Source organism: Thermovirga sp. (assembly GCF_017656375.1).
Lineage (GTDB): Bacteria > Synergistota > Synergistia > Synergistales > Thermovirgaceae > Thermovirga.
Map to the genome: position 1 here is coordinate 1 of NZ_JACDOB010000013.1, position 46,541 is coordinate 46,541.

48 protein-coding genes, 4 tRNA genes and 1 pseudogene are annotated in these 46,541 nt (G+C 47.2%); 52 read left to right on the top strand and 1 reads right to left on the bottom strand.

What is annotated here, in order from left to right:
- Positions 1-3: 3 nt before the first annotated feature.
- Positions 4-91: transfer RNA gene (locus H0Z23_RS05370), tRNA-Ser, on the bottom strand.
- 119 nt (positions 92-210) lie between these two features.
- Between H0Z23_RS05370 and H0Z23_RS05375 the strand changes: the two genes are divergently transcribed.
- From H0Z23_RS05375 to H0Z23_RS05630, 52 genes and pseudogenes are all read left to right on the top strand, one after another.
- Positions 211-570 carry an FxLYD domain-containing protein gene (locus H0Z23_RS05375; protein ID WP_296867995.1) on the top strand — a complete coding sequence of 120 codons (360 nt, stop codon included), beginning with the start codon at positions 211-213 and terminating at the stop codon, positions 568-570.
- Positions 571-655: 85 nt separating this feature from the next.
- Complete coding sequence (locus H0Z23_RS05380) at positions 656-1,075, top strand: CoA-binding protein (protein ID WP_296867997.1); 420 nt, start codon at positions 656-658, stop codon at positions 1,073-1,075.
- Between the two features lie 108 nt (positions 1,076-1,183).
- A complete protein-coding gene (gene nifS, locus H0Z23_RS05385) occupies positions 1,184-2,362 on the top strand; it encodes a cysteine desulfurase NifS (RefSeq protein WP_296867998.1) in 1,179 nt (392 codons plus the stop codon).
- 5 nt (positions 2,363-2,367) lie between these two features.
- The gene (gene nifU, locus H0Z23_RS05390) at positions 2,368-2,745 is read left to right on the top strand and encodes a Fe-S cluster assembly scaffold protein NifU (protein ID WP_296868000.1); all 378 of its coding nucleotides are present in this window, start codon (positions 2,368-2,370) and stop codon (positions 2,743-2,745) included.
- Entirely contained in the window at positions 2,745-3,179 is a 435-nt protein-coding gene (locus tag H0Z23_RS05395; protein ID WP_366928875.1) for an MOSC domain-containing protein, read from the top strand. Before nifU ends, H0Z23_RS05395 begins: the two co-directional genes overlap by 1 nt.
- 128 nt (positions 3,180-3,307) lie before the next feature.
- Entirely contained in the window at positions 3,308-3,715 is a 408-nt protein-coding gene (locus tag H0Z23_RS05400; protein WP_296868002.1) for a thioesterase family protein, read from the top strand.
- Between the two features lie 36 nt (positions 3,716-3,751).
- Entirely contained in the window at positions 3,752-5,599 is a 1,848-nt protein-coding gene (gene iorA / locus H0Z23_RS05405; protein ID WP_296868091.1) for an indolepyruvate ferredoxin oxidoreductase subunit alpha, read from the top strand.
- 2 nt (positions 5,600-5,601) lie between these two features.
- Positions 5,602-6,159 carry a 2-oxoacid:acceptor oxidoreductase family protein gene (locus tag H0Z23_RS05410; protein ID WP_296868004.1) on the top strand — a complete coding sequence of 186 codons (558 nt, stop codon included), beginning with the start codon at positions 5,602-5,604 and terminating at the stop codon, positions 6,157-6,159.
- 46 nt (positions 6,160-6,205) lie between these two features.
- The gene (locus tag H0Z23_RS05415; protein WP_296868006.1) at positions 6,206-6,700 is read left to right on the top strand and encodes a hypothetical protein; all 495 of its coding nucleotides are present in this window, start codon (positions 6,206-6,208) and stop codon (positions 6,698-6,700) included.
- 132 nt (positions 6,701-6,832) lie between these two features.
- The gene (gene lepB / locus H0Z23_RS05420; RefSeq protein ID WP_296868008.1) at positions 6,833-7,345 is read left to right on the top strand and encodes a signal peptidase I; all 513 of its coding nucleotides are present in this window, start codon (positions 6,833-6,835) and stop codon (positions 7,343-7,345) included.
- Position 7,346: 1 nt separating this feature from the next.
- Complete coding sequence (locus tag H0Z23_RS05425) at positions 7,347-8,189, top strand: GTPase (protein ID WP_296868010.1); 843 nt, start codon at positions 7,347-7,349, stop codon at positions 8,187-8,189.
- The gene (locus tag H0Z23_RS05430; RefSeq protein ID WP_296868012.1) at positions 8,186-8,746 is read left to right on the top strand and encodes a ribonuclease HII; all 561 of its coding nucleotides are present in this window, start codon (positions 8,186-8,188) and stop codon (positions 8,744-8,746) included. Before H0Z23_RS05425 ends, H0Z23_RS05430 begins: the two co-directional genes overlap by 4 nt.
- 47 nt (positions 8,747-8,793) lie before the next feature.
- Complete coding sequence (locus tag H0Z23_RS05435; RefSeq protein WP_296868014.1) at positions 8,794-9,165, top strand: YraN family protein; 372 nt, start codon at positions 8,794-8,796, stop codon at positions 9,163-9,165.
- Positions 9,162-10,673, top strand: coding sequence for a YifB family Mg chelatase-like AAA ATPase (locus H0Z23_RS05440; RefSeq protein WP_296868016.1), 1,512 nt, complete (start codon positions 9,162-9,164; stop codon positions 10,671-10,673). Before H0Z23_RS05435 ends, H0Z23_RS05440 begins: the two co-directional genes overlap by 4 nt.
- A complete protein-coding gene (gene dprA, locus H0Z23_RS05445) occupies positions 10,661-11,773 on the top strand; it encodes a DNA-processing protein DprA (RefSeq protein ID WP_296868017.1) in 1,113 nt (370 codons plus the stop codon). The genes H0Z23_RS05440 and dprA overlap by 13 nt, the downstream gene beginning before the upstream one ends.
- 25 nt (positions 11,774-11,798) lie before the next feature.
- Positions 11,799-12,068, top strand: coding sequence for a hypothetical protein (locus H0Z23_RS05450; RefSeq protein WP_296868019.1), 270 nt, complete (start codon positions 11,799-11,801; stop codon positions 12,066-12,068).
- Between the two features lie 15 nt (positions 12,069-12,083).
- A complete protein-coding gene (gene topA, locus H0Z23_RS05455) occupies positions 12,084-14,231 on the top strand; it encodes a type I DNA topoisomerase (protein WP_296868021.1) in 2,148 nt (715 codons plus the stop codon).
- Entirely contained in the window at positions 14,212-15,570 is a 1,359-nt protein-coding gene (gene trmFO / locus H0Z23_RS05460; protein WP_296868023.1) for a methylenetetrahydrofolate--tRNA-(uracil(54)-C(5))-methyltransferase (FADH(2)-oxidizing) TrmFO, read from the top strand. The genes topA and trmFO overlap by 20 nt, the downstream gene beginning before the upstream one ends.
- Before the next feature lie 75 nt (positions 15,571-15,645).
- Complete coding sequence (locus H0Z23_RS05465; protein WP_366928876.1) at positions 15,646-16,536, top strand: tyrosine recombinase XerC; 891 nt, start codon at positions 15,646-15,648, stop codon at positions 16,534-16,536.
- Positions 16,529-17,062, top strand: coding sequence for an ATP-dependent protease subunit HslV (hslV, locus tag H0Z23_RS05470; RefSeq protein WP_296868027.1), 534 nt, complete (start codon positions 16,529-16,531; stop codon positions 17,060-17,062). The genes H0Z23_RS05465 and hslV overlap by 8 nt, the downstream gene beginning before the upstream one ends.
- On the top strand, positions 17,059-18,468 hold the full coding sequence (gene hslU / locus H0Z23_RS05475) for an ATP-dependent protease ATPase subunit HslU (protein ID WP_296868028.1): 1,410 nt from the start codon (positions 17,059-17,061) through the stop codon (positions 18,466-18,468). Before hslV ends, hslU begins: the two co-directional genes overlap by 4 nt.
- Positions 18,469-18,542: 74 nt before the next feature.
- Entirely contained in the window at positions 18,543-19,373 is an 831-nt protein-coding gene (codY, locus tag H0Z23_RS05480) for a GTP-sensing pleiotropic transcriptional regulator CodY (RefSeq protein WP_296868029.1), read from the top strand.
- 146 nt (positions 19,374-19,519) lie between these two features.
- Positions 19,520-19,930: a S1 RNA-binding domain-containing protein gene (locus H0Z23_RS05485; RefSeq protein WP_296868030.1), complete on the top strand. Its 411-nt coding sequence runs from the start codon at positions 19,520-19,522 to the stop codon at positions 19,928-19,930.
- Positions 19,917-20,531 carry a DUF501 domain-containing protein gene (locus H0Z23_RS05490; protein WP_296868032.1) on the top strand — a complete coding sequence of 205 codons (615 nt, stop codon included), beginning with the start codon at positions 19,917-19,919 and terminating at the stop codon, positions 20,529-20,531. Before H0Z23_RS05485 ends, H0Z23_RS05490 begins: the two co-directional genes overlap by 14 nt.
- 12 nt (positions 20,532-20,543) lie before the next feature.
- Complete coding sequence (locus tag H0Z23_RS05495; RefSeq protein ID WP_296868034.1) at positions 20,544-21,452, top strand: phosphatase; 909 nt, start codon at positions 20,544-20,546, stop codon at positions 21,450-21,452.
- Positions 21,453-21,470: 18 nt separating this feature from the next.
- Positions 21,471-22,880 (top strand): argininosuccinate lyase, encoded by a 1,410-nt coding sequence (gene argH / locus H0Z23_RS05500; protein WP_296868036.1) that lies wholly within the window; start codon positions 21,471-21,473, stop codon positions 22,878-22,880.
- Positions 22,881-22,999: 119 nt separating this feature from the next.
- Positions 23,000-23,075: transfer RNA gene (locus tag H0Z23_RS05505), tRNA-Lys, on the top strand.
- 19 nt (positions 23,076-23,094) lie between these two features.
- Positions 23,095-23,170, top strand: a tRNA-Glu gene (locus H0Z23_RS05510).
- Between the two features lie 9 nt (positions 23,171-23,179).
- Positions 23,180-23,255, top strand: a tRNA-Thr gene (locus H0Z23_RS05515).
- A 51-nt stretch (positions 23,256-23,306) separates the two neighbouring features.
- On the top strand, positions 23,307-23,960 hold the full coding sequence (gene cobC, locus H0Z23_RS05520) for an alpha-ribazole phosphatase (protein ID WP_296868038.1): 654 nt from the start codon (positions 23,307-23,309) through the stop codon (positions 23,958-23,960).
- Positions 23,961-24,019: 59 nt separating this feature from the next.
- Positions 24,020-24,607 (top strand): sigma-70 family RNA polymerase sigma factor, encoded by a 588-nt coding sequence (locus tag H0Z23_RS05525; protein ID WP_296868040.1) that lies wholly within the window; start codon positions 24,020-24,022, stop codon positions 24,605-24,607.
- Between the two features lie 58 nt (positions 24,608-24,665).
- Positions 24,666-25,256, top strand: coding sequence for a hypothetical protein (locus H0Z23_RS05530; protein WP_296868042.1), 591 nt, complete (start codon positions 24,666-24,668; stop codon positions 25,254-25,256).
- 43 nt (positions 25,257-25,299) lie between these two features.
- A complete protein-coding gene (locus tag H0Z23_RS05535) occupies positions 25,300-27,045 on the top strand; it encodes a POTRA domain-containing protein (RefSeq protein ID WP_296868044.1) in 1,746 nt (581 codons plus the stop codon).
- 18 nt (positions 27,046-27,063) lie between these two features.
- The gene (locus tag H0Z23_RS05540) at positions 27,064-28,320 is read left to right on the top strand and encodes a hypothetical protein (protein ID WP_296868046.1); all 1,257 of its coding nucleotides are present in this window, start codon (positions 27,064-27,066) and stop codon (positions 28,318-28,320) included.
- 19 nt (positions 28,321-28,339) lie between these two features.
- On the top strand, positions 28,340-29,386 hold the full coding sequence (lpxD, locus tag H0Z23_RS05545) for a UDP-3-O-(3-hydroxymyristoyl)glucosamine N-acyltransferase (RefSeq protein WP_296868048.1): 1,047 nt from the start codon (positions 28,340-28,342) through the stop codon (positions 29,384-29,386).
- Positions 29,386-30,219 carry a UDP-3-O-acyl-N-acetylglucosamine deacetylase gene (locus tag H0Z23_RS05550; RefSeq protein WP_296868050.1) on the top strand — a complete coding sequence of 278 codons (834 nt, stop codon included), beginning with the start codon at positions 29,386-29,388 and terminating at the stop codon, positions 30,217-30,219. Before lpxD ends, H0Z23_RS05550 begins: the two co-directional genes overlap by 1 nt.
- Positions 30,220-30,260: 41 nt before the next feature.
- Positions 30,261-30,701: a 3-hydroxyacyl-ACP dehydratase FabZ gene (gene fabZ / locus H0Z23_RS05555; protein ID WP_296868052.1), complete on the top strand. Its 441-nt coding sequence runs from the start codon at positions 30,261-30,263 to the stop codon at positions 30,699-30,701.
- The gene (gene lpxA / locus H0Z23_RS05560) at positions 30,701-31,513 is read left to right on the top strand and encodes an acyl-ACP--UDP-N-acetylglucosamine O-acyltransferase (RefSeq protein WP_296868054.1); all 813 of its coding nucleotides are present in this window, start codon (positions 30,701-30,703) and stop codon (positions 31,511-31,513) included. Before fabZ ends, lpxA begins: the two co-directional genes overlap by 1 nt.
- On the top strand, positions 31,506-31,988 hold the full coding sequence (locus tag H0Z23_RS05565) for an HAD family hydrolase (protein WP_296868056.1): 483 nt from the start codon (positions 31,506-31,508) through the stop codon (positions 31,986-31,988). The genes lpxA and H0Z23_RS05565 overlap by 8 nt, the downstream gene beginning before the upstream one ends.
- Positions 31,988-33,097, top strand: a complete 1,110-nt coding sequence (gene lptG, locus H0Z23_RS05570) for an LPS export ABC transporter permease LptG (RefSeq protein ID WP_296868057.1) — start codon at positions 31,988-31,990, stop codon at positions 33,095-33,097. Before H0Z23_RS05565 ends, lptG begins: the two co-directional genes overlap by 1 nt.
- Before the next feature lie 2 nt (positions 33,098-33,099).
- Positions 33,100-33,912, top strand: coding sequence for a UDP-2,3-diacylglucosamine diphosphatase LpxI (lpxI, locus tag H0Z23_RS05575; protein WP_366928877.1), 813 nt, complete (start codon positions 33,100-33,102; stop codon positions 33,910-33,912).
- A complete protein-coding gene (gene lpxB, locus H0Z23_RS05580; protein ID WP_296868061.1) occupies positions 33,912-35,027 on the top strand; it encodes a lipid-A-disaccharide synthase in 1,116 nt (371 codons plus the stop codon). Before lpxI ends, lpxB begins: the two co-directional genes overlap by 1 nt.
- The gene (locus H0Z23_RS05585; protein ID WP_296868064.1) at positions 35,024-36,109 is read left to right on the top strand and encodes a cdisaccharide synthetase; all 1,086 of its coding nucleotides are present in this window, start codon (positions 35,024-35,026) and stop codon (positions 36,107-36,109) included. Before lpxB ends, H0Z23_RS05585 begins: the two co-directional genes overlap by 4 nt.
- Positions 36,110-36,111: 2 nt before the next feature.
- Positions 36,112-37,860: an ABC transporter ATP-binding protein gene (locus H0Z23_RS05590; protein ID WP_296868066.1), complete on the top strand. Its 1,749-nt coding sequence runs from the start codon at positions 36,112-36,114 to the stop codon at positions 37,858-37,860.
- A complete protein-coding gene (gene lpxK, locus H0Z23_RS05595) occupies positions 37,814-40,114 on the top strand; it encodes a tetraacyldisaccharide 4'-kinase (protein ID WP_296868068.1) in 2,301 nt (766 codons plus the stop codon). Before H0Z23_RS05590 ends, lpxK begins: the two co-directional genes overlap by 47 nt.
- On the top strand, positions 40,111-40,854 hold the full coding sequence (gene kdsB / locus H0Z23_RS05600) for a 3-deoxy-manno-octulosonate cytidylyltransferase (protein WP_296868070.1): 744 nt from the start codon (positions 40,111-40,113) through the stop codon (positions 40,852-40,854). Before lpxK ends, kdsB begins: the two co-directional genes overlap by 4 nt.
- Complete coding sequence (kdsA, locus tag H0Z23_RS05605) at positions 40,848-41,696, top strand: 3-deoxy-8-phosphooctulonate synthase (protein WP_296868074.1); 849 nt, start codon at positions 40,848-40,850, stop codon at positions 41,694-41,696. The genes kdsB and kdsA overlap by 7 nt, the downstream gene beginning before the upstream one ends.
- Before the next feature lie 2 nt (positions 41,697-41,698).
- The gene (locus H0Z23_RS05610; RefSeq protein ID WP_296868077.1) at positions 41,699-42,706 is read left to right on the top strand and encodes a KpsF/GutQ family sugar-phosphate isomerase; all 1,008 of its coding nucleotides are present in this window, start codon (positions 41,699-41,701) and stop codon (positions 42,704-42,706) included.
- An 85-nt stretch (positions 42,707-42,791) separates the two neighbouring features.
- Entirely contained in the window at positions 42,792-43,952 is a 1,161-nt protein-coding gene (locus H0Z23_RS05615) for a glycosyltransferase N-terminal domain-containing protein (protein ID WP_296868080.1), read from the top strand.
- A gap of 24 nt (positions 43,953-43,976) precedes the next feature.
- Positions 43,977-45,128 (top strand): iron-containing alcohol dehydrogenase, encoded by a 1,152-nt coding sequence (locus H0Z23_RS05620; protein ID WP_296868083.1) that lies wholly within the window; start codon positions 43,977-43,979, stop codon positions 45,126-45,128.
- Positions 45,128-46,339, top strand: a complete 1,212-nt coding sequence (locus H0Z23_RS05625) for a DegT/DnrJ/EryC1/StrS aminotransferase family protein (protein ID WP_296868086.1) — start codon at positions 45,128-45,130, stop codon at positions 46,337-46,339. The genes H0Z23_RS05620 and H0Z23_RS05625 overlap by 1 nt, the downstream gene beginning before the upstream one ends.
- Positions 46,339-46,541 (top strand): annotated as a pseudogene (locus H0Z23_RS05630) (hypothetical protein); the annotation flags it as partial. The gene H0Z23_RS05625 and the pseudogene H0Z23_RS05630, both read left to right, overlap by 1 nt.

The window sequence follows — 46,541 nt, forward strand, 5'->3', positions numbered from 1 at the left end:
CCTTGGCGGAGGGCGAGGGATTCGAACCCCCGGAAGGTTGCCCTTCAACTGATTTCAAGTCAGCCGCCTTCGACCGCTCGGCCAGCCCTCCGCTCTAACCCATTATACGCGAAAACCTATTATAATAATAAGTGGAGATAATGCCAACCTCCAGAATGAAAATTAGAAAGGGTGAAAATAATGTATAGAAAATTGATGTATATTTGTGCAATGAGTTTAGTGCTATTGTTTGTAGCAGGGTCAGCTTTCGCTGCTGGAACTAGTTCTTGCTCAGTGCCTGAAGATATGTCCCTGGTGATAGTATCTGCTAGTTGGGAGTTTGACACCGAAAGGGGTACCATCAACGGTAAGGCAGTAGTGAAAAACATATCCGATAGGGAACTGACTGCTCCTGGGGTGATAGTAAGTTTTTATGACGTAGAGGGAAAACAGTTGAGCCAGACCCCAATTAGGGGAAATTCGGCTAAGCTGGAACCTGGCAAGATTGCGCAAATAGAGATAAAGGTTAAGCTAAAAGAACTTCCTCAGACAATAATGCTAGCTCCTTTTGAAGGATTGTGGTCCACTTGAGGTTAGGCTTTTTCCGCGTTGCGGGAAATTTAAACGCTGCATAATTTATATAACTTGTCGTAGGTCGTAGAAAGAGGTGACGATTATGAACATGGAAGAAATAATAGAGAGCTATGTTTGCAATCCATGCAAAGTTGCAGTAATAGGCGCTTCGCAGAAACAAGATAGACCGGTTTTTGGGGTCATGGAATACCTAAAAGGACAAAATTTTGACCTCTATCCGGTAAATCCTTCAATTGCTGGAGAAGAGGTGCTTGGTTTTTTGTGTTACGCGTCCATAAGCGAAGTTCCTGAGAATGTAGATGTGGTGTGCCTTTTCATATCCCCTAAACATCAGGGCCCAGTGTTGGAAGAGATAAGGAGACTGCCCTACAAACCGGTAGTATGGATGCAGCCAGGCGCCGAGAACGATGAGGCTGAAAAAAAACTGACAGCCGAAGGATATTCGGTTGTTAAGGGTGCCTGTATCATGATGACCCATCAAGTCTACTGTACTGCTGATTAGATTTGATGCCCTAAATAGCAGATTGGGTGTTGATATTTCCGGCAGAGGGGTGTAGTATAGCCTAGAAAGTTAGGCCAACCTAATATTAGGCAATAAGGGGAGATTAAAGTGAAACGTAAAGTTTACATGGATCATTCGGCTACTACACCTCTCGCTTCTGAAGTATTAGAAGCTATGGAGCCTTATTTGAAGGAAACCTTTGGCAACCCCAACAGCATTCACGCGTGGGGCAGGGAAGCCAGGAAAGCTGTGAGCGAGGCTAGAAATAAAATAGCCGAACTTATCAATGGGGAAGCGAGGGAAATAATAATAACAGGTGGAGGCAGCGAAGCTGACAACCTGGCCATTAAGGGGTCAGCTTTTGCGTTGCAAGACAAAGGGAGACACATTATAACCTCCGCGATAGAGCACCACGCTGTGCTGGATACCTGCGATTGGCTGCAGAAAATGGGTTTTGAGGTTACAGTCCTTCCCGTGGATTCCAACGGAATTGTAGACTTGGAAGAATTGAAACGCTCAATCAGGAATGACACAATTTTAGTTACCATCATGTACGCCAACAACGAAGTTGGGACCATTCAGCCAGTTAAAGAAATTATAAACATAGCGAAAGAACGAGGTGTCAGAGTCCATCTAGACGGGGTACAGGCGGTAGGGCATATCCCTGTTGACGTTAAAGAGTTAAACGTAGACCTGATGACCCTCTCGGCCCACAAAATGTATGGTCCTAAAGGAGTAGGAGCTCTCTACGTTAAGAAGGGGACCAAACTGGTTCCATTGGTTCATGGTGGAGGGCAGGAATATAACCTCCGGTCAGGCACAGAGAACACAGCTGGGATAGTTGGATTTGGTGCTGCCTCGGAGCTTGCCAAAAGAAGGCTGGAAAACGGGGAGCACCTCAAAGAAGCTCAACTCAGAGACAAGCTTCTCTCTGGCATAATGAAGAAAATTCCTCATGCCCATATTACGGGGCATCCCACTCAGAGACTCCCTTTCCATGCCAGTGTGTGTTTTGATTTCATAGAAGGCGAGTCTCTACTCTTGAGGCTTGACGCGGAAGGTATAGGAGCGTCAAGTGGATCGGCTTGTACTTCTGGAAGCCTGGAAGCGAGTCACGTACTGTTGGCAATGGGAATAAGCCATGAGAGAGCCCATGGGTCTTTGCGGTTGACTCTGGGCAAGGATACTACTGAAGAAGATATAGATTATATCTTAGAGATTCTTCCTAAGGTAGTTGAAGATTTGAGAGCCCTTTCTCCATTAGGGAAAGATATGAATAAGAGGTGAAGCAAATGTATTCAGAAAAGGTAATGGAGCTTTTTATGAACCCTAAAAATGCAGGCAAACTAGAAGATGCTGATGGTATTGGGGAAGTTGGAAACCCTCAGTGTGGAGACATAATGAAAATATATATCAAAGTAGAAAATGACGTGATAACAGACATAAAGTTTGAAACTTTTGGATGTGCTTCGGCCATAGCTTCAAGTTCCATGGTAACTGAAATGGTAAAAGGGAAAACCATTGATGAAGCTCTTAAGGTCACCAATAAGGATGTTCTTGAGGAGCTTGGTGGCTTGCCGCCCCAGAAGATTCACTGTTCTCTTCTTGCAGAAGAAGGAATAAAAGCTGCAATAGAAGATTACAGAAAGCGTAAGGAGGGCAAGAAATAATGGCTGGTGTGGTCGTAGCAGTATGTGTCTCTGAGCGAAAGGGAACTCCCAAGCAGAATATAGGCGAGGCTTACCTGGAGGAAGGGGTAGGGATACCACAAGATGCCCATGCATCCTTTGGACATCGCCAAATAAGCATGCTTGCTCTTGAAGACATAGAGGAAGCTAAAGTTAAGCTGCCGGAGCTTGAGCCAGGGAGCTTTGCTGAAAACATAACTGTAAAGGATTTTGACTTAAAGAGTTTAGAGATTGGCGACCGCGTTCAGGTTGGCAAGGCCATTTTAGAGCTTTCTCAAATAGGTAAGGAGTGCCACACCAAGTGCGCAATTTACCATAAGACAGGAGACTGCATAATGCCCACAAGAGGGATTTTTTTCAAGGTTGTTAAAAGTGGCCGTGTGATGGCGGGAGATAGGGTTTTTAAGCTCAACTGAGATGGTTTTCTTAGTTTAAATAAATAAATTTAAAGCGGGGTGGCAGTTTAGCTGTCCGCCCCGTTTTTATTTTTACACTTCATGAATTATAATCAAAGAGCTTATGGTTAATGTAAGGGGGTAAGCAATTGAAAGCTATAGAGACAAGAATCCGCGTCAGGTATGGTGAAACAGACCAGATGGGGATTGCCTTTTATGCCAATTATCTATCGTGGTTTGAGGTTGGTAGGACTGAGTTCTGTAGGGCCCTTTCTCGACCATACAGGAGCTGGGAAGAGAAAGGGATAATATTGCCAGCAGTAGAGTCCTATGTGAGATACAAACATCCATTGCGTTATGATGACGTGGCCATAATTAAGACGAGCGTTCAGGAGGTGAAGCCTTATTCTGTAACTTTCTCTTACGAGGTCTCGCTAGAGGAGAGTGGGAGACTTGCTGCTGAAGGGTGGACCAGGCATGCTTTTTGTGACCCCTCGGGGAAACTTATGAAAGAGCCTGAACCTTTCTACAGCTGGATAAAGGAACAGTTGGAATAAAGAAGAATAAAGAGGTGATTCCGTGTGGGCAAGAAAATGATATTGTTAGGAAATGAGGCCATAGCCCGCGGAATAGTCGAAGCGGGATGCGAAGTGGCCTGCGCTTATCCAGGCACTCCCTCTTCGGAGATTCTGCCAGCAGTTGCAAAATGGGCTGACGAACTGGAAACAAAGACGGTTGTCGAGTGGGGAGCCAACGAGAAAGTAGCCTTTGAGATGGCAGCTGCGGCATCCTTCGCTGGAAAAAGGACTTGCGCCGTTATGAAACAGGTAGGGCTCAACGTGGCGGCCGATCCATTCATGAGCGTCGCTCATTTTCAGTTGAAGGGAGGCTTTCTTCTGGTAGTCGCAGATGATCCAGGTCCCCACAGCTCACAGACAGAGCAGGATAGCAGGTTCTTTGCCATGTTTGCCAAGGTCCCTTGTTTCGACCCTTCCACTGCGGCAGAAGCCAAAGAGATGGTTTTCGACGCTTACGACCTTTCAGAGAGGCATGGAATAGTAACGATGTTGCGTCCTTCTGTGAGAGTCGACCACTGTAGGCAGGATGTTGAATTGCTGGATGTGCTCCCTATTGAACGTCCAGCTTCGTTCGAGAAGGATGTCAAAAGATGGGTTTGTCTGCCTGCTCATGTGAAGATAAACCATCCTCTGCTCAATAAGAAAAATGACGCCATAAGGGAAGAGTTCGAAAAAGACTTTTCTAAATACAACTACGAAGTGCCTGCTGAAGGGAAAGCTAGCCTAGGTATCATAGCAGGGGGCATATCTTTTGCCGTTGTAATGGATCTTTTAACATCCATGGGGCGCAAGGATGTTTCTGTCCTTAAGATAGGAACCCCCTATCCCCTTCCAACTAAGCTGGTAGGTGATTTTATTGCAAAGCACGATAAAGTCTTGGTGTTAGAGGAAACCTATCCAGTGATAGAGACGCAGATAATTGACAGGAGCAAGGTCTTGGGAAGGCTGAACGGATGGGTTCCAAGGGCAGGGGAATTACTGCCTGAGGTAGTGGAGGAGGTAATCTTAAAGGCCTTAGGAGAAGAAGTTGTTTCATCCTCGGAGGAGGAATACCTAAAGAAGGCTTTGGAGGAGCTCAAGATAGCGCCTCGTAAACCTATGCTCTGTCCTGGTTGTCCCCACAGGGCGAGCTTTTTCTCCATAAAACAGGCCCTACCTAACGCTATTTATCCCTCTGATATAGGTTGTTATACGCTGGGAGTTAACCAAAAGACAGTGGATGCGGTTATAGATATGGGCGCCTCCATAACTCAGTCTTCTGGCTTTTATTTAGCCCACAAGGTTGATGGTGCAGAAAGGCCCATAGTTGCCACCATAGGTGACTCTACGTTCTTCCATATGGGCTTGCCGGGTCTCGCCAGCGCGGTGTACAACAAGCATGCATTTGTGCTAGCCATATTGGATAACAGCATTACCGCGATGACTGGCGGGCAGTCCCACCCAGGAGTTGGAGAGAAGCTACGGAAAGAAGACGAAGGCAGGCGAGTGGACCTGGAGGGCGCTGTGCGTGGATGCGGAGTGAAATGGATTAAAACCGTGGAGGCTTACGACGTAAGAGAAAACAAAGATTTGGTCAAGGAAGCTTGGGAATATGCAAAGGCAAATAAGGAGCCTGCAGTTTTAATATTCAAGCACCCATGCATGCTGCTTAGAGTAGAGCAGGACAAAATTCCTGTAAAAGTGGACCAAGATAAGTGTATAGGATGCAAGTTCTGCATTGACTTCTTCAACTGCCCAGGTTTGGTCTTTGATGAGGAGAAAAAGAAGGCGTATATCGACGAGAGATTCTGCGTCCAGTGTGGCGTTTGTATAAATGTATGTCCCCATGGAGCTATTCTTGGGTCGAACGGGGAGGAGGCTTAGCCATGCAGTACGTTATAGTAGGAATTGGAGGACAGGGGATTTTGTTTTCAAGCCGCGTTCTTGGCCATATAGCCCTCTCTAGGGGGGAAAGGGTAATAGGTAGTGAAGTTCACGGAATGGCCCAAAGAGGAGGTTCTGTAATAAGCCATTTCAAGATTGGTAAATATTCTAGCCCGTTGGTTAAGGCCAAGGAAGCAGATGTACTATTGGCCTTTGATCAAAACGAAGCCATAAGGAACCTGCATTTCTTGAAGCGTGGAGGTAAGGCAATAATAAATGTCCACGCCCCAGAGGCCTTTGAGAACGAGAGCCTAAAGCAGTTCCTCAAAGGAAGGGACATAGAGCTTTACCCTATAAAGGGCTACGAGATACTTAAAGAGCACATGAATGGGAGATTTTTGTTCCTGAACGTGCTGATTCTTGGTGCAATGTGTGGAGCCGGCATAGGTAACGTGACAATCGACGAAGTCAAAAAAGCCATAGAAGATCTTGCCCCGCCGAAACATATAGAGGCCAACCTGAAGGTGGTCGATCTGGGGTATGGGGCCATGGCAAAATAAAAGGACACAAGAATCTAGGGGCCCCACAAGGGGCCCTAAATTTTTTTTGTCGTTACGCAAAAACAAGGCTTTTTGCCTTTTGGAATTGCTGTTATGTGTTGCCATGTGGTCTATCCTGGCGGGGATAGTCTTTATCACTTTTGACGAAGGGCTTTTGGGTATCAAAAGCGAAACGCAGATGGTCAAGCCCAGTGTAGCCTTAAGAGAAGCGAAAAATATACAGCGGTGGCTTCAGCGGAATATCATAAAAGCCTGCATGAAAAGAAGGGCCTTTCAGGTAAAGTATTACAGTGGGTACAGGGACTACATTAGAATTCAGTGGTTTGATCCTATAGAGACGGAAACTTACAGGACCGAAGGCAGATGTTGGGTGGCCTTCGAATCCTCTAAAAACTTTTTTTACAGCTATAACCCTTCCTGGCACACCATGACACCAGCCTTTACCTTGAAGATAAGAAATGGGAAAAATAAAGGAAGTGTGGTTTCCAGAATATCTGTTTCAGCATATTGCCTGGTGTCCTTGAAGGAGGGGCAAAACTAAATTGTTGCGAAGTTTGCTCGTGAAGAGTATAAAATGTATTCAGCAATGAGAACTTTAAAACGTTTTGCTTACTTAGGCTTAGGCAAACTTTAAGGGTGAAGTTAGTTTTTAATTTGATCAGGAGGTAAAAAAATGGCTGCTAAACCGTGGTGGAGAGAGACTATTGAGACAGTTTTATGGGCTTTGGTTTTGGCACTTATTTTACGTTATTTTGTAGTACAGGCTTTCTGGATTCCAAGTGGTTCCATGATTCCTACTCTAATTCCTGGGGATAGAGTTTTGGTCTCAAAGTTCTGGTATCACTTTCAACCGCCCAAAAGGGGACAAATAATTGTCTTTAAATATCCCCTGGATCCCAAGCGAGATTTTATTAAGAGAGTTATAGGTCTTCCAGGAGAAGTGGTGAGTATGGAGGAAGGTGTGGTTTATATAGACGGAGAGCCCTTGGCTGAGCCTTATGTAAAAAATCATGATTCCTACAATATGGAGCCGATTAAAGTCCCAGAAAAATCCTATTTTGTTATGGGAGACAACAGGCCGAATTCTCAGGATAGCCGTTTTTGGGGGTTTGTCCCTAAGGAAAACCTCATAGGTCCGGCATTTTTCAGATATTGGCCTTTAAGCAGAATAGGTGGGATTTACTGACATGGCTAGGACTGTTTGGTACCCTGGGCACATGGCCAAGGGCCTGAAGCAACTCAGGGCCCTTTCGGAGAAAATTGATATAGTTATAGAGATAAGAGATGCCAGGGCGCCGGAAGTTACGGCTTCGGCTTTTTCCTCCGGGATAGCTAAATTCAAGCCCCTATGGGTCATCCTTTCTAAGAAGGACCTGGCGGACGATAAGGCGACTAAAGACTGGCTTTCTCACTATAAGAAGAAAGGAATAAATGCTTGGGCTTTCAACCTGAGGAGGCCATCCTTTGGTGGTTTTTTGAGAGCACTTTCTAAGTTGCGTCCTTCTTACAGGGAGTTAAGGCTTGTTGTGGTAGGCGTGCCAAATGTGGGTAAATCCCTTTTCTTGAATCAGCTTGTGGGTAAGAAGGCCTCTCCGGTAGGTGGAGTTCCAGGAATAACTCGGGGGGTATCATGGTATAAGGGTAAAGGCTTCATGGTGGCTGATTCGCCTGGGATAGTGGATCCAAAAGCTGGGGCGGCAGTTCATAGGTGTCTTGCCTGGCTTGCAGGATCTCGTTCTGATGTGATAGGTGGGTACCACAATATAGCATTGGATTTTCTGGCCTATCTTGAGGAGAGGAATCTTTTAAAGGTGGCTTTAGCTTCTTGGGATATAGAAATTACAGAGGGTGAGCCTGAAAAGGTTCTTGAGAGCATAGGTAAAAGGTTAGGGTGTCTTGCCCCAGGAGGAAGCGTAGACATGGAAAGAGCTGGAAAACTTCTTTTGGATAGTTTTTCAGCAGGCAAACTTGGCAAGATAACCCTTGAGCTTCCCGAACAGCCTTTCTGTTCACCGGAGGAAGGTAAATGAGGATAGTAGGTGTAGATGAAGCGGGAAGGGGGCCGTTGGCAGGGCCGGTGATTGCCGCAGCGGTTTATCTTGAACTCTGGCAGATGAAAAAGCTAATATCTTTGGGATTGACTGACTCTAAAAAGCTATCTCCTAAAAAAAGAGAAAAGCTTTTTCAAGCTATATTGGATATGGAAGTATGTTTTAGGGCTCAGGCAGCAAGTCCCACTAGGATAGATAGGAATAACATACTGAAAGCAACATTATGGGCCATGAAAAGGGCGGTTATAAGCCTTCCTTTAAGACCAGATCTGGTTATAGTTGATGGCAATAGGCCCATAGGGCTGAGTGTATGTAAAGAAAAGCCCCTGCCTGGAGCTGATAGTAAGGTTCCATCCGTTGCGGCTGCATCGGTAATAGCCAAGGTTCTTAGAGACAAGGTGATGATAAATCTATCCAGGGTGTACCCTGGATACGGTTTCGAAAAACATAAAGGGTATCCAACTAGTGAACACTACGAAGCCCTGAAAAAATTAGGGCCATGCCAACTCCACAGAAGGAGCTTTCGCCTCGTGTAATTTACACAATTTTATTCCATCAGTATTGAACAAAGGCGGTGAAATCTATGTCTGGCCATCTAAAGTTAGGTTCGGCGGGAGAAGATTTTGCTTGTCGGAAATTGGAAGAGATGGGGTATGAGATCATTTCTCGCAACGAGAGGTTTAAGGCTGGTGAGATAGATATAGTGGCCATGGAATCTGGTGAATTGGCCTTTGTGGAAGTGAGGACGAGAAGTATAGGTGTCATGTCTCCACCTGAAGCTACGGTGGGGCCAAGGAAGCTTAGAAAACTGGTGAAGTGCGGTCAAATTTATGTTGAGAACACAGGATGGGAAGGACCATGGAGGGTAGATATAGCAGCGATAACTGTTGACAAAAAGGGCTCCATGAAGTTTGAGCTTTTTAAGGATGTAACGGTTGGGTTGGTGGAATTATGAGACCAGTCATAGGTGTTACCCTTCATGGTGTGGAAGCGAGAAAAGTGGAAGTTGAGGTGGAGATAACAGGCGGTTTGTTTTCCATCTCAATAGTAGGTTTGCCCGATACTGCTGTAAGGGAGGCTAAAGAGCGGGTAAGAGCAGCTCTCAGGTCGGTAGGACTGAACGTTAGGGGAAGGGTGGCCATAAATCTAGCACCGGCAGACCTGCCCAAAGAAGGGGCTCTGCTAGATTTGCCTATGGCGGTAGGCATTGCAGTCGCCATGGGTGAGGCTAAACCACCTGAAAGAGCCATTCTCATGGGGGAGTTGGCCCTTGATGGAAGGGTTAGAAAGGCAAGGGGCGTTGTGCCTGCAGCTGTTTTAGCTCTTAAGGAAAGGTTTAAGATTTTCGTGCCCAAGGAAAATATCGGCGAAGTGTCTCTCGTAAAGGGAGTGGAAGCTTATGCCGTTGAAAGCTTAGGAGAGCTTTTGGCCCATTTGAGGGGTGATATGGCTCTTAAGAGAGTGGAAGAATATCAAGAAACAGGAGAGCTTCCTAAGGCAGATCCTGATTTGTCGGAGATAAAAGGCCATACTCAGGCAAAAAGAGCCCTTGAAATAGCAGCAGCGGGGCATCATAACGTCTTCATGATTGGGTCACCTGGTTCTGGTAAGACCATGCTTGCTAAAGCCCTACGGGGGATACTTCCTCCCCTTTCAGACCAGGAGGCCATGGATGTCTTGTTGATAAAAAGCACCCTTGGCCTTCCTCCAGGAAATATAAGGGAGAGACCTTTCAGGATAGTTCATCACACTGCAAGTACTGTAGCGGTGTGTGGAGGAGGCCCAAACTTGCGGCCGGGAGAGATAAGCCTAGCCCATAGAGGGGTTCTGTTCCTTGACGAGTTTACCGAATTCAGGAGGGAACTGGTGGAGGCCTTGAGGCAGCCCCTGGAAGATGGTGCTATTGTCGTGAGCAGAGCCTCCGGAAGCGTGTCTTATCCGGCACGGGTATTGTTGGTGGCGGCCTGTAACCCATGTCCTTGTGGGTATTTAGGTGACCCCATAAGACAATGCAGATGCTCGGCATCAGCTATAGAGAGGTATCAGAGGAAAATTTCAGGTCCCATAGTTGATAGGATGGATCTGTACGTATCGGTTCCAAGGCTTTCTCCTCAGGAGCTGGTCTCTATTAATCCCGCTGATTCTACAGACAGTGCTACTGTGAGGCAACGGGTGATTAAAGCCAGAACCCTGCAACTTGCTCGCTGGGAAAAGTGGGGGTATTCCTGCAACGCCGAAGTTCCGGAAAAGATACTAAGAAAACATCTGAGCCTTTCTGGTGATGCATTAACTTTTCTGGAGAAAATGGCCGGGAAGTTGCAGCTTACCGGAAGGGGCATAACGAGAATTCTCAGGGTGGCGCGAACTATAGCTGATTTGGACGGTTCTAGTGACGTGGGTATAGGGCATCTTTCCGAGGCTTTAGCGTATAGGAAAGGAGCAAGCATGTTGTGGATGAGCTGAAGGCTTTGTTGCTTTTAAACGCTACAGGTGTTTTGACTGCAAAACTTCTTTTGGGAAGCCCTTTAAGGCCAGAGGAGGTAATACGAGAGGGACAGAAGCTTTGGAAGTGCATGGGTTTTTCCGAACGAGTTATTAATTTTCTAGATATGGCCATCAAAGATGGATGGGCAGAACGAGAAATAGAGCGTTGTAACGTTTTAGGCATAAAACTCATAACGTGGGGCAGTAATGAATATCCTGCGCCACTAAGAGATTTGGGTGATCCACCTCTTTTGTTGTACGCTTCAGGTACTAAGCTTCCTTCTGGAGGGATAGGTGTAGTAGGAACCAGGCGATGCAGCGCCTATGGTCGAAAGGTAGCAGCCCTTATAGGAGAAGTGATTGGCTCTTCTGGCATCGGGGTGGTAAGTGGAGGGGCTTTAGGGATAGATGCTGCAGCTCATGAAGGATGCCTTGATTCAGGAGGTATGACTGTTGCAGTTTTGGGAACTGGTGTAGATGTAGTGTATCCGTCAAGCCACAGATGGCTTTTTGAGAAAATAAAGGAGAAAGGAGCTTTGATAAGCGAATATCCTTTGGGCACCAAGGCAAGGCCATGGGCATTTCCCAGGAGAAACCGGATAATTTCAGGGCTATCGGATAGATTGGTCATAGTGGAAGCACCCCTAAAGAGCGGAGCCATGATAACTGCCAAAATAGCCTTGGAATTGGGGCGGGAAGTTTGGGCAGTCCCGGGTCGTATCACTGAGGAAAACTCTCGAGGGACGAACGCGCTCATAGCAGATGGTGCTCATGTGCTTTACGATGTGGATGCATTTAGGGAGACTTTTAGGGAGCATCAACTTTTGTTTGAGGGTATGGATGTTGTAGTATCGAGAGAGAGAACCTTGACGAATTTTTCGAAAAAACAGATAAAAATTTACGAATTTTTGTGCAAATATGGCGAGCAGACAGTTGACAACATCGCTGGCGGTTGTAAAATGAGCGCCGCTGAGGTTTTACAGGAATTGGGCTTTCTTAGCCTTGAGGGAATGGTATTTCCTTCTGGGCCGGGACGGTGGAGTGCCAGCCCACGAGGCCTGATGGCAGAAAAAAGATAGTATAAACAGGATAAGGAGAAGGGATATGGCGGTTAGATGTATAAGCGAATATGAGAGGCGTTTCCTCACAGAAGGAGCTTTGAGCTTGGCCTATAGTATGTTTGCGGAAAAGATTTTTCCTGATCATGTCGTCGAGGCGGTAATGACGGAAGCGATAAACTACGGTCACGGTGGCTATACTGTAGATGAAGAACTATTGTATGCCATTTTGTGGGCTATTTGTGAAAGACACGTTAAAAATCCCCAAGCCCAGGAAACCTGGGACCATAATAGAAACGATTTTCGCCTTTCGTGATTGGAGGTTTTCTGGGTGGCTGTGAAAAAAGAGAAGAAATCAAAAAAAGGCAAAAGAAAGACACTTGTGATAGTGGAGTCCCCTTCCAAAGCTAAAACCCTTACAAAATTGTTGGGAAGGAATTATGAAGTAAAAGCCAGCGTTGGGCATGTTAGGGACCTCCCGAAAAGCCGGCTTGCGGTGGATATCGAAAACAATTTTCAGCCAGATTACATAGTGGTAAGAGGTAAAGGGCCGGTTGTCAAGGAGCTTAAGAAAAGGGCGTCAGAGAGTTCCAAGGTTATTTTGGCTTCTGACCCTGACCGGGAAGGAGAAGCTATCGCCTGGCATCTTGCGGAGATACTGGGGATATCGGCGGAAAGCCCGTGCAGGATGAGGATGTATGAGATTACGCCTAAAGGTGTGAAGGAAGCGTTGGGCAGCCTGAGTTCTATAGACATGAACAAGGTGTATGCCCAACAGGCAAGAAGGATAATGGACAGGTTAGTGGGATATACGATAAGTCCGCTTCTATGGAGGAAAATAAAGTGGGGGCTTTCGGCAGGTAGAGTCCAGTCAGCTGCTTTGAAAATTATATGTGACCGGGAAAGAGTCATAGAGGATTTTGTCCCGCAGGAATATTGGAACATATCAGTTGAGGCTCAAAAGGAAAACGGCGCCCTATTCAACCTTAAGGTTGAGAAAAAAGAAGGTAAAACTCTACTCAAAGAAGGCAAGACCTTACTCATCGACAGCGAGAAGGCGGCTGATGAGATTATAGGGCATATTCGCTCTAATCCTTTGATAGTTAAAAATTTTACCTCAAAGGAAGGAACGAGAAAGCCTTTAGCTCCATTTAAGACCAGTACCTTGCAGCAGGAAGCGGCAAGAAGGCTCAAGTTTTCCCCGAGGAAGACTATGTCAGTAGCGCAGGAATTGTATGAAGGTGTTGAAATTCCTGGAAGAGGAGTTATGGGCCTTATTACCTACATGAGAACTGACAGCCTCAGGGTTTCCCCCATGGCAATAGAGGATGTAAGATCATTCATAGGTGGAGCATTTGGGCAGGAGTATCTTCCGGAAAAACCCAATAATTTTGAAAGCAAAGTAAGGTCGCAGGATGCTCACGAGGCTATAAGGCCTACAGACGTAAAACTTCTTCCTGCAGAGATAAAACAGTACCTTTCCCGCGACCAATATAGGTTGTACGAGCTTATATGGAAGCGATTTGTGGCATCCCAGATGAGCCCTTCAATTGTAGCAAGGGTTACTTTGGAGGCCGAGGCCGGGAATATTGGGTTGAAGCAATCTGGAGTTAAGGTGATTTTTGACGGCTGGAGCAAGCTGTGGCCATCGGATTTACAAGAGGCCCTTGTGCCGGAGGCTTCTCCAGGAGAAAAGTTGGAGATCCTTAGTGTAGATAAAGAACAGAAGTTCACCGCTCCTCCATCAAGATATACTGAGAGCGGCCTAATAAAGGTTCTGGAGGATAAGGGCATAGGCCGCCCATCTACTTATGCCACCATATTGCAAACTTTGAGCGACAGGCGTTATGTTGGTAAAGATGAGGAGAAGAAATTAAAGCCAACAGATCTTGGCAAGTTGGTTAATGGTTTCCTTGAAAATCATTTTCCAGAGATAGTAGATGTAGGGTTTACGGCGAAAATGGAAGAAGAGCTGGATGAGATAGAGAGTTCAGAGAGAAAATGGGATGAGGTTATAGGAGAGTTTTGGTCGGCTTTTGAGCCTACGCTGCGCACTGCTGAGAAAAACGCGGAGAAGATTTCTGCCCCTCAAGGAGAGCCCATAGGAGAAAATTGCCCATTGTGCGGATCTCCTCTTGTTAAGAGGTACAGCAGATACGGTGAATTTATAGGTTGTTCCGCTTATTCTGATCCAGAAAAAAAATGTACGTATAGCCGTCCGATAGTTGACAAGATAGGAGTTACGTGTCCCAAATGTGGCCAGGGTGAAGTTATAAGGCGCAAAGGGAAAAGGGGCAGGACTTTCTACGGATGCTCCAGGTATCCAGAATGTGATTATGCCTCCTGGTACGAGCCGACGAATGAACGTTGCCCTGAGTGTGGAGGAGTAATAGTTTTGAAGGGAGCCAAGAGAACCAAGGTGTGTGAATCTTGTGGTTGGAAAGAGGGTAAAGTAAAGGATGGCTCAAATGAAGATTGATGGAGCGAAGAGCGTGCCTGAGGTGATGGTTATAGGTGCCGGTCTAGCAGGAAGCGAGGCTGCATGGCAGTTAGCTACAAGGGGGATTAAGGTAAAGCTTTTTGAGATGCGCCCTAAAAAGTACACCCCTGCTCATAAAACCGACAAATTTGCCGAATTGGTGTGCAGTAATTCTCTTGGTTCTAACGTGGAGGAAAGCCCTGGTGGAATATTAAAGAGTGAATTAAGGCGACTTGGAAGCCTCATAATGGAGTGTGCCGATCGGAACGGAGTTCCCGCTGGAAGGGCGTTGGCCGTTGATAGAGAGCTTTTCTCTCAATGCGTGACTGAAAAATTGAAGGAACATCCTCTTGTTGAAATACGTCATGAAGAAATAGGTTATCTTCCTCATAGCTTGGCGATAGTCGCAACAGGCCCTTTGACTAGTGATGCCATGGCGAAGAGCCTGAAGAGCGTGGTGGGGGAAGATTTCCTTTATTTTTTTGATGCTGTTGCTCCCATAGTGACAGCTGAGTCCATCGAGATGTCAAAAGCTTACAAAGCCAGTCGCTATGGGAAAGGTGAGGACTACATAAATTGTCCTCTTACTGAAGAGGAATATTATGCCTTTTGGGAGGCTCTGGTATCGGCAGAGAGGGCTCCCCTGGAGGAGTTTGAAAGGGACAGCAAGTTTTTCGAGGGGTGTTTGCCGGTAGAAATCTTGGCTAAAAGGGGGAAGGACACCCTACGATATGGGCCTATGAGGCCTGTAGGGTTGGAAAACCCGCATGATGGCAAAAGGCCTTTTGCCGTTGTCCAATTGCGGCAGGAGAATAAGGCAGGTACTTTATACAACCTTGTGGGCTTTCAGACCAATCTGAGGTGGAAAGAGCAAGAGAGGGTTTTCAGGATTATCCCAGCCTTAAGGGGCGCGGAGTTTGTCCGCTTTGGCGTGATGCATAGGAATATATATGTGAATGCTCCTAGGGTGCTGGATGGATCCCTCAGGCTGAGGGAAATGAGATACATCTACCTGGCGGGCCAGATTACTGGTGTGGAAGGATATGTGGAAAGTACGGCCATGGGTTTAGTGGCTGGAATAAATGCTGCATGTCAGGCCTTCGGAGTAGAACTTCCTCGTTGGCCAGTGGAGACAGCCATAGGTTCCCTTATGAACCACCTTTCGGAGGAAAGACCCCACGGTTTCCAACCCATGAACATAAATTTGGGGCTTTTCCCGCCCCTAGGGGAAAGGATAAAGGATCGTTCTAAAAAATTGGCTAAGCATGCAGAAAGGGCAAAAGTTGCACTGGAAGCATTTATAAAAGAGCACAAGGAAGTTGTAGTGGAAAAAAACTAAAAATTCTCCATATAAAATATTTATATAGAAAATTGTGTTTTTTCTCCAACAAAATGCTACAATATATCCATGTCCATGAAGGTAGAAGAAGCGGTAGATTTGTATTTGAACTGGCTTAAGTATGGCTGTGGGAAGTCTGAGAACACCACCATCAATTATGCTGTGGACTTGTGTCAGTTTGTCGATTATTTGATGTCCCAGGGGATAAATGATGTTGGAGACATAGAGTCCGCTCATGTTAGGGCTTTTTTGCGGGATGTAGTGGGCTTTGGCTATGCGAGAACATCTGCGGCAAGGAAGCTTTCTGCTATAAAGGGCTTGACTTCATTTTTAAAAAAAAGAGGGCTAGTTGAGTCAGATGTTGCTGCCAGATTGAAGGGACCAAGGCTCCCAAAACGGCTTCCGAGGGCTTTGCCATATGAGGATGTGGTTAAGCTCATAGAAAAAGGTCCTAGAGGTGACAAGACACTAAGGGATAAGGCTGTGCTTGAGCTTCTTTATGGGTGTGGATTGAGGATAGCGGAGGCATCTGCCCTGAAGTGGGAGCAGGTGGACCTAAAAGAGAGATGGATAAGAGTTGTAGGTAAAGGAGATAAAGAGAGGATAGTGCCGATGGGCCGTTATGCCGTCAAAGCCTTGAAAGATTGGAAAGATTCAGGCGAATCTTCGGATACTTATGTTTTCCCTGGGGAGAAAGGCGGTTTTATAACGGTTCGAACTTTGCGCCGAATAGTGGCAAGATGCGCAAAAAACGCAGGTTTAAGTGGTGTAACTCCTCATGCTTTAAGGCATAGTTTTGCTACCCACATGCTGGAACGAGGTGCAAACTTGAGGGTTTTGCAGGAACTTTTGGGGCATGAAAGCTTGATGACCACTCAGCGGTATCTCAAAGTGACTGCTGAGCAACTCAAGAAGAGTTATATAAAGGCCCATCCCAGGGCTGTGTTCGGAGGGGAAGATGTTTAAGGGAACTACTATTTTATGTATTAGAAAAAATGGCAAGGTTGCTATGGTCGGGGACGGCCAGGTTACTTTGGGCGATCAAGTAGTCAAAGGCAGTGCAAGGAAGGTAAGACGCCTATATCACGACAAAGTTTTGTGTGGTTTTGCCGGCGCTACAGCAGATGCCATGACTTTGTTGGAGCGTTTCGAGAGGCAGCTGGATGAGCAGTCCGGAAACTTGATGCGAGCTGCGGTAGCTCTGGTCAAGGATTGGAGAACCGATAAAGCCCTTCGTAGGCTTGAGGCTATGATGCTAGTAGCAGACATAAACCAGACCCTCCTGTTATCAGGAGCAGGAGACATTATCGAGCCTGAGGGGGATGCTTCTTCCATAGGATCTGGGTCGGGTTACGCGCTGGCGGCAGCCAGGGCGTTTATAGAGGCTGGTCTGACAGATGCTGAGTTGATAGCCAGAAAATCTTTAGAGATTGCTGCTGGGATATGTATTTATACCAACAGCGTTTTGACCGTGGAGGTGCTTGAGTCTTGAATTTTTACAATGAAGATGCTTTAACTCCGCGAAAGATAGTTGAATATCTTGGCAGGTACATAGTTGGGCAGGATAGGGCAAAGAGAGCTGTAGCTATAGCCCTTAGGAACAGGGTGCGCAGGAGAAAGTTGCCCGAGGAAATGGCAAGGGAGATTACTCCCAAAAATATACTTATGGTTGGGCCTACTGGAGTGGGAAAGACGGAGATAGCCCGAAGGCTGTCCCAACTTGTCAATGCACCCTTCGTTAAAATCGAAGCAACCAAATACACAGAGGTGGGTTACGTGGGCCGTGATGTTGAGTCCATGATTCGTGACCTGGTTGAAAAGGCATATCATATGGTGAAGGAAAGGCATTTGCAAGAAGTTCAGGAAGAAGCTGCTAGGAGAGTGGAGGAGAGGCTTCTTGATGCCCTTCTGCCTAGGCGGAAAACCAAAGAGCGAGTCTCGGATATGGTAGGGTTCTTCCTTGGCCAAAGTGACACAGGGGAAGTTGAGCATGAGGAGCCCGAAGACACGAAAAGGCAGGCCACCAGGGAAAAACTTAGAACCCTCCTTAGAGAAGGCAAATTGGATTCAAGGGAGATAGAAGTTGAGTTAACTGAATCTGCCCAGGTGGGCATCCCTGTTTTAGGAGCCCCGGGCATGGATGAGATGGGCATAAATCTTGGCGAGATGCTGAGCGGATTGTTTCCTAAAAAACGGAGAAGGGTGACAATGACAGTTGCCGAGGCGAAAAAGGCTCTGCAGGCGGAGGAGGCGGAAAAACTAATAGATCACGATGCCATATCAAAAGAAGCAGTGAGGAAAGCCCAAGAAGAAGGGATAATATTTATTGACGAATTGGATAAGGTGGCTTCTGCCTCTAGTCCAGGATCCGGGCCAGATGTGAGCCGCGAAGGGGTTCAAAGAGACCTGCTTCCCATAATTGAGGGTTGCACAGTAAACACCAAGTACGGCCCTATCCGCACAGATCATATTCTTTTCATAGGGGCAGGAGCTTTTCACAAAGTAAAGCCTTCTGATCTGATTCCAGAGCTTCAGGGTAGGCTTCCTCTGAGAGTTGAGCTAAACCCCCTTACGCAGGAGGACTTAGCCCGAATTTTAGTGGAACCGGAAAACAGCCTTTTGAAGCAGTATAAGGCATTACTGGAGACTGAAGAAGTTGAATTAGTCTTTACTGAAGATGGAATAGCTGAGATAGCTTCCATAGCTGCTAGGATGAACCTGGAAATGGAAAATATAGGGGCAAGAAGGCTTCACACCATATTGGAGACCCTTTTGGAGGAGATACAGTTTGAAGCTCCGGAAAGAAAGGGAGAAGTTGTGACAGTGGATGCAAAAGTAGTGAAAGAAAAATTGCACAGCGTAGTAGCTGATACAGATCTCAGGAAGTATCTTCTTTAAGTGAAGGTTTATACAAAAACGTAGTATGGTGTTGTAATTCAAATAAATGAAATATCTGGAGGGATAAGCTAGTTATGAATACTCCTAAGGAACTTTATGAATCAAGAGCTAAAATTAAAGATATCACAGCAATGGAAGACCTTTTGGAAAAGGCCCGTGTAGTGAATAAGATATTACAAAACAAGAAGGATACGTCCATACAGGAATTTCAGAAACTGGCTAAGGTTTTATGCGACCTTTCCACTGCGAACGTTTACATGATAGATGGCAAGGGGAAAATTTTAGGTTATGCGTGGGTTGGTGAATATGATTGTCCTATAATGACGGATCTTCTGGAAAAAGGGTATATGCCCGAAAGTTATGTGGAGAGGCTTAATAGGTTAAATGAGTCGGTTCTCAACCATACTGACCACGGCCTTTGTGCTTATGCTGATCACCCTTGCACTAACTCCAACAAGCATGTGGTCTATGTTCCTATATATGGCGGAGGAGATCGATTGGGGACCTTAATTTTGGCTCGTTTTGGCTATCCTTTTGACACCAGGGACCTGGTGCTAAGCGAATATTTGGCCACAGTAGTGGGTTTAGAGATGCTCAATGCGAAGGCCAGAGAGATAGAGGAAAGAGCCAGGGAGAGGCTGATCGTTCAAATGGCCATGAGAGCCTTGTCCTATTCGGAAGTTGAGTCGGTAAAGCATATAATATCCGAGTTAGGTTCTTCAGAGGGTGTAGTAGTTGCCAGTAAGGTGGCAGATAAAGCTGGCGTTACTAGGAGTGTCATTGTTAATGCCCTTAGAAAGCTTGAGAGTGCTGGAATCATAGAGAGCCGAAGTTTGGGCATGAAGGGGACCTACATAAAGATCTTGAGCCATTTATTTATGGAGGAGTTGGGTTTTTCCGAGTAATGACCTTGTAGAGTTAAGATGATATAATCATCGACGTGATAAAGCAGTTCATGGAGGTGGTTGGGGGGCAAAAAGAGGCTTTTTGTGGTCTTCTTGGTTTTTACAATAATTATTTATTATCCAAAAAATGGAGGTATCTGAACTGCATGATTCAACAGAAAAGTCCCCATTCTGAGACGCTGAAAGTCGGGGATGTCGTAGATGGAACAGTTGAGCAAATTGTCCCCTACGGGGTCTTCGTTAGGTTGGAGAATGGTAAGCGGGCAATGATACACATATCAGAGCTCTCTAAGGGGTATGTCAAGAAGGTTGAAGATGTGATGGAATTGAATCAGAAAGTGAAGGCCAAGGTTATAAAAATAGATGAACGAGGCCGAATAGATCTTTCCATCAAAAAGCTTCAGGAAGAAAGGGTGCGTCCAGCGAGGGCGAGTTCGCCAGCGGAAGACTTTGAAAAAAAATTAGCATCCTTTCTTAAAGAAAGTGAGCAGAGGATAATGGACCTCAACAAAAAATCCAGAGAAGGAAAGGGCAGCAGGGGTCGTGGCAAAAAATAGCGAAGTGGTGTTATTGGGTAGTGGTTTGAGGGGGGAAAAATTACCCCCTCTTTTTTTTGACAGGATCACACAAAGGGACTTAGTGGTCATAAAGAAACAGGTGAAAAATCGTAAGTTTGATGCCTCTTTGGTTTTAGGTGTGGCCAAAAGATGCGCATGGGGTATGCCTGCTGTCATAGTGTGCAGGCCCATGAAGGCTTTAGAGCCTTTCCCAACTTCATTTTGGCTTACATGTCCTTATATGGTCAAAGCTTGCGATAAGTTGGAGTCTGTTGGTGGGGTGAGGCAACTGGAGGAATACTTGAAGGGAAATTCCCAAAAGTGGAAGGCCTTTATAGTAGCCCATGCATTGGTTCGTATGGCCCTGCTTGATGAAAGTCAGAAGAATTTTCTAATCTCCAGAAAGAGGCGTATGTGGGACCTGATGCGCAAAGGGGGCCCAGGAGGAATTATGCCTAAGGACAAAGTAACGGTAAAATGCCTTCACCTGCAGGTGGCTTCGTGGGCGGCTTTAGGATGGCATCCAGGGGAATTATGGTTTAAAACAAGCTTGCCAGCTTTTAAATGTCCCGTGTATAAGGAAAGGCCGTGTTTTTATTAGGAGGTAATTAGTGTGGGTACGCAGTTAGGGGCTATAGATTTAGGGTCCAACTCTTTGCGCTGCTTAGTTGTGGATTACCTTGATGGGAAACTGATGTATAAGACGTCTGGTTTGTGGATTACGCGCATTTCAGAGGGGATAAGCTCCAGCAACTTCACGGCAAGAAGGAGTGCGGTTGAGCGTACCGTAGGAGCAATGAAGGAAGCTTTGAAGTTGTTTGAAGCTTTTAGGGTAGAAAAAGATGGAATGAAGGTGTTTGCAACAGAAAGTTTGAGGGCTGCAGGCAATGGAGATTCTATCAAGAAGATGATAGAGGAGCTTTGCGAAGTACCAATACAAGTTTTATCGCCTTCAGAAGAGGCTCATTTAAGTCGGAAAGGGGCGTTATTGGGCCTTAAAGAATGTGATGTGGTTTTCGACCTTGGGGGAGGCAGCCTTGAAGTTTGTGGCGAAAATTTTGCCTATTCTTTCCCGCTGGGAGCGGTTAGAATGACGAACCGTTTTGATGAGGATTGCGAGAAGATAAAAGAAGAAACAAAAAAGGCCCTTGCTGAAGCCCAGATCAAGAGCAAGTCCCTTGCAGGTGTAGGAGGCACTTCCTCTAACCTTGCCATGATGGCTAAAGGTATTGCTAATAATGAGTACCACCCTTCAAAAATTCATGGAAGCAAGATTAATTTAGAATATTTAACTCATACTTGCAGAAGGCTGAAAGCTCTTTCATTGGAGGAACGAAAGAGCATTGTGGGGCTTGAGAGCGGAAGGGAAGATATTATAATAGCTGGGATATGCGTTATTGAAGCTTTGTTGGGTAGCCTTAAGCATAAAGAATACACTCACAGTGAGACTGACCTGCTGTGGGCGCAATGCGCTTCTATAGCTGAAGGGTATGGCATGGAAGTTAGAGGAATCCTTTTGTAAAGTGGGGAGCTGATCATAGTGTGGCACGGAAGGTTTAGGGAAGACACCGCAGAGATTGTACAGAAATTTACTCAATCCCTCGATATGGACTGGCGGCTTGCCAAGTATGATATATACGGAAGTATAGCGCATGCTCGCATGCTTGGCGAGTCAGGAATCATAGCAGCAGAAGAATCTCAGCTTTTAGAAAGGGGCCTTAGGCAAGTACTTGAAGAAATTCAAAAAGGCATCTTTGTCCCCAAGGAGTCGTTAGAAGATGTTCACATGAACATCGAAGCAAGGCTCACAGAACTTATAGGCCCTGTTGGGGCTAAGCTTCATACTGGGAGAAGCCGTAATGATCAATCGGCGACGACGGTTAGGCTTTTTTTGAGAAAAGAGATGGTGGATGTTGGCGATGGGCTGTTAATGCTGATGGAATCCCTGATAGACAGAGCAACGGCCCATAGAACTACAATAGTGCCGGGATACACTCACCTTCAGCAGGCTCAGCCAATAAGCATGGGACATTACTGGATGAGCCACTTTTGGGCGTTCTCAAGGGATTTAAGGCGAGTGCTGTTTGCCTTGGAGTCCATGGACGAGTGTCCTTTGGGCGCTGGGGCCCTTGCGGGTTCTACGCTTCCTTTAGATCGAGATTTCACTGCAAAGCTTTTGGGTTTTAGAAAGCCTACAGACAACAGCCTTGATTCTGTGAGTCATAGGGATCACATGTTAGATTGCCAATACGCCCTAGCGATGATCATGCTTCATGTTAGCCGTCTTTCTGAAGACCTTGTCATATATAGTTCCAGGGAATTTGGCTGGCTTGATCTGCCCGATTCTTTCTGTACCGGGTCGAGCATGATGCCCCAAAAGAAAAACCCTGACGTTCTTGAGCTTGCAAGAGGAAGAACAGGAGGGGTTTTCGGGGATCTTGTCAATCTTACTGTTACATTGAAGGCTCTGCCCTCAACCTACAACAGAGACATGCAGGAGGACAAGCGCCCTCTGTGGAATTCCCTGCAGGTGGTTAGAGACGTATTGGAAGTTATGCCTTCGCTAGTTGCAAGGGTTGATATAAACCAAGAGAAGGCTCTGGAGTCCTTCAGGGAAGGGTTTGCCTTGGCAACAGATGTAGCGGAATACCTGGTGATGAAAGGTGTCCCATTTAGGGAGGCTCATGCAAAAGTAGGGCGGGCTGTAAGATGGTGTCTTGACAACTACAAGGAGCTTCAGGAACTTTCCTTGGAGGAATGGAAAAAGCTCATACCTGAGGTGGAAGAGGACCTGATGAAGCTCTTGAGCTTGGAACAGGCTGTCAATCGTCGAAATACTTACGGAGGCACTTCTTTCAAACAAGTGTCTCTTCAGATAGAAAGAGGAGTAAAACTTTTGGAGGATTACCGGGGGCAACTTGCTTCATATCCGGCAAAATTTGTTCTCTAGCGGGGTTTTTGAGTGTTATGTTTTTTGTATTTTTTCTAAGCCAAAAAAATTTTTGAAAAAATTGCTCTCACACTCTTGACAGAGAGGCCAATGCCGGGTATATTGTTCCCGCTCCGTGAGGGCCGTTAGCTCAGTTGGCAGAGCACCGGACTTTTAATCCGGGTGTCACAGGTTCGATCCCTGTACGGCCCACCAGATGTTAGCATTTAAATGCGGTCCCATCGTCTAGTGGCCTAGGACACAGCCCTTTCAAGGCTGCGGCGCGGGTTCGAATCCCGCTGGGACCGCCACTTTTTGTTGCCGGCGTAGCTCATTAGGTAGAGCAGCGCACTCGTAATGCGCAGGTAGGCGGTTCGAGTCCGCCCGCCGGCTCCAGGGATAAACCAAGCCACTTATGTGGCTTATTTTTTTATGGAGGAACTCTGCATGACTCACAAAGTTAGGATTCTGCTAGCCAGACATGGCCAGACGGAATGGAATGCACAAAGGAGGTTTCAGGGTAAAACTGATGTCCCCTTGAACGAATCGGGCCTTAATGAAGCCAGGATGCTTGCCGTGCGCCTAAAAAACTGGCCAGTGGATGCCATATATACCAGCCCTTTTTCAAGAGCTCTTGAGACAGCTAAGATCGTTTCTGATTTGAATGTAAATGCTGCTAGGCTAGAGGTTCGCAGCGAGTTAGAGGAGATGAGTTTTGGGAATTGGGAAAAGCTTTCGGTTCACGATGTAGCTAAAAGCTTTCCGGGGCGTTACGAGGCGTGGAAAGATGACCCTTCAAAAGTTGTCCCTCCGGGGGGAGAGTCTTTTGAAGATGTAGTAAAAAGAGTCAAGCCAGTTTTGGACGACATATTGAATAGAGAAGATCGGGAAGTTTTAATAGTGGCCCACGGCGGTGTCATAAGGGCTATAGTTGTATTGCTGTTGGGTTTGTCTCCTTCTGGCATATGGCACATGCGCCTCGATAACTGCGCCCTTGTGGGACTGGTCTTAAAAGATGGCAAGGCGTCCCTCCTTTTTTGGAATGACACCCATCACCTTCACTTGCCTGTCAACCTTATAGAGAAGCTGTTCATTCCTTAAAGATGACAACTCCACTCGATACATGGTATAAAAGTCATGTGGCGAGAGGAGGCTATCGCATGGCTTTGCCGGATAGTGCAGAGAAAGATAAAGCGGATGTACAAGAGGAAAGCCTTTTGTGGGAAAAGGCTTGCGAAGGTGATGAAGCCGCAAGGGAAAAGCTGATTTTGATGCACAGGCCTATGGTCTTTTGGCTGGCGAAAAAGTTCAACGTCTCTCCACAGCAGTATCCTGACCTTATTCAAGAAGGGATGGTTGCCCTCATAGAGGCTGTGGATAGGTACGATCCCTCCAGGAATATCAAGTTTTCCACATTTGCGTATTACAGAGTGAAAGGGCAGATGGCCAATTTTCTTCAAAGAGTGGAAGCCAAGGCTCCGATGCCAATTGACGAGACCTCTGTTCAGATTGTTAGCTCTGATGATTTTGATAACCTTGAATGGAGTATGAGCCTCATGGATGAGCTGGCCAAACTTCCTGAAAGGGAAGTTGAGATAATAAAGGCATTGGTCTTGGATAACGTAAAGGCTGCAGATTTAGCTAGGGAAAAAGGGTTTGACGTAAGCCATATATATAGATTAAAACGTAAAGCTGTGGCAAAACTGAGATTGCTCTTAGGCCTTGAGGATGCAACAAAAAGCCCCTAATTTGTGATAATTATCATGCAAGGTGTATTCTCATGATAAATTATTGGGGGTAAGGGCTTTGGAGCGAAAGCTTAAGAGGGTGCAGAATTGGATAGAAAGGTGCATTCAAGCCTACCGGAACGGGAAGTACATGTACGCCGTATCCGAGTTGGAAAGTGCGAGGGCAGAACTTGAAGCGGCACGGCTTAAGCTGTGGGAAGAAGCGACAAAAGCAGAAAGTTCAACTGGGAAGGCAAGATTCAGTTATTTTGTTTCTTTTGGGAGCAGGTCCCTGTGTTTGGCTCTTTTGATTTTAATGGTTGCGGCCCTTCCTACGGCCACTATGAGGAACTTTCCTCTTCCTGTAGTGAAGGAAGATAATCTCTCGTTGGAATGGGTTACTTCTGATGAGAGATCAGCTTTAGTTGCTTTGCGAAAAAGCCTAAGTGAGATGAACCTCAGAGCCAGTGCGGTAGAAGGATCAGATGTTAAGGTAAAGGCAAGGCCCGCGCCAATTACCGTAAGGGAGGGGTTGAGCTCAAATAAGGGAAAAGGCTCCGTTTTGGTTGCTCAGAAAGCTGAGAAAAATTCCTTGAACATTGAGGATGTGTTGTATTTGTATGAGGTTGGCCAAAGAGCTTTGAGAAAAGAGGATATAAGAATAAAATAAGAGCATTAGAGCCTAAGATTTTGCGGGAAGGGGTGTTTAGTTAGTGAGAAAGTTTTTGTCCTATCTTTTAGTGTCCAGTGCTTTGATTTTATGTTTTGCGTCATTATCGTTTGCTCAAAATCCCCTGGTGGTTGGGGTAGGTGTTTCAGGCAACAAGCAAGTGGCATCCAACTTTATACTTAGCGTCGTGGAGACGAAAGTAGGTGAACCCCTTGACCGCGAGTTGGTTCAGAAGGATATAGACAATATTTATGGGCTAGGATTCTTTTCCTTGGTTGACGTAAGTGTTTCTCCCCAATCGGGAGGAATATATGTGGAGTACGAAGTGGTGGAAAACCCCACTATTAAAGAGATAGTTTTTGAGGGCAACACGGTTTATCCCAGCGATGAGCTCATGGAGTTGGTTTTCTCAAAGCCTGGAAGCGTATTTAACCGAGTATTTTTCAGGCACGACCTTCAGAGAATAAAGGAAAAGTACGAGAAAGATGGCTACACTCTCGTAAGGATGGAAGACGTTACCTTTGAAGATGGTGTGGTGAAGATAAAGATAGTTGAACCCAGAGTCGGTGACATCATAATACAGGGCAACAAGAAGACCAAGACATTTGTTATAAAGAGGCAAATACTACTTAAAAAGGGAGACTTGTTCAACGCTGTCTTGGTAAGGCATTCTCTTAACAAGCTGAATCAGCTTGGGTTCTTTGAGGATGTCAGCCTTGGTTTCGAGCCCAACGAGGAAAACCCGAATATGGTAAATTTGGTGTTTACCGTCACCGAGCAGAAGACCACGAAAGTAGGCCTTTCCATAGGGCACGGCTCGAGCAGTGGCTGGACAGGTGGAGCCACTTTGACAGAGAGCAATTACAAGGGTTTGGGGCAGCAGGCGGAGATAGGTTTTGAGACCGGTGACAGGGAGCAGTATTGGGTAAGTTTTACAGAGCCTTACATGGATCAGGAGTATTATTCCTGGAAGGTGGGAGTGTATAAGAGGAGCTGGGAAGACCTGGAAGATTACGAGGACGGAGATCTTCAACACTACTATGATGAAGATAAAAAGGGTTTTTATTTCGGTATAGGAAAGAAATTTCGCTCGGATGAAAAACTCAGCTGGTATGCCCTGTTAGACTGGCACGATGTGGAGATTTTCAACGTAAGGAACCCGGATGAAACGCCAGGTACCATGGTCGACGATGAGGACCGAGTTGGCACCAACTATTCTATTACCGGTACTTTGACTTACACTGATCTCGTGAAGTTCATATCTTACCCGGATGGAGCTGTTTACAAGCTTAATGTTGAGCAGGGGTACTTTGAGCCAGATACGGGTAGTGAAATGGAGTACACTAAATATTGGATAGAAGCCAGGTATTATCGCCCGTTGAAGGATTTCCTTTCGGGAATTATGGATAATTTAGATATTGGATCTGAGGATAACCCTGTCATTTTTGCGAGTAGATTGAGATATGGTTCATCTTCAGGTCAAGTCCCATGGGCAGAACAGTACTTCCTTGGAGGTTCTAATGACCTGAGGGGATACAATGATGACGAGTTTGAAGGTGACGAGATGGCTTTGTTGAATGCCGAACTCAGAGTGCCGATAAAGGATGCTTTTTCAGTAGTTCTTTTTTATGACACCGGCATGGCATCGGATAATTTCAGTTTCTCCGATATGAAGGATGCTTACGGGATTGGCGTTAGAGTGCGTACGCCTTTGGGTAACCTCAGGCTGGACGTTGCCGAGGGAGAATATGAAACTACTACTCATTTCGGATTCGGAGAGATGTTCTAGGTGGTGTGCTTTTGACATATGAATGAACTTAGGAAAGCGTTGCGGCGGGTTGTTTTGGCCTCGGTCCTTGTTTTGGCCGTGGCCTTTCTTTTGAATCAAAAAGCCTATGCCTCAGTCAAGGTGGAGGGAGTTCCATCTTGGCTGTCAGGGGCTATGCAAAGGTCCCTTGATGCAGTGTGGAATGAAGCTGCAAGACGTAATCTTTCCAACAAAGAAGAGATTTTAAGGCTGGTGGCAAAAAGGCTCTTTCCGGGGCTTGTCATCGAAAGCCTCAAAGAGGACGGCCTTAACCTTTATGTTGCTTTTGAAGTTTCTGAAGAAAATGCCTCTGGTTGGAAGGTGCTTATTGATGTGCCTAAACTCTCTGGATATCTTTCAATCCTTTTTGCAGAGGATTTAGGGACTTTACAGGAGGAACTTGAGGGAATGTTAGACCATCTTCCCTTCGATGTCTTAAGGTGGTCGGCTAGTGATTTTCGCAAGAGAGCCCAGGAAATTATTGCAAAAAACCTTCCAGGTTGGAATGGGATGCTTGTTTTTACCCAGGAGGGGGGAATTCCTGTTTTGGAAGTGAGCTTTTCCCCAAAAGAGCCGGTCGTTGTGGCTTTCAAGACTAGTTTTACTTCCTTGTCGCTGCCCAACGTATTGCAGGCAGATTTAGAGGAAGAGGCTCTTGAGGTTCTTTCTACCTATGTTGGGCTTCCTGTGGAATGGGTTTCAAAGCACAAAAAGGCTATTTCTCGTAAGGTGGCTTTGGATCTTGAGGATAAGTGGCAGGCTCGCAAGTTAAAGGGAAAGGTAGAAGTTAACCTTACCCCGCAGACCGTGTCGACGCTTAAGGTCAACGTGGAAAGCCAAAAATATGTCCTGAGGGCGTGGCTTGCTACCTATATAGGTGCTGAGGGAAGGCCTCCCGAAGTGGGTATTCATTTTGGCAGGAGAACTGTTCCTATATCGGGGTTTGATCTTGAAGCTTATGGCGAGGGCATTATTAAGGTTGATGATGGAGATGTTGAGAGTCGTTTAGGAACACGATGGTTGTTGTGGAAAAACATATGGATCGGTGCAGAAAGGGCCTTCCCCGACGATGAATATTGGGGAAGGGTGTGGTTTGACGAAATATTTGATAAAGTTTATGGTTGGGCTCGCTACAGTGAGGAAGATGAAGTAGAGGCGGGCCTTGGATGGCGGATAAGGGAACATATCTTTTGGGAGCTGTTTTATGATAGCCGCGAAGAGGACGAATTTTGCGTGAGATTAGTGGGAAACCTTTAGGAAGGAGCATTACGTAACAATGATCGTAGAGCGTGATGTGACTATAGAAAAATTAGCTCAGCTGGTGGAAGGAAACCCCTTGGGGGACAAAGGTAGGGTTGTTAGGGGAGTGCAGCTTCCGTCAGGACAAAGGCAAGACTATATAGCTGTTGCCTGGCAGAAGGAAGATTTTAGTTTGGTGGGTGAAGCTGTAGCGGCGGTTGTTCCTGTGGGGTGGCTCCAACAGGGAAGAACGGGCATAGAAGTAAATGATCCGCAACTTGCTTTTGCTAAAATACTAGAATTTTTTGCTCCTAGAAAAGAGGTTGCACCGGGAATTCACGAAACCGCAGTGGTGGATGACGAAGCCAAAATTGACAAAACTGCAAGTGTTGGACCTTACTGTGTCATAAAAAAAGGCGCCGATATAGGGCCTGGAGTAATTCTTGAAGCGAGAGTGTGCGTAGGTGAATTCGTTAAGATAGGAGCCCATACCAGGATTGAAGCCAACGTGGTCCTGAATGAAGAGACAGTCATAGGAGAGGAGTGCCTTATTCATTCAGGTGTAGTGATAGGGTGTGATGGTTTCGGTTTCCTCCTCAACAGGGGACCCAAGCCTGTAAAGATACCGCAGCTTGGCAGGGTCAGGATTGGCAACAGGGTAGAGATTGGAGCCTGCTCCACCATAGATAGGGCTACGCTGGGAGAAACTGTCGTAGGGGATGACACTGTGATAGACAACCATGTTCACATAGGGCATAACGCCAAGGTAGGAAAAGGATGTGTCCTGGTAGCTATGGCAGGTATCGCGGGCAGCGCTGTCTTGGAGGATGGGGTTGTTATGGCTGCAAGAAGTGGTGTAGCAGATCATGTCAGAGTTGGAAAAGGGGCAGTGATAGCCGCCCATGGAGGCGCTACAAGAAACGTTCCTCCCGGAAAGATATATTCTGGCTTTCCAGCAAGGGAACATGAACAAGAAATGAAAAAACAGGTTGTTTTGGGCAAGCTCGTGGAGCTTTATCCTAAAATCCGAAAGTTTTTTAAATCATTAGATAAAGGCTCGGAAAGAAACGGTGAAGGTAAATGATGGCAGGGAAAATTAGGAGACTGAAAAAGCCTATTACACTGGAAGGCAAGGGGCTTCATACTGGCGAGTTGTCCGTATTGAAGCTTTCCCCAACAGATGAACTAGGGATATGGGTAGAGAAAGAAGGGGAAAGATACAGGCTTCAGGACCTTGAAGCTGATGGCTCTTTTAGGGGTACTACGCTATTTTTGCCTGATGGTAGTAGTATAAAGACCGTAGAGCATCTTTTGGCGGCTCTATCCGGGCTTGGGGTTTGGCAGGTAGCTTTTTCAATCGAAGGCTCAGAGGTGCCTGCTTTAGATGGATCGTGTCTTCCTTTAGCAGAGGAGTTAATTAAAAATGTGGAAGAATTTTCCTTGGATGAACAATTCTCTTTGGACGTTACTTTTCCTGTGTGGGTGCGTGACGAGGATAGGGGAGCTTTTGTAGCAGCTTTTCCTAGCAACACTTTTGAGTTGTCGGTGGTAGTAAATTATGGAACTGAAAGAGGCATAACCCAGGCAATGGAGTATGTCCACCAGGAGGAGAGCTTCATAAAGGAACTGGCTGGAGCGAGAACTTTTGTCTTGGAAGAGGAAATAGAGGAGATTATATCTCGAGGGTTGGGCTTGGGAGGCACAAAGGACAATACGATTGTGGTGCCTTTAAAGGGCCCCATACCAGGGCTAAGGTATCCTGATGAACTGGCAAGGCACAAGGCCCTGGATCTAATGGGGGACTTGGCTCTGTTGGGAGTTCCCTTGAAGGGGCTTGTGGTCTCTTATAAGGGTGGTCATGTGCTCAACGTGGAGCTTACAAAAAGGCTCAAGAGAGCCTGTGTTTTGGGGGAATAGCTTGTTAAGAAAGATCTGAAGCGTTTGAAGGAGGCGAGGCTATGGATATTCAAAAGATAAGAAGTTTCCTTCCACATCGTTATCCGTTCCTTCTGGTGGACAGAGTTTTAGAGGTCAGTGATGATAGGGTGGTAGGGTACAAGAACGTGACCATAAATGAGCCATTTTTCATGGGGCATTTCCCCGAGGAACCGGTTATGCCTGGAGTATTAGTCCTCGAATCTATGGGGCAGGTTGCAGCCATGATGATAGCCAGCAAGCCTGAGGCCAAGGGGTTGGCCATGTACCTTACCGGCATAGAGAAGGCCAAGCTCAGAAGGCCTGTTGTGCCTGGTGATCAGCTGGTTACGGAGGCAAAGCTTGTAAAACTTAGGGGCAAGGTTGGAAAAGTAGAAGCTGTGGCCAAGGTCGAAGGGGAAGTTGTGGCTGAGGCCATGTTCAGTTTTGTTGTGGCCGAAAGGCTGACAGGGGAGAAGGATTGATGTCAATTTTTATTCACCCAACGGCATTGGTCTCAAATAAAGCCAAACTGGGAGATGGAGTATGGATAGGCCCTTATTGTATAGTTTGTGACGACGTAGAAATTGGCTCTGAAACTAGGCTAGAGGCCTTTGTGACCGTCCGCGATCACGTCAAGATAGGGAGAAAGTGCCTGTTATGCGAGCATGTGACTTTGGGGCAGCTGCCGCAAGACTTTGGCTACAAGGGCGAACTATCCTGGGTGAGGATAGGTGATGGGGTTACCCTTAGGGAGAACGTAACAGTTCATCGGGCCAGTGGAGAGGGTAACGAGACGGTAGTAAGTGGTGGCTGCTTCATTATGGAGGGAGTCCACATAGGCCACAACGTCTTCGTAGGGCCTGATTGTGTCATAGCGAGCAAGGCTGGCCTGGCTGGATATGTTAGTGTGGGTAAAAAAGTGGTACTTGGTGGGCTCTGCGGTATTCATCAGTTTGTGCGGATTGGAGACTACTGTATGATAGGTGGCTTGTCCAAGGTGGTGAAGGATATTCCTCCTTTTCTGATTGTTGACGGGCACCCTGCAAAGATAAGAGGACTTAATGTGGTGGGTTTGAGGAGAAATGGCTTCAATCAGCAAGAGCGTAGCCTGATAAAGGAAGCATACAAAAAACTCTTGAGAAGCAGCCTAACGTTGAAGGATGCCTTAAGTTTGCTAGAACAGGAAAAAGGCAACTCTGCTTTAATAAGGGAAATAATAGATTTCATCAAGGGTAGCAAGAGAGGAATCTCTCCTTGGCCGAATAAGAAAGAAAAGGGGCTCGAGAATGATTAGGCTCTTTGTTATGGACGTGGATGGCACCATGACCGATGGAGGCATCTTGATGGATGGCCGTGGCAATGAATGGAAGCGTTTCGATGTGAAGGACGGAATGGGTATAGCAAGACTCAAAAGAAGTGGCGTTGAGGTGTGTATCATTAGTGGGCGCCCCTCAAATGCCACTGCTGCAAGGGCAGAAGAATTGGGCATAAAAAGGGTATATCAGGGTGTAGGTGATAAGTTGGCTCTTTTAAAGGATGTAGCAGATGAAATGGGCTTGAGTCCACAGGAGATAGCTTATATAGGGGACGACGTGAACGACGTTGACTGTCTCAAGTGGGTGGGCCTTAGTTTTGCCCCTTCCGATGCGCTTGTGGAGGCCAAAGAGGCAGCAGATGTTGTTACTCCGTCACGGGGAGGATATGGCGCAGTAAGAGATGCAGCCGAGTTAATACTGCAGAAAAATAAAGATGAAGGGACCTTTGTGTAATGGCCGGGAAACGTCAGGTTTTGAGGACCCTTGATAGATATATCCTATCTGAAGTGGCAGGGGCATTCTTTTTTGGCATAGCTGCCTTTGCCGTGCTTTTGGTGGCAGGAGACCTTCTGTTTCAAATAGCTGACCTAATAGTTGAAAAAGGCGTTTCAGCCTGGGCTGTGGCTAAGCTTTTTGCCTACAAGCTTCCTGAGGTTATCGTCATGACTTTGCCCATGGCGTCTCTTTTGGCCTGTCTTTTGACCTTCAGCAGGCTCTCCTCCCAGAGCGAGATAGTGGCCTTGAAGGCCTCTGGCGTTGCATTTCAAAGGATAGCAATTCCCATAATAGTTGCGAGCATATTTGTATCTCTCGTGGCGCTATTTTTTGATGAGACGTTGGTCCCCCTCTCGAATAAGGCTGCGGACAACATACTGCGTTTCGAGGTGGCGAAAGAAAAGCCCACCATGTTGAAAGAGAAGGTGTTCTTGAGGGATGAGTCCGGCGGAACCCTGAAGAGAGTGGTCTACATAGCCAAACTGCGCTACAACAAGGGCGAGATGGAAGATGTGCTCATACAGGATTTCAACAAAGGAAACCTTAACAGAATAACCAACGCAAAACGAGGTTTTTGGACGAAGGAAGGGTGGATTCTGGAAGACGGCAAAGTTTTTGAGGTGAAAGGTGGAGAAAAGGTACAGCTTCTTTTTTCTTTTGATAAGCAGAAGATGCCAGTGCTCTTAGAGCCCCATAAAATGGTTAAGCTGTCGCGGGATCCTAAGGAGATGAGCGCCTTGGAGCTTTTGGAGTACATAAAGATCATGAAAAAGCATGGTTCCAATTTGTCTCCTCTTTGGGTTTTATTCCACTTGAAGCTGGCAGTTCCGTGGGCTTGTCTTATATTGGCCCTTTTGGGGACCGTTTTGGGGGTTAGGCCTCACCGTTCGGGGCATGGTGCAGGCCTTGCAACCAGTGTCTTCATAGTCTTTTTGTACTATGTGCTCATGTCATTTTTTAGGTCTTTCGGAGAAGCTGGCCAAATAAATCCTATCCTTGCGGCCTGGATGCCCAACCTGGTATTCTTTGCCTATGCATTCAGGTTGGCCCTCAAAGCAAATAGTTAGGGGTGGTTCCTTTGAGTTATGAACGTATAGCACTGGTAGCGGGGGCGGGAACCTTGCCTTTAGAGATAACGAGCAGGCTGAAAGGTAAAATAGATGTTATTTATTCTTTAAATGAGAATTTATCGCCTTGCAGTCCTGGCTTGGATGGTGTAGAAGTTGTCAATATGCTTTCACCCAATTTGGGGTGGCTTTTGAGGGATCTGAAAGAGCGAGGGATAAAAGAGCTTATAATGGCAGGGTATGTCCCTAAGAGATTGATGTATATGCCAGAAAAACTTGACCCCGCGCTGTTGGCTGTTATAGGAAAGCTTAGCTCAAGGGACGATCACAGCTTGCTGGGGGGTATAGTTAAGGCTATAGAGTCTCAGGGGATAAAAGTTCTATCTTATAGAGAAGTAATTTCAGACATATTGGCTCCTGCTGGAACAATAGCAGGTAGGCTTCCTACGGAGGAGGAAAAGGGCGACATAGCTTGGGGCGTGAATATAATGAAAAAGCTCTTGCCGTTGTCCTTTGGCCAGACATTGGTGGTAAAGGGCCGTTCTGTCGTGGCCGTTGAGGCCATGGAAGGTACTGACAAGACCATAGAAAGGGCTGGCTGTCTTGTGAAAGGTGGAGTTGTAATAAAGATGATGCGGCCTGACCAGGACGAACGATATGACCTTCCCACAGTGGGGCCTACTACGTTGAAGATGATGGCTGAAGGAGCTTTAACGTGCCTTGCTGTCGAGGCTGGAAGGACTATAATTCTGGAAAAGGAGAAAACATTTGCCATTGCAGAAGAATCGGGAATAGCCTTGTGGGGGATAGGGTGATGTCCATTTTCTTTAGCTGTGGCGAGGCTTCTGGGGACTATTACCTTTCAAGGCTTGCCGCGGGGCTAAGAGTTAGAGGGTTTGAGGGTAAATTGTGGGGCGTGGTAGGCCCCTTGAGTGAGGCTGCAGGTGTGGAAAAGGCCTGGTCCATGAGGGAACTTCAGCTTATGGGCATAGGAGAGGTCCTTTCATCTATCCCCAGGCTTCTTTCGCTTAAAAGGAGCATTGAATCCCAGATTATTGAGAAAAAACCCAAGGCTGTAGTTGTTGTAGATAGCCCTGATTTTCATTTAAGGTTGTTGGAAGGTTTGCGCCTTAAAGGATACAGGGGAAAAGTATTTTACATGTGTCCTCCGACTGTTTGGGCATGGAGAGGCGGTAGGGTAAAGAAGCTAAAAAAGCTTTGTGATTTATGTTTCCCTCTCTTTGGCTTTGAACATGAATTTTTGGCATCAAAGGGAGTTTCAAGTCTTTGGATTGGGCATCCATTTTTGGATGAAGCCATGTTTTCTAAAAGCTCCTTTCCAACTTTAAATTTGGAGGGAGAGGAAAGGGTTATCGGCCTGTTGCCTGGAAGTAGGCCCTCTGAGGTAAGGAGCATATTGCCGGTGTTATTGGAAGTTGGAGAAAGGCTTCAAGGTTTGGGGTTTAAACCGGTAGTTTCCATAGCTTCTAACCTCACAGAAGAGATAAAAAATTACATTAAGCTCAATTCAAGGGCCTTTGAAACTTATTCAGGGCCTGGAGCTAAGCTGATAGAGCGTTCGGATGCCGTGGTGGGAGCCAGCGGCACGGTGGCTGTTGAAGCCCTTCTGCGCCGGAGGTTCATGGTGGTGCTATATAAGGCTTCCTGGTCTTCTTGGTTGGCGTATAAGTTATTCGTGAAAACCCCATGGATAAGCATACCCAATATCTTGGCAGGAGGGCCCCTGTTCCCGGAGCTTTTGCAAAACGATGCAAGAGCCAACAATGTTCTGGACAACCTTTTGCCTTACCTTCAGGATGAATCAAAAAGAGCTAAGATTCATAAGGTCATGGACGAAGCTTGCGAGAAACTTGGCAAGCCTGGTGCACTCAACTTGTGGGCAGAGGCTATTTTGAAGGGTGTGGAGTGATGAAAAAAGTTCTTTTGTTGGCCAACGGGCCAGGAGAGCTTTGGTGTTGGGTAAGGCCTATGGTCAAGGCTTTGAAAACTAGAGGCTACGGAGTTACTATCGGCCTTTTGCCGTGCCAATTTTCCTCTGGCGAAGAAGTGAGGCTGGCAAGCAGCTTGGGCGCCGATAGGGTTTTTGGCCCTTATTTTTTCTTAAAAAGTGCTTTCAAAATGTTGAATGATGACTCTGACCTGGTTTTGCAACTTGGAGGCGACCTTTTGTATGGCCTTATGGCCTCAAGGGGGAAAAAGCCTTTTTTCTGCTATACTTATGCTCCTAAGCCTCTTATGGAAAAAACAGATTTAGTTATGACAGCTTGGGAGTCCCCCCTTATGCCGAAGAGCGTTCCGGTAGGTGACCTTACTTCAGATGCTTTGGCAATGGATGAGGGATCCTCTCCGTGGAAGGAGGAAGGCTCTTTTCATTTGGTGTTTTTCCCCGGAAGCAGGCCTGCCATTAGAAGGGCATCTTTCAAGTTTTTGTCGGAGGTAAAAGACGCTTTGGGCAGGTTAGTAGATAATGTGGAGATAACGACAGCCCTTTCTCCTTTTGCTTCAGAAGGTGAGGTAAATGAATGGGAAGAAGCGGGCCTTGCTCCTTCTATTGCGGGAACAAGGGTTATCCTTGAGAGGGCAGATTTGGCCTTGACACAGCCGGGGACTAACACCTTGGAGCTCATGCATTTAGGGGTTCCGACTATTGTGGCTGTTCCTTTTCGTTTTTTGGAGCACGTACCTCTTGGTGGTTTAAAGGGGATTTTCCTGGAGACGCCTTTTTTGGGGAAAATGATAAAGGGTAAGTTCTTGAGAAGGGCTGCTGATTCCAGAAGAGATTTTCTTGCATGGCCAAACAGGATTGCCAAAGAGATGATAATGAAAGAAGTTGTTGGAGATATTGCCCCTGCTGAGTTAGCCCAGGTGTTGGCGGAACTTATGCTGGACAAAAAAGAGAGGCTAAGGCAAAAGGAGCGCCTTATTAGCCTTGCTGAAAGGGAAAAAGTGGCAGAGAAGATATTATTCCTTATTGAAGAGAGGATATGCTAAGTATGTTTGGTAAAAAGAAGAGCTTGTATTTAAGGCTTTTAAAATATGCCAGACCTTATAAGGGCAGGATAGGTGCTGCTCTTGTGTGTATGGTTATGGCTTCTGCATTTACGGTTATAGCCCCATGGATTTTGAAGAACATTGTGGACGATGTTCTTATAAGTAAAAATTTGTTCATGCTGAACCTGCTGGCTTTAGGCTTGGTTCTTTTGTATTTGCTTAAGAATGTGGCCTATTACGGCCAGCAATATTTGATGAACTGGGTTGGGCAGAGAGTAGTTATGGACTTGAGGCTTGAGCTTTACGACCATATGCAGAGGATGTCGCTGCGCTACATATATGGTGCAAGGGTGGGGGAGTTAGTCTCTCGTATAACCAATGATGTGGTAAAGCTTCAAGAGATGGTTACAACAGCTGTTATAGATTTGGTTGTTCAGAGCCTTAGCTTCGTAGGAATGCTTTGCTTTTTGATCTACTTAAACTGGAAGCTTACGGCCATAACTTTTGTGATTTTGCCCATTGCCGCGTGGGTTTTAGACAAGGCATCTAAAAAGCTCAGGGCTGTTGGCCATGATATACAGAGCCAGCTAGCGGCCCTTTCTTCCATAGCTTATGAAGCCCTTTCAAGCATAAGGATAGTTAGGTCCTTTGCAACTGAAGACGAGGAGTATGAAAGGTTCAAAAATAGCAATCAGGCCCACTTCAAGGCCCTGATGAGGGGGACCCAGGTGAATGCGGCCCTGTCGGGGATCATAGAGGTCATATTGATAGGGGCCTTATCCCTCATTCTTTGGTTTGGCGGCCGGATAGTCGTAGCAGGCGAGATGACTCCTGGAGAGCTCATAGCCTTCTTAGGGTATTTGGCCCTTTTAGTTCAGCCAATAAGGACCTTTTCTAGGGTGGTGGCCAAGATTCAGCAGGGCATGGCCTCAGCAGAGCGTATATTCGAAGTAATAGATACTAAAAATGAAATAACTCCCCCCAAAAAGCCCATTGTTCTGTCCAGTGTAGCTGGGAAGGTGGATTATAAGGGCGTGTGCTTTGCATATCAGAATGAGCAGTGGATATTGAAGGATATCGACATTTCCGTTTATCCGGGAGAGAAGGTCGCCATAGTGGGTCCTACCGGTGCGGGTAAGTCTACATTGGTAGATATGATCCCTCGTTTCTATGATCCCCAAAAAGGTGGGGTTTTCATAGATGGGGTTAACGTTCGTAATTTAGAGCTCAAGTCCTTGAGAAGACAGATAGGCATGGTGCCTCAGGATCCCTTGCTGCTTAAAGGAAGCATATCTTACAACATTGCCTACGGCTTTCCGGGAGCCACCCTCAAGAGCATTAAGAAGGCAGCAGAGATGGCGGGAATAAGGGAGTTCATAGAGAGCCTTCCTGATGGTTACGATACCGAAGTAGGAGAGAGGGGAGTTACCCTAAGCGGTGGCCAGCGGCAGAGGCTTGCGATAGCCAGGGCCATAATAAGGGATCCCAGGATATTGATACTGGATGAAGCCACTTCCTCTTTGGATGCGGTGGTGGAGCAGGAGATTCAGGCGGCATTAAGAAAAGCTTCTGAGGGTAGGACGTCGTTTGTTATAGCCCATAGGCTTGCCACGGTCAAAGAGGCAGATCGCATTTTGGTTTTGGATAAAGGGACCATAGTGGAAGAAGGGACTCATGATAGCTTGATAAAACGCGGAGGGCTGTATGCCAGGCTCTGCGAGTTGCAGTTTGGAGATGGCAATGGTGAGTAAGGCCCTGGTGGATTACTTACGTTTTACAAGAGGAGAAGAGTCAAGCCCCTTTTGGTGGGGCATGGTGCCGTTAGGGTGGTTGGCGGATTTTTTGTCATCTCTGCGCAACAAGGCCTACGATCACGGTATGTTTAAAAGCCTTGAAGTGCCAGTTCCAGTGGTCAGCGTGGGGAATATTACGGTAGGTGGGACCAATAAAACTCCCGTAGTGGAGATGCTGGCCGGCCTTTTCGATTCTTGTGGTCTTAAAGTGGGTATTGTTTCAAGAGGCTATGGAAAAAAGAGTAAAGGGACTCGTGTGATGAGGGAAGGGACGTCTTTTTCACCTGATGAAGTTGGCGATGAGCCGTTTTTGCTCTCTCAGAAGTTGCCGAGAGCTGTCGTTTGCGTTTCCTCCGACCGGGTTGAAGGCATCCAGATTCTTGCTAAAGACGGTGTGGATTTAGTGATTGCAGACGATGCATTCCAGCACAGGAAGATGGGAAGGGATGTAGATGTCCTTTTGGTGGATGCTACTTGTCCTTGGGGGAGCGGTAGGGTTTTCCCAGCGGGGCTTTTGAGGGAAAACAAAAGCGCTATAAGTAGGGCTCACATTGCGATTATAACGAAAGCTGACCAGGTGGAAAGAGCAACCATTGAAAAGATCAAGGATGAACTTGCCATATACCTGGATAAGGACTTTATATTTGAGGCCCACCTTGAGCTTGATAGCTGGGCTCTTTGGGATGGCAATTGGAAGGAGCTTGAGGTTCCCCCTAAGGGTAGAGCAGTGGTTTTTTCTGCCATAGGGAACCCGGCGAGCTTTGAAGCTTTCTTGAGGCGAGTAGGGGTAGAGATCCAGGGCCACCTGGTTTTCAGGGATCATCATAAGTTCAGCAAGAAAGACCTCGTGCAGATAGAAGAGGAGTACAGGAAACAAGAAGCCCAATTTGTAGTATGTACAGAGAAGGATATTTTGAATTTGCCTAAGGGATACAAGTTTCCCTTTGAGGTCGTTGTTCCAAAAGTTAGGACTAAAATTGCCGAAGAGGAGAGATTCATCAAAAAATTGATTGATGCATTGAGGCCCAGGATAGTTATAGCATCCAACGGCTATGGAGAGGATGCTATAGGTTCCCTGTTGGCGGCTAAGCTGAAGGAAAAGCTGCCTGATGCAGAGGTCTTGGCTTTTCCTCTTGTAGGCAGTGGAAAGGAATACGAACAGGCAGGCGTGAAGGTTTGTGCGCCACCATATGAAATGCCCAGCGAGGGTGTGATAAAGTATCACTTGAAGGATCTTTTAAGGGATTTAAAAAGAGGGCTTTTGCGTAATCTGTCGGAGCAGATGAAAGTTTGGAAAGCTTTAAGAGGAAAAATAAGGACGGTCCTCTGTGTAGGAGACGTTTATTTGCTTCTCAACGTCTTGTGGGGGCAAGGATGTATGCCGGTTCTTTTGGCTACTGCAAAGACGGAAAAAAATAGAGGGCATTTCAGTTTTGAGTATTTTTTGCTGCGAAAGAGGGCCAGGTGCGTATGGACCAGGGATAGCCAAACCAGGGATAAGATGGTGAAAAGAAAGGTAAATGCCGTCTTTTGTGGTAATCCAATTATGGATCTTGCCGGTGATAATGTTTGTGAAAAGAGCATGTTTTGGAAAGAAGATTTGCCCGGGGTGCTTCTTTTGCCTGGTAGCCGTAAGAGGGCATATCAAGATGTCAAAATGCTCCTGGAAGCTGCGGAGTTGATAAATCAAAAGAAAACGTGTCATTTTGTAATGGTCCTAGCGGCAACTATAGATGAAAAGCGTCTTTTGGAGTCGTTGGAAGGCTGGGAAAAGTTTGAAGACTCTTTACTGATAGGCCCTTCAGGTAGGACCAAGGTGGTTCTGACCAGGGAGAAGGTTGGAATGGTAGCTCGAGGGGCTAAGGTCGTTATAGGCCTTGGTGGGACGGCCAACCAGATCTGTGCTGGGTTAGGCGTGCCAGTGGTCTCCATACTGGAGAAGGGTAAATTGGTGCAAAAAAGGCTTCTTGGAGAATCAGAAGTTCTGGTGGGGCCCAGCAGTGATGCTTTGGCCAGAGAGGCTTTAGCCATACTTAATAATTCTGGCAGGCACGCTAGGATGTCGAAAGCTGGTGTTTCTATGATGGGACCTTCTGGCGCGGTAGAAGATGTAGTGCGCTATGCTCTAAAGGAGCTAGGATGGAAGAAAAGGTGTCAGGTGTGGAAGCACCTGGATAAGGTTTTTGTAAAAGAGGGGGAACATGTGTTATGAGGACGTTAGCTGTAATTCCTGCTCGCTATCAGAGTACTCGCCTTCCAGGCAAGCCTTTGATTGAGATAGCAGGGATTCCTTTGGTCATAAGGGTGCTGAGGCAGGCTAGAAGATGCCCTCTTTTAGATAGGGTAATAGTGGCCACAGATGATGAGCGCATAGCTGAAGTGGTTAGAGAGGACGGGGGAGAAGCCATGATGACTCCCCCTGAGCTTCCAAGTGGTGGAGACAGGGTGGCGTGGGTCGTAAGCCGAGTGGAAGATTCAGATATGGTCCTTAATATTCAGGTAGATGACCCTCTTGTGGGGCCCAAGATGATAGGTTCCCTTATAGAGGCTTTGGCGCAAGATAAGGATTGCGACCTCGCATTGGCGGTGAAGGAGATAGAGAAGCCTTCCGAGGTGGAAGACCCCAATATAGTGAAGGTGGTTTTCGACCAGTATTTTAAGGCGTTGTATTTTAGCCGTTCTGTGATTCCTTATCCTCGAGTTAAGGGTGCCTCATATTACAAGCACATAGGGCCCTACGCCTACAGGAAAGGTTTTCTGCTGGAGTTTGCCAGCTGGAAGCAGACGCCATTGGAGCGTTCCGAGAGCCTGGAGATGTTGAGGGTACTTGAACTGGGCCGGAAGATAAAGTGCGTTCCTGTAATGGAGGATACCATAGAGATAGACACGCCTGAGGACGTCAAGAGGCTGGAGGCATATTTAAAGAAGCATGGAGATGATCTCAAATGGTAAGAAGCTTTTCTTTGGGAAATTACAAGGTGGGCGAGGAGAGATTGCTTGTGGTAGCTGGCCCGTGTGTTCTTGAAAGCCTGGATTTGGCTCTTGAGGTAGCCCAGGTAGCTGGCAAGGTATGCAGCAGCCTGGGGATGGATTATGTTTTCAAGTCCTCTTTTGATAAGGCTAACCGAACGTCCATCCACAGCTACAGGGGGCCTGGTATGGAAAAAGGTCTCAATTGGCTTGCGGAGATAAAGGCAAAGACAGGTTACCCCATATTGACGGATATTCACGAACCATGGCAGGCAGCAAGGGTTGCCGAGGTGGCTGACGTTTTGCAGATTCCGGCTTTCTTGTGCAGGCAGACAGATCTTCTCGTGGCCGCTGCCAGGACGGGCAAGGTAATAAACATAAAGAAGGGGCAGTTCCTTTCTCCATGGGATATGGCCCAGGCTGCAAGAAAATGCCTGGAAGCTGGCAACAACAGGATAATACTTTGTGAAAGAGGAACCACTTTTGGTTACAACCAGCTAGTGGTGGACATGAGATCCCTGCCGATAATGAGATCCTTCGGATATCCTGTGATGTTCGACGGCACCCACAGCGTCCAGATGCCTGGAGGCCAAGGAGAAAGAAGTGGTGGGGATAGGCGATTTGTGTTGCCTTTAATTAGAGCCGCAGTCGCCATAGGTATAGATGCTCTTTTCCTTGAAACTCATCCTGAGCCGGATAAGGCCAAAAGTGATGGCCCCAATATGGTTCCTCTTTCAGATCTGGAGAAGCTCCTAAAGCAGGTCAAAAAGATCCATGAGGCAGCTAGGGCCATAGGTTATGTAAACCTTGCGGAGGAGGCATAGCTATGATCGCCCTTCCATGGGAAAGAGAAAGTAAGAACTTAGAGGATAGCTATCTTCAGAGTTTGGGTAAAAATATACTTTTTTCTGAAGCGGAAGAATTAAGGCGGGCAGCAGAGCGGTTAGGTCCTGAGCTCGTGGAGGCTGCAAGGGCAATCCACGATGCCAGCGGCAGGCTTGTCGTAGTGGGCATGGGAAAGTCAGGGCTTATAGGCCGCAAGATCGCTGCTACCTTTGCTTCTTTAGGCACCCCGGCTTTTTTCCTTCATGCGGCGGAAGGAGCCCATGGAGATTTGGGCATGGTGTGCAGGGAGGATGTAGGGCTTTTTTTGAGCAACAGCGGCGAGACCAGGGAGACCTTGGAGATACTGCCTTATTTCAAGCGCCTGGGGGCCGTCATAATAGCCCTCACGGGGAACCCTACGTCCCGATTGGCCCAAAATGCCGATATAGTGATTGATACTGGTGTGACGGCAGAGGCCGATCCGTTGGGGCTTGCCCCAACTTCCAGCACTACCCTCCAGCTTGCGGTAGGAGATGCCCTGGCAGGGATGGTCACGGAGCTCAGGGGTATAAGAAAAGAGGACTTTGCCATGTTTCACCCCGGAGGCTCTCTGGGGCGAAGGCTTCTTTTAAGGGTAGAGGATGTTATGGGAAGCAAGGAGAGGCTGCCTTTGGTGGGCCCTCAGACCTTTGTGAGGGAAGCTATATTTGAGATGACCAGCAAAGGCTACGGGGCTGCCATCGTGGTCGATGATCGAGGGAGGCTTCTGGGGATATTTACCGATGGAGACTTGAGGCGCCTTTTGGAGGACCAGGGGCCTCAGGGGATGGGGCTCAGGATAGAGGACGTCATGACTAAAAGCCCTAAATTCATACAGCCAGAGAAGCTCGCGGTGGAGGCAGTTCATATTATGGAGGAATCGGAGATATCCTGCCTTGCCGTCGTCAAAGATGAGGTTGTAGTGGGAATCGTTCACATCCACGACCTGTTGAAAGCTGGGGTGGCGTAACCTGCAGAAGAAACTTTACAGGGCAGTCTCAAGCTTAGCTTATCTGGCCGCTTTTCCCTACCTTGCCCTTCGTTATAGGGAGGGGTTGGCAGAGCGGCTGGGGTACTACAAAGACTTGGAGAAAGGCTCTTTCTGGATCCACGCCGTGTCGGTGGGGGAGGTCCAGGCTGCGTTTCCCATGGTGAAAGCTATGGGAAACGCAGCAAGCTGTAGCGCTTTGCTTAGCACCATCACCCCTACGGGTAGGTGTATGGCCCGCAAGCTTTTGGGTGACAGTGTAAGGCTGATTTACTATCCTTGGGACGCCCCATGGGTGGTGAAGAGGGCTTTGGACAGGATAAGCCCAAGGGCATATATAGCGGTTGAGACGGAAGTATGGCCTAACCTGCTTTATGGGCTTAAGAAAAGAAACATTCCGGCTTTTTTGGCCAATGCCAGGTTTTCAGAGCGCTCATTCAGGAAGGCGCTGAAGCATAGAAAGCTTTGGTGTTCTTTGCTTGAGAATTTCAGGAAAATAATGGCCAGAACTGAAGCTGATTCAAAGAGGTTTATAGAGATAGGCGTAAGGCCTGATAAAGTTGTAGTGACTGGAGACTGCAAAATAGATGCTCTCCTTGCAAGGCGCCAAGCTGTAGATGTAGAGGGCTTAAAGAAGAAGCTCAATCTGGAAGGGAGCAAAGTTCTCCTTGCCGGCAGCACCCATGAAGGAGAGGAAGATGTAGTGCTAGATGCCTTCAGTAGGCTTACATATAAGGGGCATAAAGTGCGTTTGATATTGGTGCCAAGGCACCCCCAGAGGGCTAAGAAATTGGCATCTGAAGCAGCTTCAAAGACGGGAAAGAGAGTTGCTCTTTTATCCCAGATGCAGCGTGATTGGGAGATAATTATAGTTGATCAGGTCGGCGTTTTGTTTGAGCTTTACGGCGTGGTGGACGCTGCTTTCATTGGAGGGAGCCTTGTGCCTAAGGGAGGCCAGAACATCCTGGAACCTGCTTCGTGGGGGGTTCCCATACAGCACGGCCCCTTTATGGATGATTTTTATGAGGCCTCAAGGGAGCTTATAAGGCTTTCTTCTGCCAGGGTGGTGAGGACGGCAGAAGAACTGGCTTCTGAGTGGGAAGAGATTTTGAATGAGAAAAGCTTTGGGGAAGTAATGCGGCCCCAGGCAAGAGCTTATGTGGAAAACCTTGGTGGTGCCGCTTTAAGAAATTGGGAGATAATAAACGAAAGCATGATACAGGAATGAGGGGTGGAAGAATTGCAATTTCAAATGCATATGGCAGGTAGGGTGTTTTTTGGTCAGGGTGCTTCCGCCAAGGTTAAAGACCTTGCGGATAGCCTTGGCGCTAAAAGAGTGGTCGTTGTGACCGACAAAACCATGCAGGAGCTTGGTGTAGCGGAAAAGATTGCGTCCTTTGTGCGAGGTACAGGAAGAGAAGTTTTTATTTTCGATGAGGTGGAGCCAGAGCCCTCCGTGGAGACAACGGACAAGGCTGCGGAGCTTGCGAGAGAGAAAAGCTGTGACTTGGTGGTTGGCCTAGGTGGTGGAAGCTCCATGGACGTTGCCAAGGCTGTCAGTGTCTTGGTGACTAACGAAGGGTCGGCGGCTAAATATCAAGGGCTAGGTTTGGTGAAAAAGCCAGGCGTGCCCAAGATTATGATACCTACCACAGCAGGAACTGGTTCGGAGGTCACCTTTACTGCCGTCTTGATCAGAAGGAGCGACGGCGTCAAGGGAGGCATAAACGACGACAAGCTTTACCCAGATTACAGCTTGCTTGATCCGGAGCTTACGGTGAGCATGCCTCCTTATGTCACGGCATCTACAGGAATGGACGCGTTGGCCCACGCCCTCGAGGCGTATACCAGCCGCCAGGCATCTCCTTTTAGCGACATGTTTGCTGAAGAGGCCATGGTGAGGGTTGGAAGGTGGCTCAGGGTGGCCACGTGGAACGGGAGTGACATGGAGGCCAGGTCGGAGATGATGCTTGCTTCGTTCTACGGCGGTGTTGCCTTGGCCAACGCTGGGGTTGGAGCCTGCCATGCCTTGGCTTATCCTTTAGGCGGGATGTTTGGAGTATCCCATGGCGTAGCTAATGCCCTTCTTTTGCCTTATGTTGCCCGTTTCAACAGTTTGGCTGCTCCTGCAAAGTATGCCAAGGCGGCGAAGCTCCTGAGCGGGATAAGTTATGGGAATTTGGGCATACATGAAGTAGCTTTAGCCTGCAGCGAGATTTTGGATGAGATGGTAATGGACCTGGAACTTCCCAATACCTTGAGCAAACTTGAGGTGGGCATAAAGGAAGAGCATTTTGAGGAAATGGCCATAAAGGCCATGGGGGTATCAAGGCCGATGGAGAACAACCCCAGAAAGATGGACCTTGCAGATTGCGTGAAAATATACAGGGAGGCGATGGAGTAATGCCAGGATTTGAGCTTTTTGACCAGAAGGAGATTGATGCCGTAGTAGATGTCCTGAAGAGGAAGATAGTGCACAGATATTCTTTTCAGGATGTGAGAGATGGCATCTACAAGGTGGCGGAGTTTGAGGATGCCGTAGCGGAGAAGATGGGCTCTAAGAAGTGCCTTGCGGTCTCAAGCGGCTCTGCAGCCCTTTACGTGGCTATGAGGGCCTGCGGCATTGGGCCAGGAGATGAGATTATCACGTCGCCTTTTACGTTCATAGCGAGCATAGAGGCTATCTTGGAGTGTGGAGCTGTTCCTGTCCTGGCAGAGATAGATGAAAGCCTGAACCTTGACCCCGAATCTGTTGAGGATCTTATAACTGAAAAAACAAAGGCCATTATGCCTGTTCACATGTTCGGAGGAGCTGCCGACATGGACAGGTTTGCCGAGCTTTGTGAGGAATACGGGCTTTACCTCTTTGAGGATTCCTGCCAGGCCATGGGCGCAACCTATAAAGGGCGCTATGTGGGGACCTTTGGGAAATGGGGAACCTACAGCCTTGACCCCTATAAGCTCCTTACGGTGGGCGAAGGCGGCCTAATAGTGACTGACGATGAGGAGCTTTACGACCGCATGAGGTATTACCACGACCACGGCCACATGCACGACATGAGCATACCAAGGGGCGCCGAGGGCAAGGCGTGCTTGGGCTTCAACTTCCGCATGGACGAGATAAGAGGCGCCCTGGGGCTAGCGCAGCTGGAGAAGCTGGACAAGGCAATAGGGATGCTCAGGGAAAATAAGAAGAAGATCCTGGAAAATGTCACTATCCCGGAAGGCGTGAAACTTAGGGATCTGCCAGATAGAAGTGGAGAGCTTGCAACTCAGCTTGTCTTCATCTTCCCTGACGAAGATACGGCGAAGGCTTTTCAGAAGGCTGCAGGCGAAGCAGGAGCGCCTTGTGGAATATTGGCAGGCAATACGTGGCATTACGCCAGGCACTGGCAGACGTTGAGGGAGGGCTCTTACTACAGCAGGATCAGGTGCCCTTACGACTGTCCTTATGCCGATTATGTTCCGGCATACAGGCCTGTGGAGTGGCCTAAGACCCACGACATATTGAGCAGGACTGCTGTTTATGGGCTGGACATAGTGATGGAGGATGCCAGGCTGGAGAAGATGGCCAAGGGGATAAACGAGGGCTTCAAGGCTGCCTTTGGTAGATAATGAGTCAAAATGGGCCTAAGCTGGTTGTAGTACTGAAGGATGGAATAAGGGGGCACGAGAACCAATCCTTGGGGATTGCCCACTGGTTGAGGAATATGGGGGCCGAGGTACTTGAATTTGATGTTCCCAAGTTGAGGGGCATTGCTCGGTTTCTGAGGTTGAAAGTGGGGTCTCGTGTCCTCGCCTTTGGCTCTGGCAAGCG

What these genes read in the sequence shown, in the direction of transcription:
- H0Z23_RS05380 (WP_296867997.1), top strand. Translation starts at nt 656, where the DNA reads ATGAACATGGAAGAAATAATAGAGAGCTATGTTTGCAATCCATGCAAA.
- H0Z23_RS05590 (WP_296868066.1), top strand. Translation starts at nt 36,112, where the DNA reads ATGTTTGGTAAAAAGAAGAGCTTGTATTTAAGGCTTTTAAAATATGCC.
- lptG (WP_296868057.1), top strand. Translation starts at nt 31,988, where the DNA reads ATGGCCGGGAAACGTCAGGTTTTGAGGACCCTTGATAGATATATCCTA.
- H0Z23_RS05435 (WP_296868014.1), top strand. Translation starts at nt 8,794, where the DNA reads ATGTCTGGCCATCTAAAGTTAGGTTCGGCGGGAGAAGATTTTGCTTGT.
- H0Z23_RS05565 (WP_296868056.1), top strand. Translation starts at nt 31,506, where the DNA reads ATGATTAGGCTCTTTGTTATGGACGTGGATGGCACCATGACCGATGGA.
- fabZ (WP_296868052.1), top strand. Translation starts at nt 30,261, where the DNA reads ATGGATATTCAAAAGATAAGAAGTTTCCTTCCACATCGTTATCCGTTC.
- cobC (WP_296868038.1), top strand. Translation starts at nt 23,307, where the DNA reads ATGACTCACAAAGTTAGGATTCTGCTAGCCAGACATGGCCAGACGGAA.
- H0Z23_RS05620 (WP_296868083.1), top strand. Translation starts at nt 43,977, where the DNA reads ATGCATATGGCAGGTAGGGTGTTTTTTGGTCAGGGTGCTTCCGCCAAG.
- codY (WP_296868029.1), top strand. Translation starts at nt 18,543, where the DNA reads ATGAATACTCCTAAGGAACTTTATGAATCAAGAGCTAAAATTAAAGAT.
- H0Z23_RS05465 (WP_366928876.1), top strand. Translation starts at nt 15,646, where the DNA reads ATGAAGGTAGAAGAAGCGGTAGATTTGTATTTGAACTGGCTTAAGTAT.
- trmFO (WP_296868023.1), top strand. Translation starts at nt 14,212, where the DNA reads ATGGCTCAAATGAAGATTGATGGAGCGAAGAGCGTGCCTGAGGTGATG.
- H0Z23_RS05625 (WP_296868086.1), top strand. Translation starts at nt 45,128, where the DNA reads ATGCCAGGATTTGAGCTTTTTGACCAGAAGGAGATTGATGCCGTAGTA.
- lpxA (WP_296868054.1), top strand. Translation starts at nt 30,701, where the DNA reads ATGTCAATTTTTATTCACCCAACGGCATTGGTCTCAAATAAAGCCAAA.
- H0Z23_RS05450 (WP_296868019.1), top strand. Translation starts at nt 11,799, where the DNA reads ATGGCGGTTAGATGTATAAGCGAATATGAGAGGCGTTTCCTCACAGAA.
- H0Z23_RS05425 (WP_296868010.1), top strand. Translation starts at nt 7,347, where the DNA reads ATGGCTAGGACTGTTTGGTACCCTGGGCACATGGCCAAGGGCCTGAAG.
- lepB (WP_296868008.1), top strand. Translation starts at nt 6,833, where the DNA reads ATGGCTGCTAAACCGTGGTGGAGAGAGACTATTGAGACAGTTTTATGG.
- H0Z23_RS05410 (WP_296868004.1), top strand. Translation starts at nt 5,602, where the DNA reads ATGCAGTACGTTATAGTAGGAATTGGAGGACAGGGGATTTTGTTTTCA.
- lpxK (WP_296868068.1), top strand. Translation starts at nt 37,814, where the DNA reads ATGCCAGGCTCTGCGAGTTGCAGTTTGGAGATGGCAATGGTGAGTAAG.
- H0Z23_RS05540 (WP_296868046.1), top strand. Translation starts at nt 27,064, where the DNA reads ATGAATGAACTTAGGAAAGCGTTGCGGCGGGTTGTTTTGGCCTCGGTC.
- H0Z23_RS05440 (WP_296868016.1), top strand. Translation starts at nt 9,162, where the DNA reads ATGAGACCAGTCATAGGTGTTACCCTTCATGGTGTGGAAGCGAGAAAA.
- H0Z23_RS05610 (WP_296868077.1), top strand. Translation starts at nt 41,699, where the DNA reads ATGATCGCCCTTCCATGGGAAAGAGAAAGTAAGAACTTAGAGGATAGC.
- lpxD (WP_296868048.1), top strand. Translation starts at nt 28,340, where the DNA reads ATGATCGTAGAGCGTGATGTGACTATAGAAAAATTAGCTCAGCTGGTG.
- nifU (WP_296868000.1), top strand. Translation starts at nt 2,368, where the DNA reads ATGTATTCAGAAAAGGTAATGGAGCTTTTTATGAACCCTAAAAATGCA.
- iorA (WP_296868091.1), top strand. Translation starts at nt 3,752, where the DNA reads ATGATATTGTTAGGAAATGAGGCCATAGCCCGCGGAATAGTCGAAGCG.
- kdsA (WP_296868074.1), top strand. Translation starts at nt 40,848, where the DNA reads ATGGTAAGAAGCTTTTCTTTGGGAAATTACAAGGTGGGCGAGGAGAGA.
- H0Z23_RS05550 (WP_296868050.1), top strand. Translation starts at nt 29,386, where the DNA reads ATGGCAGGGAAAATTAGGAGACTGAAAAAGCCTATTACACTGGAAGGC.
- kdsB (WP_296868070.1), top strand. Translation starts at nt 40,111, where the DNA reads ATGAGGACGTTAGCTGTAATTCCTGCTCGCTATCAGAGTACTCGCCTT.
- H0Z23_RS05430 (WP_296868012.1), top strand. Translation starts at nt 8,186, where the DNA reads ATGAGGATAGTAGGTGTAGATGAAGCGGGAAGGGGGCCGTTGGCAGGG.
- H0Z23_RS05525 (WP_296868040.1), top strand. Translation starts at nt 24,020, where the DNA reads ATGGCTTTGCCGGATAGTGCAGAGAAAGATAAAGCGGATGTACAAGAG.
- H0Z23_RS05485 (WP_296868030.1), top strand. Translation starts at nt 19,520, where the DNA reads ATGATTCAACAGAAAAGTCCCCATTCTGAGACGCTGAAAGTCGGGGAT.
- H0Z23_RS05395 (WP_366928875.1), top strand. Translation starts at nt 2,745, where the DNA reads ATGGCTGGTGTGGTCGTAGCAGTATGTGTCTCTGAGCGAAAGGGAACT.
- lpxB (WP_296868061.1), top strand. Translation starts at nt 33,912, where the DNA reads ATGTCCATTTTCTTTAGCTGTGGCGAGGCTTCTGGGGACTATTACCTT.
- hslV (WP_296868027.1), top strand. Translation starts at nt 16,529, where the DNA reads ATGTTTAAGGGAACTACTATTTTATGTATTAGAAAAAATGGCAAGGTT.
- H0Z23_RS05375 (WP_296867995.1), top strand. Translation starts at nt 211, where the DNA reads ATGAGTTTAGTGCTATTGTTTGTAGCAGGGTCAGCTTTCGCTGCTGGA.